General features: G+C 54.1%; 55 protein-coding genes and 2 tRNA genes (2 of these 57 cut by a window edge). 38 read left to right on the plus strand and 19 right to left on the minus strand.

All coding sequences use genetic code 11. From position 1 onward, the window contains the following. On the minus strand, positions 1-1,126 hold the 5' portion of the coding sequence (locus NXT01_RS08110; RefSeq protein ID WP_259079836.1) for an alpha/beta hydrolase family protein. 11 nt of this gene lie to the left of the window's left edge; the window shows 1,126 of its 1,137 coding nt (coding positions 1-1,126); it begins with the start codon at positions 1,124-1,126; its stop codon lies beyond the left edge, outside the window. A 162-nt stretch (positions 1,127-1,288) separates the two neighbouring features. Further along, positions 1,289-2,029: a YggS family pyridoxal phosphate-dependent enzyme gene (locus tag NXT01_RS08115; protein ID WP_259079838.1), complete on the minus strand. Its 741-nt coding sequence runs from the start codon at positions 2,027-2,029 to the stop codon at positions 1,289-1,291. 72 nt (positions 2,030-2,101) lie between these two features. Here NXT01_RS08115 and NXT01_RS08120 point away from each other — a divergent pair, with 72 nt between their 5' ends. Both NXT01_RS08120 and NXT01_RS08125 read left to right on the plus strand, forming a co-directional pair. Continuing rightward, a complete protein-coding gene (locus NXT01_RS08120; protein ID WP_259079839.1) occupies positions 2,102-3,388 on the plus strand; it encodes an alpha/beta hydrolase in 1,287 nt (428 codons plus the stop codon). 158 nt (positions 3,389-3,546) lie between these two features. Then, the gene (locus NXT01_RS08125; RefSeq protein WP_310472117.1) at positions 3,547-4,485 is read left to right on the plus strand and encodes a bile acid:sodium symporter family protein; all 939 of its coding nucleotides are present in this window, start codon (positions 3,547-3,549) and stop codon (positions 4,483-4,485) included. 51 nt (positions 4,486-4,536) lie between these two features. Here NXT01_RS08125 and NXT01_RS08130 read toward each other — a convergent pair whose 3' ends face one another. The 5 genes from NXT01_RS08130 to brnQ form a co-directional block, all read right to left on the minus strand. Further along, a complete protein-coding gene (locus NXT01_RS08130; RefSeq protein WP_259079842.1) occupies positions 4,537-5,988 on the minus strand; it encodes an ABC transporter ATP-binding protein in 1,452 nt (483 codons plus the stop codon). Continuing rightward, positions 5,988-6,815, minus strand: a complete 828-nt coding sequence (locus tag NXT01_RS08135; RefSeq protein WP_259079844.1) for an ABC transporter permease — start codon at positions 6,813-6,815, stop codon at positions 5,988-5,990. The genes NXT01_RS08130 and NXT01_RS08135 overlap by 1 nt, the downstream gene beginning before the upstream one ends. Further along, complete coding sequence (locus NXT01_RS08140; RefSeq protein WP_259079846.1) at positions 6,816-7,757, minus strand: ABC transporter permease; 942 nt, start codon at positions 7,755-7,757, stop codon at positions 6,816-6,818. Continuing rightward, the gene (locus NXT01_RS08145; protein ID WP_259079847.1) at positions 7,748-9,286 is read right to left on the minus strand and encodes an ABC transporter substrate-binding protein; all 1,539 of its coding nucleotides are present in this window, start codon (positions 9,284-9,286) and stop codon (positions 7,748-7,750) included. The genes NXT01_RS08140 and NXT01_RS08145 overlap by 10 nt, the downstream gene beginning before the upstream one ends. Before the next feature lie 354 nt (positions 9,287-9,640). Continuing rightward, positions 9,641-11,005 (minus strand): branched-chain amino acid transport system II carrier protein, encoded by a 1,365-nt coding sequence (gene brnQ / locus NXT01_RS08150; RefSeq protein ID WP_259079849.1) that lies wholly within the window; start codon positions 11,003-11,005, stop codon positions 9,641-9,643. A 364-nt stretch (positions 11,006-11,369) separates the two neighbouring features. Here brnQ and NXT01_RS08155 point away from each other — a divergent pair, with 364 nt between their 5' ends. Then, a complete protein-coding gene (locus tag NXT01_RS08155) occupies positions 11,370-11,843 on the plus strand; it encodes a hypothetical protein (RefSeq protein WP_259079851.1) in 474 nt (157 codons plus the stop codon). 26 nt (positions 11,844-11,869) lie between these two features. Continuing rightward, positions 11,870-12,409 (plus strand): isopentenyl-diphosphate Delta-isomerase, encoded by a 540-nt coding sequence (gene idi, locus NXT01_RS08160; protein ID WP_259079853.1) that lies wholly within the window; start codon positions 11,870-11,872, stop codon positions 12,407-12,409. Here idi and NXT01_RS08165 read toward each other — a convergent pair. Together NXT01_RS08165 and NXT01_RS08170 are read right to left on the minus strand one after the other, a co-directional pair. Further along, the gene (locus NXT01_RS08165; protein ID WP_259079855.1) at positions 12,406-13,203 is read right to left on the minus strand and encodes a phosphotransferase; all 798 of its coding nucleotides are present in this window, start codon (positions 13,201-13,203) and stop codon (positions 12,406-12,408) included. The two genes, idi and NXT01_RS08165, sit on opposite strands and share 4 nt — an antisense overlap. After that, positions 13,200-14,411, minus strand: coding sequence for an alpha/beta fold hydrolase (locus NXT01_RS08170; RefSeq protein ID WP_259079857.1), 1,212 nt, complete (start codon positions 14,409-14,411; stop codon positions 13,200-13,202). The genes NXT01_RS08165 and NXT01_RS08170 overlap by 4 nt, the downstream gene beginning before the upstream one ends. Positions 14,412-14,444: 33 nt before the next feature. Between NXT01_RS08170 and NXT01_RS08175 the strand changes: the two genes are divergently transcribed. The 8 genes from NXT01_RS08175 (at position 14,445) to NXT01_RS08210 (ending at position 21,655) form a co-directional block, all read left to right on the plus strand. After that, the gene (locus tag NXT01_RS08175) at positions 14,445-16,505 is read left to right on the plus strand and encodes a M3 family metallopeptidase (protein WP_259079859.1); all 2,061 of its coding nucleotides are present in this window, start codon (positions 14,445-14,447) and stop codon (positions 16,503-16,505) included. Between the two features lie 4 nt (positions 16,506-16,509). Beyond that, on the plus strand, positions 16,510-16,716 hold the full coding sequence (locus NXT01_RS08180; RefSeq protein WP_259079861.1) for a hypothetical protein: 207 nt from the start codon (positions 16,510-16,512) through the stop codon (positions 16,714-16,716). A 258-nt stretch (positions 16,717-16,974) separates the two neighbouring features. Further along, positions 16,975-17,757: a glycosyltransferase family 2 protein gene (locus NXT01_RS08185; protein WP_259079863.1), complete on the plus strand. Its 783-nt coding sequence runs from the start codon at positions 16,975-16,977 to the stop codon at positions 17,755-17,757. Next, complete coding sequence (locus NXT01_RS08190) at positions 17,757-18,656, plus strand: phytoene/squalene synthase family protein (RefSeq protein WP_259079865.1); 900 nt, start codon at positions 17,757-17,759, stop codon at positions 18,654-18,656. Before NXT01_RS08185 ends, NXT01_RS08190 begins: the two co-directional genes overlap by 1 nt. Further along, on the plus strand, positions 18,653-20,209 hold the full coding sequence (gene crtI, locus NXT01_RS08195) for a phytoene desaturase family protein (protein ID WP_259079872.1): 1,557 nt from the start codon (positions 18,653-18,655) through the stop codon (positions 20,207-20,209). The genes NXT01_RS08190 and crtI overlap by 4 nt, the downstream gene beginning before the upstream one ends. Then, positions 20,206-20,535 carry a lycopene cyclase domain-containing protein gene (locus NXT01_RS08200; protein WP_259079874.1) on the plus strand — a complete coding sequence of 110 codons (330 nt, stop codon included), beginning with the start codon at positions 20,206-20,208 and terminating at the stop codon, positions 20,533-20,535. The genes crtI and NXT01_RS08200 overlap by 4 nt, the downstream gene beginning before the upstream one ends. Continuing rightward, entirely contained in the window at positions 20,532-20,801 is a 270-nt protein-coding gene (locus NXT01_RS08205; protein ID WP_259079876.1) for a lycopene cyclase domain-containing protein, read from the plus strand. The genes NXT01_RS08200 and NXT01_RS08205 overlap by 4 nt, the downstream gene beginning before the upstream one ends. Then, entirely contained in the window at positions 20,798-21,655 is an 858-nt protein-coding gene (locus NXT01_RS08210) for a prenyltransferase (RefSeq protein ID WP_259079883.1), read from the plus strand. The genes NXT01_RS08205 and NXT01_RS08210 overlap by 4 nt, the downstream gene beginning before the upstream one ends. Here the strand turns inward: NXT01_RS08210 and NXT01_RS08215 are convergent. The 3 genes from NXT01_RS08215 to NXT01_RS08225 form a co-directional block, all read right to left on the minus strand. Next, entirely contained in the window at positions 21,652-22,401 is a 750-nt protein-coding gene (locus NXT01_RS08215; RefSeq protein WP_259079885.1) for an ABC transporter permease, read from the minus strand. The two genes, NXT01_RS08210 and NXT01_RS08215, sit on opposite strands and share 4 nt — an antisense overlap. 14 nt (positions 22,402-22,415) lie before the next feature. After that, complete coding sequence (locus NXT01_RS08220) at positions 22,416-23,297, minus strand: ABC transporter ATP-binding protein (RefSeq protein ID WP_259079886.1); 882 nt, start codon at positions 23,295-23,297, stop codon at positions 22,416-22,418. Between the two features lie 146 nt (positions 23,298-23,443). Further along, positions 23,444-25,567 (minus strand): 4-alpha-glucanotransferase, encoded by a 2,124-nt coding sequence (locus NXT01_RS08225; RefSeq protein WP_259080022.1) that lies wholly within the window; start codon positions 25,565-25,567, stop codon positions 23,444-23,446. A 170-nt stretch (positions 25,568-25,737) separates the two neighbouring features. Here NXT01_RS08225 and NXT01_RS08230 point away from each other — a divergent pair, with 170 nt between their 5' ends. From NXT01_RS08230 to NXT01_RS08310, 17 genes are all read left to right on the plus strand, one after another. After that, positions 25,738-27,576, plus strand: a complete 1,839-nt coding sequence (locus tag NXT01_RS08230; protein WP_259079888.1) for a long-chain fatty acid--CoA ligase — start codon at positions 25,738-25,740, stop codon at positions 27,574-27,576. 158 nt (positions 27,577-27,734) lie between these two features. After that, positions 27,735-28,409, plus strand: coding sequence for a hypothetical protein (locus NXT01_RS08235; protein WP_259079890.1), 675 nt, complete (start codon positions 27,735-27,737; stop codon positions 28,407-28,409). Positions 28,410-28,415: 6 nt separating this feature from the next. After that, entirely contained in the window at positions 28,416-29,540 is a 1,125-nt protein-coding gene (gene hemW / locus NXT01_RS08240; protein WP_259079901.1) for a radical SAM family heme chaperone HemW, read from the plus strand. Positions 29,541-29,544: 4 nt separating this feature from the next. Beyond that, positions 29,545-30,540 (plus strand): heat-inducible transcriptional repressor HrcA, encoded by a 996-nt coding sequence (gene hrcA / locus NXT01_RS08245; protein WP_259079902.1) that lies wholly within the window; start codon positions 29,545-29,547, stop codon positions 30,538-30,540. Between the two features lie 362 nt (positions 30,541-30,902). After that, a complete protein-coding gene (locus NXT01_RS08250; RefSeq protein ID WP_259079904.1) occupies positions 30,903-31,817 on the plus strand; it encodes a hypothetical protein in 915 nt (304 codons plus the stop codon). A 151-nt stretch (positions 31,818-31,968) separates the two neighbouring features. Further along, entirely contained in the window at positions 31,969-33,093 is a 1,125-nt protein-coding gene (gene dnaJ / locus NXT01_RS08255; protein ID WP_259079905.1) for a molecular chaperone DnaJ, read from the plus strand. Between the two features lie 2 nt (positions 33,094-33,095). Then, positions 33,096-33,842 (plus strand): 16S rRNA (uracil(1498)-N(3))-methyltransferase, encoded by a 747-nt coding sequence (locus NXT01_RS08260; protein ID WP_259079910.1) that lies wholly within the window; start codon positions 33,096-33,098, stop codon positions 33,840-33,842. A gap of 41 nt (positions 33,843-33,883) precedes the next feature. Continuing rightward, positions 33,884-34,861, plus strand: a complete 978-nt coding sequence (locus tag NXT01_RS08265; protein ID WP_259079911.1) for a PhoH family protein — start codon at positions 33,884-33,886, stop codon at positions 34,859-34,861. A 2-nt stretch (positions 34,862-34,863) separates the two neighbouring features. Next, positions 34,864-35,454 carry an rRNA maturation RNase YbeY gene (gene ybeY, locus NXT01_RS08270; RefSeq protein ID WP_259079914.1) on the plus strand — a complete coding sequence of 197 codons (591 nt, stop codon included), beginning with the start codon at positions 34,864-34,866 and terminating at the stop codon, positions 35,452-35,454. Further along, a complete protein-coding gene (locus NXT01_RS08275) occupies positions 35,451-36,758 on the plus strand; it encodes a hemolysin family protein (protein WP_259079916.1) in 1,308 nt (435 codons plus the stop codon). Before ybeY ends, NXT01_RS08275 begins: the two co-directional genes overlap by 4 nt. Positions 36,759-36,895: 137 nt before the next feature. Then, on the plus strand, positions 36,896-37,789 hold the full coding sequence (gene pdxS / locus NXT01_RS08280; RefSeq protein ID WP_259079917.1) for a pyridoxal 5'-phosphate synthase lyase subunit PdxS: 894 nt from the start codon (positions 36,896-36,898) through the stop codon (positions 37,787-37,789). Further along, on the plus strand, positions 37,790-38,368 hold the full coding sequence (pdxT, locus tag NXT01_RS08285; RefSeq protein WP_259079925.1) for a pyridoxal 5'-phosphate synthase glutaminase subunit PdxT: 579 nt from the start codon (positions 37,790-37,792) through the stop codon (positions 38,366-38,368). It begins immediately after the preceding gene. Between the two features lie 21 nt (positions 38,369-38,389). Beyond that, a complete protein-coding gene (gene pdxY, locus NXT01_RS08290; protein ID WP_259079927.1) occupies positions 38,390-39,241 on the plus strand; it encodes a pyridoxal kinase PdxY in 852 nt (283 codons plus the stop codon). Between the two features lie 36 nt (positions 39,242-39,277). Next, positions 39,278-40,195, plus strand: a complete 918-nt coding sequence (era, locus tag NXT01_RS08295; RefSeq protein WP_259079936.1) for a GTPase Era — start codon at positions 39,278-39,280, stop codon at positions 40,193-40,195. Then, positions 40,195-40,920, plus strand: coding sequence for a DNA repair protein RecO (gene recO, locus NXT01_RS08300; RefSeq protein WP_259079938.1), 726 nt, complete (start codon positions 40,195-40,197; stop codon positions 40,918-40,920). The genes era and recO overlap by 1 nt, the downstream gene beginning before the upstream one ends. A 33-nt stretch (positions 40,921-40,953) precedes the next feature. After that, positions 40,954-41,691: an isoprenyl transferase gene (locus NXT01_RS08305; protein ID WP_259079941.1), complete on the plus strand. Its 738-nt coding sequence runs from the start codon at positions 40,954-40,956 to the stop codon at positions 41,689-41,691. Then, positions 41,688-42,770: a VIT1/CCC1 family protein gene (locus NXT01_RS08310; protein ID WP_259079946.1), complete on the plus strand. Its 1,083-nt coding sequence runs from the start codon at positions 41,688-41,690 to the stop codon at positions 42,768-42,770. Before NXT01_RS08305 ends, NXT01_RS08310 begins: the two co-directional genes overlap by 4 nt. Before the next feature lie 28 nt (positions 42,771-42,798). On the opposite strand, the gene NXT01_RS08315 is transcribed toward NXT01_RS08310, so the two are convergent. Beyond that, positions 42,799-43,224, minus strand: a complete 426-nt coding sequence (locus NXT01_RS08315) for a Fur family transcriptional regulator (RefSeq protein WP_259079947.1) — start codon at positions 43,222-43,224, stop codon at positions 42,799-42,801. Positions 43,225-43,567: 343 nt separating this feature from the next. Continuing rightward, positions 43,568-43,903, minus strand: coding sequence for a metalloregulator ArsR/SmtB family transcription factor (locus tag NXT01_RS08320; protein ID WP_259079948.1), 336 nt, complete (start codon positions 43,901-43,903; stop codon positions 43,568-43,570). Between the two features lie 430 nt (positions 43,904-44,333). Here NXT01_RS08320 and NXT01_RS08325 point away from each other — a divergent pair, with 430 nt between their 5' ends. Both NXT01_RS08325 and NXT01_RS08330 read left to right on the plus strand, forming a co-directional pair. Then, positions 44,334-45,719 (plus strand): glycine--tRNA ligase, encoded by a 1,386-nt coding sequence (locus NXT01_RS08325; RefSeq protein ID WP_259079949.1) that lies wholly within the window; start codon positions 44,334-44,336, stop codon positions 45,717-45,719. A gap of 5 nt (positions 45,720-45,724) precedes the next feature. Continuing rightward, positions 45,725-46,279: a hypothetical protein gene (locus tag NXT01_RS08330; RefSeq protein ID WP_259079950.1), complete on the plus strand. Its 555-nt coding sequence runs from the start codon at positions 45,725-45,727 to the stop codon at positions 46,277-46,279. A 62-nt stretch (positions 46,280-46,341) separates the two neighbouring features. Here NXT01_RS08330 and NXT01_RS08335 read toward each other — a convergent pair whose 3' ends face one another. After that, the gene (locus NXT01_RS08335; protein ID WP_259079954.1) at positions 46,342-48,408 is read right to left on the minus strand and encodes a TPM domain-containing protein; all 2,067 of its coding nucleotides are present in this window, start codon (positions 48,406-48,408) and stop codon (positions 46,342-46,344) included. Positions 48,409-48,464: 56 nt separating this feature from the next. Here NXT01_RS08335 and NXT01_RS08340 point away from each other — a divergent pair, with 56 nt between their 5' ends. Both NXT01_RS08340 and NXT01_RS08345 read left to right on the plus strand, forming a co-directional pair. Then, positions 48,465-49,115: a YdcF family protein gene (locus NXT01_RS08340; RefSeq protein ID WP_259079958.1), complete on the plus strand. Its 651-nt coding sequence runs from the start codon at positions 48,465-48,467 to the stop codon at positions 49,113-49,115. Between the two features lie 4 nt (positions 49,116-49,119). Further along, the gene (locus NXT01_RS08345; RefSeq protein ID WP_259079962.1) at positions 49,120-50,397 is read left to right on the plus strand and encodes a deoxyguanosinetriphosphate triphosphohydrolase; all 1,278 of its coding nucleotides are present in this window, start codon (positions 49,120-49,122) and stop codon (positions 50,395-50,397) included. Here the strand turns inward: NXT01_RS08345 and NXT01_RS08350 are convergent. Next, complete coding sequence (locus tag NXT01_RS08350; protein ID WP_259079963.1) at positions 50,377-50,805, minus strand: ribonuclease domain-containing protein; 429 nt, start codon at positions 50,803-50,805, stop codon at positions 50,377-50,379. The genes NXT01_RS08345 and NXT01_RS08350 overlap by 21 nt on opposite strands. Positions 50,806-50,876: 71 nt before the next feature. On the opposite strand from NXT01_RS08350, the gene glmS reads away from it, so the two are divergent. Beyond that, a complete protein-coding gene (gene glmS, locus NXT01_RS08355; protein ID WP_259079965.1) occupies positions 50,877-52,730 on the plus strand; it encodes a glutamine--fructose-6-phosphate transaminase (isomerizing) in 1,854 nt (617 codons plus the stop codon). Between the two features lie 40 nt (positions 52,731-52,770). Further along, on the plus strand, positions 52,771-54,666 hold the full coding sequence (gene dnaG, locus NXT01_RS08360; RefSeq protein ID WP_259079966.1) for a DNA primase: 1,896 nt from the start codon (positions 52,771-52,773) through the stop codon (positions 54,664-54,666). A gap of 42 nt (positions 54,667-54,708) precedes the next feature. Here the strand turns inward: dnaG and NXT01_RS08365 are convergent, their stop codons facing one another. The 3 genes from NXT01_RS08365 to NXT01_RS08375 all read right to left on the minus strand — a co-directional run bounded on the left by NXT01_RS08365 (position 54,709) and on the right by NXT01_RS08375 (position 55,753). Beyond that, entirely contained in the window at positions 54,709-55,320 is a 612-nt protein-coding gene (locus NXT01_RS08365) for a thiamine biosynthesis protein (RefSeq protein WP_259079968.1), read from the minus strand. Further along, positions 55,320-55,565, minus strand: a complete 246-nt coding sequence (locus tag NXT01_RS08370) for a hypothetical protein (RefSeq protein WP_259079970.1) — start codon at positions 55,563-55,565, stop codon at positions 55,320-55,322. The genes NXT01_RS08365 and NXT01_RS08370 overlap by 1 nt, the downstream gene beginning before the upstream one ends. A 114-nt stretch (positions 55,566-55,679) precedes the next feature. Beyond that, a tRNA-Ile gene (locus tag NXT01_RS08375) sits at positions 55,680-55,753 on the minus strand. 171 nt (positions 55,754-55,924) lie between these two features. Here NXT01_RS08375 and NXT01_RS08380 point away from each other — a divergent pair. The 3 genes from NXT01_RS08380 to NXT01_RS08390 form a co-directional block, all read left to right on the plus strand. Continuing rightward, positions 55,925-55,997: transfer RNA gene (locus tag NXT01_RS08380), tRNA-Asn, on the plus strand. A 625-nt stretch (positions 55,998-56,622) separates the two neighbouring features. Next, a complete protein-coding gene (locus tag NXT01_RS08385) occupies positions 56,623-57,384 on the plus strand; it encodes a trimeric intracellular cation channel family protein (protein ID WP_259079971.1) in 762 nt (253 codons plus the stop codon). Between the two features lie 10 nt (positions 57,385-57,394). Further along, positions 57,395-57,671 carry the beginning of a serine hydrolase domain-containing protein gene (locus tag NXT01_RS08390; RefSeq protein ID WP_396124773.1) on the plus strand. Its footprint extends 524 nt past the window's final position, so only the first 277 of its 801 coding nucleotides appear in the window; the start codon lies at positions 57,395-57,397; its stop codon lies off the right edge, out of view.

Consider the following 57,671-nt stretch of genomic DNA (forward strand, 5'->3'; position numbering starts at 1 on the left):
CCGGCTCTTTGTCGGACACGCGGCTATAGACCGAGTTCCACCCTTTGCACAGCTGGGGGCCGTAATAAGCCCACGCGTGCACCCCGCTATGTCCAATATCAGTTTCAGGCTGTGGGAGGCCCAGTTCGCGCATGCGCTTGATAAGGATGCGGGTCGAGCGATAGGCTGCTTTTTCCAAAACCACCGCACCTGGTAGTTCATAGCGAGGATGGCCGCGGTGCAGCCTGATATCCTCATCCGTGATACGACCATTAGCGGTAAAAAGATAAACCGGAAGTGCTCCGAGCCCGTGAGGATGATCCGCAATATCTGCGGCCAAGCGTCGCTTTGTCATCCCATGACCCCAAATATTATCGGGTTCCGCCCCCACGCAGCGCACAATGGCTAGAACCATTCCACGTCCGAGAGCCCCAGACGTGGAATAGCAGCCTGAGAGACCAATAACACCGTGGAAAATATCGGGATGACGGGCCGCAATTCGTACGGCTCCAGCGGCTCCCATAGACAATCCGCCGATAATATGGTGTCCGTTAGCTTTAATACCATTGAGAGGATCTTCTATAATGGGGAGCAGTTCTTTGCTGATAAAAGACTCCCATTGGTGGCGGCCCACAACTGGATCGTCGTGCACCCAGTCCTCGTAGAGGGAACCAGGTGCCTGGGTAGGCATGACCACCGTGGCATTAGTGGTGGCGAGGAACTGCGAGAGCTGACCTTCGCGAAGCCAACCAGACTCCTTGGGGGCCGATACCCCATCAAGTAGCACGAGGGTGGGAGCGGGGCTATCGCTATCACGCGGGCGTACCACCTGAACCTCGACGACGCGCCGCATACTCGGACTGCCGATTGACCACCGTTCGACCCCCTCGTGCTGAGGATCTGGGCTGATGCCTACGAGGGTGGCTGCGGCAAAATCCTGGCGAGGTGGAGTTTCGTCGAGCATATAGGAATAAATGGCAGGAATTCTGCGCCAGATTAGGGGCGTGGATTGCACCACTGCAAGGGCCAGCGGAATCAGCGCATCAGCGATGGGGCTGTTGAAAATTCGTTGCATCCGCCGTCCGAATACGTCATCGGCTCCAGCGCTATCCGGCATCGTGACCTCATCTATCCGTAGCTTTAACATAGCTTTTGTATAAAGGGAAAGCGGCACCAGGGCTATCACTCCTAGCCCTAATGTCGCGAGTGCGCTAACAGTATAGCGCCAATAAGGGCCATGTGCGTTACCGGAAACCGGCCTGTTTCTTATGCACATGATCCCAAAGATCGTATGCCTAGGAGTACAGCTTTAGGAATAAACTGAGGTCGGCCGATGGCCAAATATGGCTGTTCCTAGCCGCACAATAGTGGATCCTTCGGCAATGGCCCAGCGAAAATCACTGCTCATCCCCATCGATAATTCCTTCAGTTCAACCCCATCGGGTATAACGCACAGGAGTCGATCACGCAGCAGCCGCAGGCGCTCGAAAGCCCCTCGGACAACCTGCTCCGACGGAGAATAAGGAGCAATTGTCATCAGTCCGCGAATATGTAGGCGTTCGAGCGGAGCAATGTCGGCCATTATCGCTTCAGCGTCGCTCGGGTGAATTCCACTTTTAGATTCCTCGCCCGAAGTATTGACCTGAATGAGTACATCGAGATGCCGATCGAAGTGCAGAAGGCGTTTATTTAAAGCCTGGGCTAAGCGCACAGAATCGAGTGAATGCAGCCTGGTGGCATACTGGGCAACCTCGCGCGCTTTATTGCGCTGGACAGGGCCGATAATATTCCACTGCAAACCCGGGAGTGCTTGGGCTTTGGATGCCATCTCTAAGGGACGATTCTCCCCAAATTCCTTGATGCCCGCTGCAACGGCGAGTTTAATTATCTCAATATCGAAGGTTTTTGAGACGGCCAAAAGTTGGATATCGGGGCCATCGCTGCGACCGTAATCAGACGCGGCGGCGCTGATCTCCTTTTTCAGAGCCATATAGCGGGTGTGAATATCGTCTGGACTCATAGGGTGCTCGGGAATTGAAATAGACATCATGAATAAAGTGTAATCGCTAGCGGGTGGTGTGCTCGCTGTACGCTGCCTAAAACCCTGCCTACAATTGACGGCATGAACGCAACAAGCACCCAACCCATGCGGTATTTTGGTCACACCATCGTTGACCACCGACTCGAGGTACCGTGGGATCCTAGCGACAAAGATTCTGATACTTTCACTCTTTTTGCTCGTGAGATCTACGCCGATGAGAATCTTCCCGCCATGGTGTATTTCCATGGTGGACCAGGTTTTCCTGCGCCGCGGCCGGTATCAGCGTCGGGTTGGCTGAGCTTTATGTTGAAACACTATCGCCTTATCCTGCTGGATCAACGCGGCACCGGGTATTCGCATCGGATCGACGCTGCTAGTGATCCCCGCGATCGAACCTTCGAGCGTCTCGTATTGTTGCGGCAAGAAAATATTATCGCTGATGCTGAGGCGCTCCGAGAATATCTTGGCATTGATCAGTGGAGTGTCATGGGGCAGAGCTACGGTGGTTTTTGTATACATAGCTATTATTCCCTGCACCCCGAGGTCATTGACAAGGCCTACCTCACTGGTGGAATTCCAGCAATCCACCACTGCGCTGATGAAGTTTATACCCATACCTACCGCAAGCTAGCGCAGCGGCATAAGGAATTCTACCGGCATATCCCTTGGGCTGAGAGCCGGATTCGAGAGATCGCTTATCACCTTGATAACTCCGAGGAGATCTTGCCCACCGGGGAACGCTTGAGTTCGCGTCGCTTTCGAACTATTGGGATAAACCTAGGCCGCGGGAGCGGTTTTATGGATCTGGCGTGGCTGCTGGAAGAACCCTTCCACATAGTTAGAGGAGAGAAGCGGCTCCGCCGCGATGTCCTCGATCGGATCTCTGCACAGGTAAGTTTCGAACAGGGTCCGCTCTATGGAGCTATTCACGAGTCCATTTATGCCGGAGTCGGCGGATTAGGAGCCACGAAATGGTCAGCGGAGCGAATGCGGAATCTTATAGACGGTTTCGCCGAGGATCTCGACCCCATTACAGCAGAGAATTACTATCTGACGGGCGAGCATATCTATCCGTGGCAATTTGATGAGGATCCAGCTTTACAGCCCTTTAAGGAGGCCGCGGAGAAACTGGCCCACCACGAATTTACGCATTCTCCCTATAACCCCGAGATCCTTGCCGGTGCATCGCGCATGGCCGCAGCTGTGTACGTGGATGACATCTTCGTCCCTTTTGAATTATCCCTAGCTACAGCACATACCTTAGGAGATATGAGGATGCATATGACGAATTATTACCAGCACGATGGTCTGCGTGAAGACGGAGCAAAAATTCTCGAAATTCTGCACCGCAAATTGCTCGATCATTAGAAATATAAGGTCTCGTTTGAAAAGAAGTCCAATTTCTCATATTATCGACCTCACCGCGCCCATCCGCGCCGCGGTGAGCATTATATATTGAGCGCTGCAGCCCACCCATAGCCAAAAAGTGCCGATTCCCATCAGTTAATTAGAGAAGGATTATGGTTTTGGCTGCACCCGAAGCCCGCCGCGCACAGGCGATTGTTCTGATATTTCCGGCATTTATTGTTCTCGGCTCCATTGTGGCTCTCATTTTTCCAGCCCCTTTCGTCCCGATTACCGGATATATAAGCTATTTTCTCATGGTGATTATGTTCGCCATGGGTCTCACCCTGAGCATTCCTGATTTCAAACAGGTCATGCTCAGACCACTACCGATTATCATCGGGGTTATCGCGCAATTTGTCATAATGCCTCTTTTGGCTTTAGCGGTTGGACGCGCCCTTAACCTTGACCCCGCCCTGGCCGTCGGGCTGCTCATGCTTGGATCCGTACCTGGCGGAACCTCTTCCAATGTCATTGCCTTCCTTGCTCGCGGCGATGTCGCGCTATCAGTGGCAATGACCTCGGTGTCCACTCTTATTTCGCCGATCATGACCCCGCTGATTATGCTCTTGCTTGCCAATGCTCATACTGGGGTCAATGCCACCGGGATGGCGTGGGCCTTGGTGCAAACGGTGCTTATTCCAGTGGTATTGGGTTTGGTTATTAATCGAATTGCTCCCCATTTAGTGGCGCGTATCGTGGGATTTTTACCGTGGATCTCTATCTTCCTCATCGGGACGGTGGTCTTCGGGGTGGTGGGAAAAAACGCTGATAATTTAGCTACGGTTGGTTTGATTGTTTTCCTCAGCGTTCTCATTCATAACGCTTTGGGTTATCTACTGGGATACCTCACCGGCCGAATCACGGGACTATCGAGAGCACAGCGCCGCACTGTCGCTACCGAGGTTGCCACCCAATCTGCCGGTCTCAGCTCTGGTATGTCCGCGCAATTCTTCAGCCCCGAAGCTGCCCTACCCGGCGCGGTGGCGGCAGTATGGCACAATATTTCCGGCGCCTTCTTTGTGGCATTATGCCGCCGTCGAGATATAACCCACCTATAAAATGAAAGCATAAGATAAAGGCCACGATGGAAAATCGTGGCCTTTAGTGATTTAAGCGTGGCGGATGAGGTCGGGGACCGCGTCAATGAGCGCCTGCGTATAGGCGCTCTGGGGAGTACTCAGTACGTCTGACACGGGACCCGACTCCACAATATGGCCTTTATTCATCACCAGGACATCGGTGCACACGCTTCGCACCACGTGGATATCATGGGATACAAAAATCAGGGTGAGTCCTAATTGATCAACCAAAGAATCGAGCAGCTCGAGGACTTTCTTGCGAACGCTAACATCGAGCGCGGAGACGGGTTCGTCGGCAAGCAGGATATCAGGACGAGGAGCCAGGGCGCGGGCTAATGACAAACGTTGCCGCTGGCCGCCCGAGAATTCGTGCGGATAGCGATCCATCATCTCGGGATCAAGACCCACCTCGTGAAGAACTTCTCGTATTCGGGCATCATCTCGACGAGGAAGAGTCTCGGAAATGATATCGCGTATCTTCATTCGCGGATTAAGGGAGCCCATGGGATCCTGAAAGACCATCTGTATGCAACCCGTGGTGGACAGAGCCCCGGACGTTGGCTTTTCTAATCCAGCCAACAGTTTGAGTGTGGTTGTCTTCCCAGAACCAGAACCACCAACAATACCTAAACGCTGCCCACGGTAAACCGTGAAATCAATATCGTCGACCGCAAGGCTATGGCGTCCAAAGCGCTTTGACACACCGCGCATATCAGCCACGATCTCATCGGATACTTGAGGTTTGCGAGCCTGCGGGAGGATAGACGCTGAGACCAGCATCTGAGTATAGGGATGCTGTGGCTGGCGTAGCACCTGATCGGTGGTGCCTGTCTCCACAATTGTCCCCTTGTGCATGACGAGGATGCGCTCGCAGGTCGAGGCCACCAACCCGAGGTCGTGGGTGATAAAGAGCAGTGAGGTGCCACGTTCACGCACCAGCTTCATAATGAGCTCAATAATCGCCCGCTGGCTGGTGACGTCCAATGCTGTGGTCGGCTCATCGCAGATCAGTAGCTCTGGATCGTGCGCAAGCGCCATGGCAATAAGAACACGCTGACGCTGACCGCCGGAGAGCTCGTGCGGATAACGTCCTAGTAATTCACTATCTAGTTCTACTTTGGCTAAGAGCGCCGCTGCCTTGCGGTCGGCGTTGGTGCGCGAAACCTTTTTGTGGATCCGCACCGCTTCGGAGACTTGCGCCCGAATAGTCATCAGAGGATTAAGCGCCGTCATGGGTTCCTGGAAAATCATGGCGACTTTCTTCCCCCGTAACCCGCACAAAGCCTGCTCCGAGAGCTGATCGAGCCGGGTTCCATCCAGGCTGATGGCGCCAGTTGAATCGATCAGACGCATAATGCTTAAAGCAGTGAGTGTTTTACCGGAGCCTGATTCACCGATCAAACCAACGCGTTCGCCCCTGCCAATTTCGAAGCTGATGGCGTCGATGACGCCATGGGTTCTCAATTCTTCGACTTTCAGCATTACAGAGCCGCCTTTCTATTAAAACGGGGATCTATAACATCGCGGAGGCCGTCGCCTAAGAGGTTGAACCCGAGCACCGTCAACGCGATGGATAGCCCCGGCCACAGGGCAAGACTAGGAGCGGTTGCCAGCGAGGACTGTGCAGTCTGCAACATTCTTCCCCAACTAGGATCAGGGGGAGGAGTGCCTAAACCGAGGAAGCTCAGTCCTGCCTCCGCCAAGATGGCTAGCGCAAAGGAGACGGAGGCTTGAACGATAATCACACCCAAGATATTGGGCAGCACATGGCGGTAGGCAATATATATGTTGGACTTCTGTGCAGTTCGCGCTGCTGCCACATATTCGCGCCCCATTACCGATAGCGCCGCCGCCCGGGATACGCGAGCGAAGGCAGGGATTGAGGCGATACCAATGGCGACCATAGCAGTGATTGTGGTGGCGCCAAAGATTGCGGTGGCAATGATTGTGAGCAGCAGGCCGGGGAAGGCCAGTAGGAGATCTGAGGCGCGCATGATGATGGTTTCCGCCAGGCCTCGGCGCATCGCAGCCCAGATCCCCAAGGGCACACCACATAATAAGGCCACTGCTACCGCAACGACACCCACCAGCAAAGTGATACGTGCGCCTACCATGATCTGGGAAAAGACATCCCGCCCGAAGCGATCGGTGCCCATGATGTGGGCAAAAGAGCTTGATTGTAGCCGTGCATTGGGATGAGCTTGTAAGGGATCGTAGGGAGTCCACACCAGTGAGATGAGAGCAAGAATGACCACGCAACCGATAATGGCTCCACCGATCATGGCGGTGGGGGGAAGTTTCCGCAACATTTAGACACTCCTTCGGGTGCGGGGGTCAACCAGGGCATAGGTGACATCAACAAGGGCATTAACCACAACCGCGAAGATCACCAAGATCATCACAATTGTTTGAACCGTAGGAAGATCGCGGTTAGTCACAGCGGTGAGGAGTAAGGAACCCAAACCTGGGATCACGAAAACCTTCTCGATGACCACCGCGCCGATAAGAAGCGAGGTAAGTTGCAAACCCAAGACCGTTATCACGGGCAAGGCTGCATTGCGTAGGCCGTGAGCTCGCAATGCCTGCGCGGGGCTTAAGCCCTTAGCTCTCGCGGTGCGCATGAAATTCTCGTTCATAACCTCCAAAATGGCGCCTCGAATATAGCGGGTCATAATGGCGCCTTGAACAAGGCCCAGGGAAATAACGGGAAGGATGAGATGCGAAAGGAATCCCCCAAAATCCTGATTAGGCACCTCCCAGCCATTGGCTGGGACCCAATCAAGCCGGATGGCGAAGGTGGCCACTAAGAGGATCGCAGCGAGAAAAGAGGGGACCGCAATACCCACTTGGCTTAGAGCGGTAATGATCACTCCGTCGAGATTGTGGGCGCGGTAGCTAGCCCACATACCTAGTGGGATCGCGATACACAGGGACACAACCATCGCGCAGATAACTAAGATCATGCTGACCTGAAGGCGATCAAATATCTGGGTAGAAATATCGGTGCCCGAGGTGAGCGAGATCCCCAGATCTCCTCGTAAAAGCCCCCCAATCCATTGGGCATATTGGATCCACATGGGTTGATCAATACCCATCTTCGCCTCTAGATCAGCTACCGATTCCGCCGTGGCGGTGACACCCAGGGCGATCTCAGCCGGATTACCAGGGATAATACGCAAGGCGATGAAGATAACCACACTGGCGATAAATAGTGTGAGCGCATAGCGGATCAGAGCGTTAACTATTCGCATGCTTGGTCTCCTTGGGTGGAAATATCGGCAAGCAGGAGTCCATCTGCCACCGAATTAATTGGGATACCGCACACTCCTTGGCGAGTCACCACCACGAGCGGCAAATTATAAAGAGTATCTGCTGGGGCCTGCGCCATGATTTCGGCGACGACGTCTTTCATCATCGATGGGTACTCAGTCGCGGGCGCTTGGTCTGCGGCCTCGAGGAGATTTTGAACCTTCTTGTCGTTATAGCCTAAGTAATAGTCGGGATTGCCGAAGATATTGGGGATATCGCGCGGTTCAACATGCGCAATGAGCGACATATCATAATCTTTAGCCTTATAAACTTTCGCTAACCACACCGCTGGAAACTCGGTGGATTCGATGGTGACCTTAAAGCCAATATCGGTCAGTTGAGAGTAGAGTAATTCGCTCGCAGCTTGGGCGTAGGGCAAAGAGGGGACCGAGATCGTAATCGGAGTGCCTTGAGCGTTGGCCTCTTTCATGAGCGCCTGGGCTTTTTCCAGGTCATAGTGATAGCTGGAGGTGCCGGTGTACCACGGATCGGTGGGAGCGACAGGAGTGCCACCAGTATCGGTGCCATAGCCCTCCCAGGTGGTATCGATAACGGCTTGGCGGTCGATCCCATACATCACCGCTTGGCGTACCCGGATATCGTTAAAAGGTGCCCGGGCATTATTCATGCTGAGTAGAGCTTCGCCGTTGGTGGTACCAACCTCAACGGATAGATTCTTATCAGCCCTTAAACTATCGAGCAGCTCTGGGGATTGGATGCCGATGGCGGCATCGATATTATTACTGCGCACCGCGTTGGTAAGAGCGATTGCATCGGTGAAATAGCGAAAGACCGCTCGGGAATTCTTTGGGGGATCCCCCCAATAATCTTCACGCGCATCCAAGCTCAAGGACGTTCCCACGGACCACCGGTCGAGGGTGTAGGGGCCGGTACCGACGGGTTCTTCCGCGAGGTTGCCTACCCCATTCGGGCTCATCATAGCGCCGACGAGGGTACCCATGGCCCATAGCCAGGTATTCGAGGGACGTTTGAGAGTGACTCTGAGCGTGAGGGGGTCGATGACCTCTACTGAGTCCACGACATCCATTTGCTTTTTCAATCCATTCGACCAAGCATCACCAAGGACCCGTTCGATTGAAAAGCGGGCGGTTTCGGCATTAAAGCTATCACCATTAGAGAAGGTGACACCCTCGCGGAGATAAAAGATATATTCGGTACCATCGGGGGACTTATCCCAGGATTGGGCTAAGAGGGGCTCAATGTCCCCCTCCTGATTAATGCGAACGAGACCTTCGTAGATATTGCCCATGAGGGCTTGAGGAATCGCCGCGCCGCCGGTGGTCGTGAAGTCAAGACTCGCAGGGGCGGCGGAGACTCCAACGGTTACGGCGTTGGAGTCTGAGAGCTGTTCGTGCACGCTTTGGCTGGCGGTACTGCCCGCAGAGCAACCAGATAGAAAAATTCCGGCTCCCGCGATGCTAGCAAGCGCGATGCGAGTGTTATTGGACATGGTTCAAGAGTAGTGGTTTGCGCGTGTAAAAAAAATTTTCACACACACTTAAATCCCCCCGTATGGACACTAAAGTCAAGATTAAAGAGACGGTATTTGAGGGAGGGGATTCACATCAAGAATCGACCCTCCTCGCCGGGGGTGTGACGCCCCCAATGACAGGCGTGGTTTCAGCCTCGGAACTGGCAGTTCTGCGCCGTAATTGAGATGATTGCCATAGGGGTAGACAGCAAGAAACCGGACTGGCCTACGCGGTAGAGGTCATGTCCGGTTCTTATTTAGTTTTCACAATTCTTTTTCGAAAATTGTGAGCACTCATACTTTCGCTGAATAAGTATTAGTGATTATTTAATATTACTGGGTTTGGATATTCTCGTATGCCTTCTTAATGGCGGCACGAGATCGCTCAGGATTGAAAAGATCTAGAAATAATCCAATGGTTAGAGCCACCAGAGCGGGAATCAACCACCCAAAATTGGCTTCCTGAAGTGGAGCGGAGCTTAATAAATCAGGCATGACGGTTGTGGTAAAACTCCATGCCGCCACCGTCCACACGGCAAAGCGGAAACTATAAAAGAGCGGTAAAGGTAGGAAATGACCGAAGAAGGTCAGGGCCACCACCGTAATAGCAATGGGGTACAGGAAAATGATAATCGGGACAGCAAGAGCTAATACCGTTTCCAATCCTGTGGTGGCAATCACGCAGGAAATAACGGCAAATCCCGTCAACCAGTAGTGATAACGCACCGCTGGAACCAGAGACTGAAAGAATTCACTGGTTGCAGCCAACAACCCAGTAGCAGTGGTCATACACGCCAAAACCACAATGCCTCCGAAAACAACCTGGCCTTGGAAGTTAAGGACTCGCAGCGCGGCAGCAGATAATAGGGCAGCACCTTCGGGATAGCTTTGGCTGTCTTCTAAGTGGAGGCCGATATAGGCCAGTCCGAAATAAATAATTGCCAAGAGCAGCCCCGCAACTAAGGCGGCTACCGTGGTGGATTTATGAACGGGAATTGAGGTGCCCGCCGTCGAGCGCTTGACAGCGGAAATAACCAAGATGCCGAATGCGAGGGCGGCCACGGAATCCATAGTCATATAGCCAGCAAATAAACCGGTAGCCAGCGGGGAGGTTTCGTAATCCGGCAGTGGGCTAGGGGAGGGGTTCTTGAGTTTAAAAAAGCTCATCACAATTAACACGGTGAGGAGGAGCAAGAGAGCGGGAGTCAAAATGGCACCCAAGCGATTCACCAAATTGCCAGGCCTAAAGGCTAATGCATAACAAATAACAAAGAAGAGCACGCTAAAAAACAAGGAAGCACTCGTTGAAGTCCATCCCGTGATGGGGCTAATAGCCACGGAATAAGCCACGGCAGCGGTACGCGGAATACCGAATAAAGCGCCAATTGCTAAGTACACGGCAACAGAGAAGGTAACGGCGAAGATCTTGCCGGCACGCGCTGGCAACGAGCGAATATCATGCCCCGATAACCCCATGGTGATGACGGTAATAATGGGCAAGGCCACAGAACCGAGAAGAAAACCAATAATCGCGGGTGTGAAATTAGCGCCTGCGCCAGCCCCCAGAACGGGCGGGAAAATGAGGTTTCCAGCGCCGAAGAACATCGAAAAGAGCATAAGCGCGATGGGGGCTAAGATCCGTGGGCTCAGTATCGAGGCACTGCCGGATTTCTTAATCACGGTGGGTTGAGAAGACATAGGTAGCGGGAGCTTTCCTTAAATTAATCGTTAAAGACTGTGATCGAGTAAAGCAGCGGTGATAGATGCTCAACTCATCGCTTATTTCTTGGTATCGCACAGAGCGGCCTCGTAGCCGCTCATCAAGACCGTGCCCCTACCAAAACTGGATACTTAAGGTAGCTGGTTCATCCTGCGGTGATGGTGGCTGCAGACAACCAATAAAGGGTGTAGAACAAGTTGTACAAACTATACAGCAACGCGGGCACTTTTCTCATCTGAGATCGAGCCGTGACTAATCGGCTCATTTATTGCTACTATTTTCCTGAATATAGTTCACCAACAATATGGGTCGAGGACGATGAAGATACTAAAGTCTGCGAATATGCTTATCGCTGCGGCACTGGCATTAAGCCTTGGTGCCTGCGCGGCGTCGGAACAGCAAGAGCCCATTAAGACGCAGGTGGCCCAAGCCCAGGAAACGTCAGCCGCACCCCAATTTAGTGCCGTCGATATTCCCGAGAAGATTGTCACAGACTTAACAAAACCCGCCGAGGACCCAGGGCTTAATATCAAGGTGGAACTGCAAGCAACTGGATATAACCAGCAAGCAACAGGTTCAGTTATTTACCTGCTTGTCACCAATACTGGCGATATAGCGCTTCCTCCTCAAGAACTACAGGTGAGCTTAGATGGTGCTGAACTCGTTCCTGAAGGCACCATCGACCTAGACCTTCCTTTAGGTGCTGGGGCTTCGACGAATCTGCAGTATGCCTTTGCCATCGATTATTATCAGCTCTCCCAAGCGCGGTTGAAAGTAGGTAACCTCGTCTTTGAGGGCAACCTCAATAGCGTATAAGTACCCAACCAAGAAGAGGCAGTGATATGACAGATACCGTTGTGCTTGTCGACGATGAGGGAACCCCATATTCCACTGCCCCTAAAGCAACCGTGCATAGCAGCACCACACCATTGCACTTGGCTTTTTCCTGCTATGTTTTCAATCCCCACGGCCAATTTCTCATGACCAGGCGAGCCCTCTCAAAGGCCACGTGGCCTGGAGTGTGGACCAATTCCGCGTGCGGGCATTTAGGCCCACACGAAACCGCCCTCGACGCCGTGCACCGCTGGGTTCCCCACGAGCTGGGAATAGAGAGCCTCGATAAGGTTGAGGTTGTGCTGCCGGATTTCCGCTATCGTGCCGTTGATTCCAGCGGGATCGTGGAATACGAAATCTGCCCCGTTTTTATCGCCCGCATTAGTGCCGACATAGCTCCCGATCCAACCGAGGTGGATTCCTACCGGTGGGTGAATGCCACCGATCTCATCCGTGCCGTTGACTCAACCCCTTTTGCTTTTAGTCCGTGGATGGTTGAGCAACTCGGTCACCAGCAGTTGCGCGAGCGACTCCTCGCCGGCTTTTAGGAAAGTAGCGTCCGCGCCGCATTTAGGGGAATCTGCACCCAATCGGGACGGTGATGTGCTTCGTAGTCGATCTCGTAGAGCACCTTATCCACCATATAGGCCTCAAGAAGCTGTGCGTCATAGTCACCGTAGCCAGTGAGGAAATCCTCCCCGTAATCGAGACCAGCATAATCGAAGCTCCGGATCATGCCCGCGAGATCTCGCATAGGAGAATCCGGGAGTCGGCGCTGGGATAGCGGAACAGTAGGCTCACCTTCGAAATCTATGAGGTAAAACGCCCCGTGTGATCGAAGAATTTGGCCAAGGTGAAGATCCCCATGAATGCGTTGCACAGGGATAGGGCGATCAAAGATCGAGTATGTCCGCTCCGCCGCGGGGAGAAATTCCGCAATAATCTTGGTACGCGAGGCAAAAAGGTGTAGGCGTTCAAGAAATGTCTCCCGCAGATCTCGCCGCTGGCCCGTAGGAAAGGCATGGGCTAGATCTTCGTGCACTTCTTTAAGGATCGCGCCCATTGCAGAGGCATTATGAGGATCTAGTTGCTCTCGTGCCGCCCAGCAATCTTGGGCATCGGGCAGGACAGAGGTGATGATGACCGCGGTGGCATCACCGTCGCGAATCTCACCAATAAATTCTGCAACGTGTCGGTGAAGCGCAGCTGTGATTTCAACATCAGGATGAATTCCAGGTTCCGGATGCGCCAGCACCTTCCACACCTGATCGCCGAGAATATAACTGGCATTGGTTTGGGTACCGCTGAGGCGTTGAAATGCCGGCCCCGCAATACTAATCATAGGCCGAGAGTCACCCGCAACTGCCCATACGGGTCACTCTCGGGATAGGGCTCGCGTCCGATCGGTGCAATAAGAACCTGTCTATTGGCGGAATAATCAGGCCAGGAGGGAAGCACACCGCGAAGGTAGTCCTTGACAATATTAAAGATCGGGGGATTGGGGGCGCTTCCGAATACCCAGCGTAGATCCGCCCCATGAATGATCGGAGGGTCTCCCTGGTAATCAATAAGCCACGTATCTTTTGGTCTCACCTGACCGATACCGAGGGCCCATTGCCGGATCATAGTATCTCCGACAAGTGAACCGAGCAGGGGACCATCAGGCTCATAGCTTTGTGGCATCCCGAAAATCCTACGCAGGATAAAACCCGGAATAAAGGGCTTCTCTTTGAGGTCAAACATCTCACCATCGGTGCAGCTAATAATAATGGGCAGATCCGCCATCTCCGCAGGCTCGAAAGGATAAGGGCCGAAAGCGAGATCGCTTGCTACCAGTCCACTAAATCGCTGCGCGCCCTTGTCCAGCCGGCTAGGTCCAAGACGCCTCAGGTCGTCCTGAGTCAACGGTACGCGCAAACATGCCCGCAAGAGATTTTTTCTGAAAGGACGGCGCGGAAAAGCGGGACTAACAGCCAGGATGCGTCGAAAAGTGCCGTCGTAATGATCCTTGCGCCCCAACCAGAGAGCTATGCCTGCCCCCGCAGAATGCCCCACCACCGTTATATTGGTGGGATCACCGCCGAAGCGCTCAATATTATCAGCCACCCACCCAATTGCTTCACGGCAATCTTCGATTCCGCGATAATCCTTCTCCCCTGAAAAGCGAACGAAGCCTTCGATAGCCAAACGGTATTCCACGCTCACTACAATAAAGCCTTGCTCAGCCAAGGCCGCAGCCTCAAATACTGGTTCGCGGAAATGCCCCGACTCATAACTACCACCGTGAATAAAAACCATCACCGGGCAATCGTGCAGTGGCTCAGCCGACTGTGGTGCCGTGATGAGAAGGGGGAGTAAAGATATCTGATCGGCACCGCGATGCGGCTGCGCTAGGGTGAGGGTGCTCAGGGCCTCGCCGGCAAAGGCGGTGCGATAGGAGGGCTCAAAGGGGCGGTAGCTGGCATAACTGGCCAGGAAATACCGCACCGCAGTAGACGGTGCCAAGGGATTGTCGATCGCTTCGACCGTCGGTTGCACATCTGGTTGCATAGCCTTAGATTTTAGCAGCTAGCATAGGTAGCCATGAGCGAATATAACCCCCTTTTAGTCCCCTCCACGTTGCCCTACCAACTTCCGCCCTTCGCGGACATCAAAACTGAGCATTTCCAGCCAGCATTCGCAGCGGCCATAGCCGAGCACGACGCTGAGATCACCGCGATTGCCACCAACGAAGATCCAGCAACATGGGACAATACTGTAGAAGCTTGGGAAAAATCCGGTCGCAATCTCGAGCGCGTAGCCGCGGTCTTCTTCAATCTTCTTGGCACCGATTCGACTACCGAGTTAGAAGATATTGCGGCCACCGTCGCCCCGCAGTTAGCAGCCCATACTGATGCTATTTTCCTCAATGCTCAGCTCTATCAGCGGCTTAAGGATGTGCAAGTTCCCGTTGCCCCTGAATCTCAAAGACTTTTTGACCACCTGATGCGGCAATTTACAAGGAGGGGGATCAATCTCAGCGCGGATAAGCAGCAGCGGTTAAAGGAGATCAACGCGCAGCTCTCTTCGCTATCCGAGCGCTTTAATTCCGAGCTTCGGAAATCCACTACTCAGGATGCGCCTACTTTTGACCGGGAAGACCTCCGTGGGCTCGATGAGGCTACTATTCAGTCAGCCCGCCATTATGCTCAGGATCTAGGGCGCGAAGGCTATGTCTTGCCACTCGAGCTTCCAACCGCACAATCGGCTTTAAGTCATCTAGAAAGCCCCACGGTTCGGGCCACTCTCTATGAAGCATCCAAGAACCGGGGTGCGAGCAATGCTGAGACCGTTATCAAAACGGTGCAGCTGCGCGCTGAGAGAGCTGCTTTATTGGGCTATGACAATCACGCCGAGTACGTGATCGCAGAGGAAACCGCCCCTGATAGTCATGCAGCCTCGCAACTGCTATCAGATTTGGCACCCGCTGCCGCCACAAATGCTCGCAATGAATTCAAATTACTCCATGAGGCCGCTGATCTGGACAGCGAATCAGACCACGGTGCGACTATCGGGGCAGCAGACTGGCCTTACTGGGAAACTTATATACGCCACCGCGACTATCACCTCGATGAAACCGAACTGAAGAAATACTTCCCGCTCAGTCGGGTTGTTAACGATGGCCTCTTCTATGCAGCTTCTAGGCTCTATGGCATCACTGTACAGCCACGCCCCGATTTGGTGGCCTACCACCCGGATGTGAAGATTTATGAGATCCTGGAAGAAAATGGGGAAGGGATCGGGCTAGTGCTCACGGACTATTTCGCCCGCCCATCCAAGCGTGGAGGAGCCTGGATGAGCTCATTTGTGGATCAGTCCGAGCTACTGGGGGATAAACCGGTCGTGGTCAACGTGCTCAATATTAATAAGCCCGTCGATGGCTCCGATCCGCTGCTGAGTCTCGATGAAGTCACCACACTCTTCCACGAATTCGGCCACGGTCTGCATGGACTGTTTTCCCAGGTGAAATATCCCACCTTTTCGGGTACCCGGGTGCCTCGAGATTATGTGGAATTCCCCTCCCAGATCAACGAGAATTGGGCCTTTGATGACGCTATCCTCTCCCACTACGCCTTCCATATTGACACAGGAGAGCCACTTCCCACCCAGATGCGAGAGGCCATGACAAAGGCCCAGCAATTCGGTCAAGGTTGTGCAACCTCTGAGTACCTCGCCTCCGCAATCATCGACCTCGCATGGCACAGCCTCTCTCCGGACGAAGCACACAAACTGCGCCCTGAAGATATAGCCGAGTTCGAGCGCCAAGCTCTTGCGAAGGCGGGGCTTGAGGTGGCCCATCTAGCCCCGCGCTATGGGAGTCTTTATTTTGCGCATATTTTTGCTGGCGGTTACTCAGCGGGCTACTACTCGTATTTATGGGCAGAGGTTCTCGACGCCGATGGATTTGATTGGTTTACCGAATGTCACGCTGCGGGAGCACACGCTGGCGATGCAGCGGCTCGGCAGGCAGGTCAAAAATTCCGTGACCTCGTTCTCTCCCGGGGTGGAGCCGATGATTACCACGAAGCTTTTATCAAGCTGCGCGGCCGAGAAAAAGATATCACTCCGTTGCTGCGCCGTCGTGGACTAGCGGGTAGCTTATAAAATTATGGATGCCTTCACCCAATTCCTCACCACCACCAATTTCTGGTTGCAGGTTGTTGTGGTGTTTGTTGTGGTGGTCCCCCTCGGCGCTATGATCGCTGTGGTGTGGCTGCGGGTGGTGGATATTTCAGGGTCACTGTGGCTGCGCATAGTGGCGTGGGTGAAGAATGCCCGTGTGAAAACCGTGAATACTGGGGATGAAAGGAACTAATGGCTAACCCCGAAGAACTCCGGAAAAAAGATCAAAACCTCCCTAAACGGAGGCGTAGCTATCCACGTTCGCGAGTCACCCAGGCACTGTATCTGTTGCTAGCGGTCGTTGTTATCGCGTGGATAATAAGCCAATATTCTTAAAAAGGAAGCCCCCGCAGCTGAGGGGTGTCGATTAAGATAGAAGGACGCAGCCACCACCGTCGCCATGCCACTCGAGCCCGAGTCAAGCAGAGGCAGTCTGGAGAAACCCCACTTGATGCATTCTCGACGCATATCCATGATCATCCCCTGCCTCAATGATGCCCCCCTGTTAGCGCGGCTGCTGGAAAGCCTGAGCGACCAGACTATTCCTGCAGATGAAGTCATTGTGATTGATAATGGGTCGGAAGATCATTCCGCCGAGGTGGCAGAAAAATTTGGGGCGCGAGTAGTCAGCGAACCACACCGCGGAATAACTCGAGCGGTGTGGGCCGGTTTCGAGGCGAGCACGGGCGATATTATGGTGCGCACAGACGCCGATGCAGTTCTGCCCCGTGACTATATTGCAAAGCTGCACACCACCTTTGATCGCGCCGATAAAAATCCTGGTCTGCGCGTGGTAGGGATCACAGGCAATGCACGATTCCAATTACCATCCCCCTGGTCTCGTATCGCAAGCAAGCTCTATGTGGGTAGTTATCTCTCCACCACAGCTTCCGCATTAGGGCACTACCCGTTCTACGGAACCAATTTTGCCATTCGGCGCAGCTGGTGGGAAGAGGTGCGGGATCAGGTCGATTTCACTGATACTTTCGTCCACGAAGATTTGAATCTCTCCTTCGCGGTGCGCCCCCATGAGACCGTCTGGTACCAGGATGATCTCCTCGTTGAGATGGATCCCAGAGCGCTTTTCGGAGCGCGGCAGCTCTTTATTCGCTTCACACGAGGTTTCTACACCATGTTTAAGAATTTCCGTACCCAACCTCCACCACTGCGTTTGAGCCACCGCGGTGTGCTGGGTTCCACCATGCAAAAACTAGTCAGTGGGAGGGAAAAATAATGCGACTTCGCCCAAGCCTTAGCTACTTAGAGCGCTACGATAACGCCTCCTCTGCCGCTAGTCGGGAGATTATCAGTTCGTATTCCACCAGTTTTTCTTTGGCAACGAAACTTCTGGCACCCCGCGTACGACGCGATATCGCCCACCTTTATGCCATGGTGCGCATTGCCGACGAAATCGTCGATGGGACCGCCGGCGAGGCTCAGCTCAGCACAGCCGACGTAAGTGCGGAATTAGACGCCTATGAACAGCGGGTTTTACTAGCTCCCAGGCAGCGTTTCCATACTGATCCGGTGCTGCATGCCTACGGTCAAAGCGCTAGACGCTGCGGCTTTAAGGAAGAATATATCCGGGCCTTTTTCGCCTCGATGCGCCGCGATTTACATCAAACAACATACGATGCTTTAGATTTCGCCGCTTATGTCTACGGCTCAGCTGAAGTCATCGGACTATTATGTTTGCAAGCCTTTATCGTCGATATCCCTATCACAACCCAAGAAAGAGAGCTCATGGAGGAGGGGGCAAGAGCCTTGGGAGCAGCATTCCAAAAGATCAACTTCCTCCGCGATCTATCGGAAGACTCCCACGCTCTCGGTCGCCGATACTTCCCCCAGCTTGCAGAACGCGAACTGAACGATGCAACTAAAAAAGAGCTCATCGACGATATCCGCCATGACCTCCGTCTCGCCCGAACTGTTATTCCCCATTTGCCCTATTCCTCTCGCATGGGGGTGATCGCAGCTACTGATTTCTTTGCGGAGTTAACCAGGTTGCTCGATCAGACACCAACCTCGGATATCTATTCCCGGCGAGTCAGTGTGAGCTCGATCACGAAAACTAAAATCTTTGTGCGCGCAATCCAGCGCGCATTTACCACTACATCAAAGGATAGGATATGAAAGTTCTCATCATCGGCTCCGGTTTTGCGGGCCTCGCCACCGCCGCACTACTGGCCAAAGCGGGTATGCAGGTGGAAGTGATAGAAAAAAACAGCGGCATCGGAGGTCGCTCCGGTGAAATCACCGACCAGGGGTTCCGGTGGGATACTGGCCCGTCCTGGTATCTCATGCCCGATGCCTTTGATCATTTCTTCGAGCTCATGGGTACCAGCACCGGGCAGGAACTCGATCTTGTGGATCTCGAGCCCGGCTACCGCCTGTTCCCAGAAGGGCGCCCGCCCCTTGATATTCCCTCCAACCGCGCCGCCGCCATCGAATTATTTGAGAGTATCGAAGAAGGGGCCGGTGAAGCCCTCGAACTCTACCTTGATAGCGCCAAAGATGCCTACGATCTATCCATCGAGCGCTTCTTATATACAACATTTTCCTCCATCAACCCCTTTATCCACCACACGGTTCGCCAACGCCTCGGGCGCCTGGCGACATTGCTGTATAAGTCATTAGCGGATTTCGTCGATGAACGCTTCAGCGATACGAGGCTGCGCCAGGTCCTTAAATACCCAGCAGTCTTTTTATCCGCCCGCCCAGAGACGACACCCGCGCTCTATCACCTCATGAGCTATACCGATCTGGACTTGGGAGTAAAATACCCGCAAGGTGGCTTCATGGCAGTGGCGAAAGCCATCCACCGCCTCGCCGAGCACCACGGTGCAATATTCCGCTTTAATACCTCCGTCGTTGCTATTACCACCGAGAATAAAAAAGCCACCGGCTTGCGGGTTCGCAACGAAGACGGTGACCTCGAAGAACTCCCCGCCGATATCGTGGTGTCTTCCGCCGATTTACACCACACCGAAACCCGGCTACTTCCCACCGAGCTGCGCACCTATAGCGATGCCTACTTTGGTAAGAAAAATCCAGGCATTGGCACCGTGTTGCTCCTTCTTGGCGTGCGCGGCCGGCTGCCCGAATTAGATCACCATAATCTGCTGTTCAGCAGGGACTGGTCCCACGATTTCGATGCTGTTTTCTCTGGCCCCAGTGATCAGCGTCCCCTCGAAGCATCCCGCTCGATCTATATATCTATGCCGTCGAAGACAGACCCTGAGGTCGCCCCCGAGGACCACGAAAACCTCTTCGTTCTCATCCCGGCCCCGGCGCGCACCACCTTCGGCTATGGGGATGCTTACCGCGAGCAGGCAGACCCCGCGATTAGTGCAATTGCCGACGCCGCCATCGAGCAAATCGCTGCATGGACCAAGGTCCCAGATCTCGCCGAGCGCATTGTGGTGCGCAAGAGCCTAGGACCGAGCGATTTTGCCGAGCACTTCCATGCCTGGCGGGGCGGATCGATCGGTCCGGCGCATACTTTGAGCCAGTCCGCTTTCTTTAGGGGCAAAAATAAGTCCTCGAAAGTCGCAGACCTCTACTATGCTGGTGCTACCACGCTGCCAGGTGTTGGGGTTCCCATGTGCCTAATCTCTGCAGAGAACGTACTTAAGCGCATCAACGGCGACACTTCTCCTGGTCCTTTAGATACGGTGGGTTCATGACGGGTCTGGTCTATCTGCTGATCCTGCTCGGTTCACTAAGCGCTATGGTGGCCTGCGACTACCGCTATCGATTAGCATTCTTTCTCAACGCCCGTCACGCCGGGATCATCATTGCCCTGCTCGTGCTGATCTTTTTAATCTGGGACGGGCTAGGAATTATTACTGGAACATTCTTTCGCGGGGGATCGCCGTATATGACGGGGATTCTTCTCGCTCCTGAACTTCCTCTCGAGGAGCCAATCTTTCTGATATTTCTGTCCTATCTGACCATCAACCTCACCACAGCTGTGAGGCGATTGAGCCGCGCACAGGAGGTTCGGCAGTGATCTATACCCTGATTAGTGTGCCCTTTGTGCTCGGGGCTGGGGTAATGTGGTGGCGATCTGAGCACCGCAATATTAAAGAACTGGGCATCGTGACTGCGTTGTTGCTCATTCTCACCGCTATTTTTGACAACCTTATGATTTGGGCGAAGCTCGTCGCTTACGGCCAGGATCAGCGCCTTGGACTACACCTCGGACTTGTTCCCGTTGAAGATTTCTTCTATCCCATCGTAGCCGCCCTCTTTATTGCCGCCTGGTGGAAGCCATGACTACTTGTGTAAATATCCTTAAAGCCTCTCGGCCTATTAGCTGGGTTAATACGGCCTTTCCTTTCGGATTAGCCTATCTCTTAGCTGGCGGTCAGGTTGACCTGCTCTTTTTCGGTGGGGTTTTCTTTTTCCTCATTCCCTACAATATTGCGATGTACGGCATCAATGATGTCTTTGATTACGAATCCGATATACGCAACCCACGCAAGGGTGGGGTAGAGGGCGCCATCTTGGCGCGGTCTATGCACAAGCCACTGCTTATCGCCTCCGTGGTGAGTACGGTACCCTTCCTCATCTGGTTCTTCCTTGTGGGTACATTCACCAGTGGAGCGTGGTTGGCTCTCTCTGTGGGTGCCGTGGTGGCATATTCTGCACCTCCGATGCGCTTCAAAGAGCGTCCGGTGCTAGATTCGATTACGTCCTCGGCGCACTTTACTACTCCCGCACTGGTGGGGTTGACCATTGAGCACCCGGATTTTCCGCCCACGTATTGGCTACCTATCCTCTCCTTCTTCTTCTGGGGGATGGCTAGCCATGCTTTAGGGGCAGTCCAAGATGTGAAGGCGGATCGAGAGGGGAATCTGCACTCGATCGCAACCGCACTAGGGCCTAGATTGACCACAAGATTAGCGGGTCTATTCTACCTCGTGGCTGCAGTGATGCTCTTCGCCCTGCCCTTCCCGGGTTGGCTCATTGGGGTGTGCGGTCTGGGATATGTGGCCAATACGGCACGGTTTTTCTTTATCACCGACGAGACCTGTGAGGAGGTCAATAAGGCGTGGCGGGTATTTCTCGTGATGAATTATTTCACCGGGATGATCGTTACCTTCGCCGTGATTTCGCTCTATTACTAAGCCCGGTTTTTATCCCGCGTTGCTGCGTAAATACAACCAGTGACTAAGATCGTGGTCCAGATCCCGAAATTGGCGAAGGCAAGGGCCAAAGAGGTGGTCATCAGCCCAGCATCTTGGGTGAATTGAGAGCCTTCTGCCACGAAATACCGGGCTAATACCCCGCTGCCAAACATCGGGGTCCACTCCCCCCACCGCACGATTGCCTCCGGCATGGGCATAAAGAGATTGCCTAGAAAAGCCAGCAGCACGATCGAGGTTGTGGCGATAGTAATCGAGGTGGAGGAGGGGAGGAAGCTGGCCCATAAGAGCCCATAAAAGCCGAAGGGGACAGCGACCGCGACGGTGACGAAAAAAGTGAGTATCCACTCATCCATTCGTGCGCCCAGCATATAGCCAGTCGCAAGAACGGCCGCCACGGGTAGCATCGTAAAAGCGAAAATCGTACAGATTTGGGCAGCGATATAATGCCGTAACCGCAAGGGCGTGGTAGCCATCATGCGACCCCACCCACTGTTTTGGTCAACCACCGCGCTGCCAGCGGTATTGACTGCCGCCACTACCCCTCCATAAAGGGCGAGACCGATGAGAATATAGGCTTCTACATTCCCACCTTTAAGCGTTACCCCCTGATAGTCCTGGGCGGCACCGAAAATAATATACAAGGCCACGGGCAGACCCGAGGTGAGGATGACATTAGTGGTGTCTTTAAAAGGACGCTTAATGGATAACAGATAATAATCGAGCACAGGCGGCCTTCTTTCTAGTTCTTCTCTAAGGCAAAGAGCTCGTCCAAGCTCATGGCACTAATGCGAAGATTCTGAGCACCGTCCAATAACAACAGCGCCTTGGCGAGATAATCAGAATCGCGTGTTAAGAAGTGGTGGGTGTGCCCATGACGACTGTACCCAGAGCTGAGATCAATAATATGCGGGGGAATATCACCCGGGTAGTCCACATCGATACTGATTTCACCTTGGGCTTGGAGAATCTCCTGTGGAGTCCCAGAGGCGATAACGCGGCCTCGTTTAAGGATAATAAGCCGGTGGGCGAAGTCTTCGGCTTCCTTTAAATAGTGAGTGGAAAAGAGTACCGTTTTGCCGCGCGCGGCGAAGCGTTCGAGAGCATCCCATAATTTTTGTCGGGCACTCGGGTCCATCGCCGTGGTGGGTTCGTCCAGGAGCAGGAGGTGTGGATCGCCGAGGAGAGCAATGGCGAGTTTGACACGCTGCTGCTCTCCGCCAGAGCAGGCGGCAACCTTGCGTGATGCCAGCTCGTTGAGTTCGCAGATCTCGAGAATTTCCTCTAAGGGGAGATGCTGGCTATAGGTTGCCTGCACCATTCTTAAAGTTTCACTAACGGTGAGGATAGGCAATAGACTGCCGTTTTGGAGCATGGCGCCTACCAGTCCGCGAGCAATAGCCTGGCGGGGTTTGAGTCCATAGACTTCTATGCTGCCCGCGGTAGGGGAGGTCAATCCTACGATGAGATCGATCAGGGTTGTTTTGCCGGCTCCGTTATGGCCGAGGAGGCCAACGACCTCGCCTTCTTGGACATCAAAGGAAATACCGCGCACGGCATGAATAGAGCCCCTGCGGAAGCTTTTTGCTAGACCGCGGGCGCTCAGGGCTGGAGCTGGAGTCATGGAAATCTGTGCCTTCTTGTTCACTACTTGAAGAGACATACATTTCTGCGATGACACTTCGTACTCCATTTATTCTACGCAGATGAGGCCGCATACGTCAGCGAGAATTAAAAAATGCAGGCCCGAAAGCCTGCATCAGAAGCGCATTAGGGTCGCGCGGAGGCGGCCGCAATATGCTGGAAACTCGAGCTCGAATACAGATCCTCGATCAGCACTGCCTTGCCCTCATGATCGGTAAGTGGCACACACCAGTTCGGGTAAAGATCCTTCGTGGTACCTGGCTGATTCTGCACGCGCCGATCGCCAACCATATCTACCAAAGCTGTGCAGGTCAGCGCGGATGGGGTGTGGGCGATAAAGCGGTGTAGAGCTGCGACGAGAGTTTCGGTATCGCCGCGCTCATCGCGGGCTACGCCGTGGAAGTTTTCCACTGAGTTATCCTCGCCCTCGAAACCGCCCTGCTCCTTGACCCGGTTGAGTACTTCAGCCTGCCAATTCAGATCTTCGGCAATTTCCTGGTCTGCATCAGTAATCAGCAAGCCGAGCTGCTCGCGCAAAGTGATATGGCGACCTTCCAAATACCCGCAGGTAGGAGGAAGATCATGGGTAGTCACCGAGCTTAGTGCAGCCTGACGGTACTCGCCTTGATAGCGTGGCCCTCCCTGAGATGGCGAGGATTCAAACCACAAGACGGAGGTGCCCATAATGCCGTAGTCGGCGAGAGCCTGTTGTACCCATGGTTCGAAAGTGCCGAGATCTTCGCCAATGACTACAGCTCCTGCGCGCTCAGCCTCGAGAGCCAGAATGCCGACGAGAGCGCGGTAATCATAGTTCACATAGGTGCCAGTGGATGGGTCTTGTAAGCGCGGAATCCAGAAGAGCCTAAATAAGCCCAGCACGTGGTCAACGCGAATGCCGCCAGAATTGCGCAATACTGTGCGCAGCATATCGCGCCATGGCTTGTATCCAGCAGCAGCGAGTTTCTCCGGATGCCACGGAGGCTGCGACCAGTCCTGGCCTTGCTGGTTATACGCATCCGGTGGGGCGCCGACGCTGGCGTCGGGGGCCAAATATTCGGCGAGGTTTTCTGCATCGGATCCACCTGGGTGTACGCCCACCGCAAGATCGGCCATGATGCCAATCTTCATACCGGCATCGCGCAATGCCTGCTGGGCGGCAGCGAGTTGGCTATCGCAGATCCATTGCAGCCACATATAAAATTCCACAGCATTTGCGTTATCCATGGCGTGGCCGCCGGCGAGTTTAGCTTCCTGTTTGGCACACCACGATGCAAAGCGTGCGAGACCTTCGCCTTCGCGGGCAATATATGCCTGGAATTCAGCTTCCCGTTTCTTATTTCGCCCGGCATTGAAGACCTCATGAAGTACCTGTAACTTCGCCGCATAAATGGGGTTGCGGTCAATGATGGAGGCATCACGATTCTGGGATTGGAATTCCTCAGCAATATCAGCAATATCTTCCAAAATATCGCTATCAAGGAGATCAATCTCGGGGATATCTTCGATGCGTATATAAATCGGATTGGTAAAACGACGTGAGGTAGGCAGGTAGGGGGAATCCTCCACTGGGGGTAGCGGCTCCCCAGCGTGCATCGGATTGACCAGGAGGAAGTCGCCTGCCTTCTGCTCGGCGATAAAAGCACCTAAGGTGGCAAGATCGTGAAAATCGCCGATGCCCCAGCTGTCTTCGCTGCGCACCGAGTACATTTGTGCCATCACTCCATGCACCGGCCGGTCGATATACGTAGCGGTGGTAGACAGTCGCGCAGGGGTCACTATCAAAGGACAGGTCTCACGTATCCCTGTAGAGGTCAGCGTAATGGTGTGCCAGCCTTGCGGGAGTCCGGCTGGGATCTCGAAAGTTGCCTCCCCCCATGTAACACCGGCAATCGTGCGAGCTGGAGTCCAGTTCTCTACCTGATCGGCCTTAGCTAAGCTACCATCTTCGAGCGTGATGGAAATATCTGCGGGCGCACCATCATGGACGTGCACATGCAGGTAATAGTTGGCTTCATCGATCATGACCACACTGCGCGGCAGCGGTCTTGAGAATTCGCCGTCGTGTCGCTCTTGGAGCTTGCGGTGAATCTCCTCCTCGGAAGGGTGATCGCTGATATCAACCTCTAAGGCTTTCAGCGTCTTGATTAAGGTGTCGTCAGACACTTCGATGGGCTGTCCACCGAATCCGGTGTAGCCCGTTGATATTGCGTATGCAGCGGCTAATTCGCGCAAAGATTCTTGATAACCCACAGTTGCCCATTGTGCCACCACCGTGAGTGAAGGTGGGAATTTTTCAGCCTAAATGTGATGAATATGATGATCTCTTAAGTTACGCGTGGCACGGGCTTCCTGGGCAGGCGGGGGTATAGTGCTAGGTCGAAGATGCACCTCGGAGAGAAGATGGAGATGAAAGACACGTTATGCAGTTAGTGACTACCGAAGCTGAGTACACGATAGGCAAGCACGATACATGTCTGACTGCCCTGATGGCTACCGCTAAAGCCCGCCCGTATGGGGTGATGTTTACCAGGCCTAAGAATTTCGAGTGGGTCAATGTCTCCGCTAAGGAATTCATCGACGAGGTTTTCGAAGTAGCCAAAGGCTTTGTAGCCAACGGGGTGCAGCAGGGCGATCGCATTGCATTGCTCTCTGAGACTCGCTACGAGTGGTCGCTCCTCGATTTTGCCATCTGGGCGGCGGGAGCGGTGAGTGTGCCCATTTATGGTTCCTCCTCGATCAGTCAAGTGCAGTGGATTATTGAAGATTCGGGTGCGGTTTTCGCCGTGACCGAGACACGTGAGCATACCGAGCTCATGAAGAACCTCGTCCTCGACGAGTCGGGCACACCGCCACTTCTTCGGTCCACCTCGCAATTGCGCCGGGTACTCGAGATTAATGCCTCCGCTATTTCAACGTTAAAATTTGAGGGCCGCGATATACCCGATGAGGATATTTCCTCCCGCATCGCTGCAACTAAGAGCTCCGATCTCGCGTCGCTGGTCTACACGTCCGGTACGACAGGGCGGCCGAAGGGATGCCGGTTAACACATAAAAACTGGCTTGCCGAAGCGTGGGGATTATTAACCAACAAAATTGGCAGCATTGCTGCTCCGGGAACTCAGGTGCTTACCTTCCTCCCGCTCGCGCACGTTTTCAGCCGATCTGTATCACTTGCGGTGGCAATCAGTGGCGCCACGCAATCGCACTGGTCAGATTTCTCCACTCTCGGCGTGCAATTCCAACGCTCTCGCCCCAATCTTATCTTGGGGGTCCCTCGAGTTTTTGAAAAGGTGCGCAACTCCGCAGCGGCTAATGCCGCGGAGGGGGGACCGGTGAAGGCGGCGCTATTTGCGCGTGCAGAAAGAGTTGCGATCGAATATTCCAAAGCACTCGACGATCCTGAGGGGCCATCTCGGGTATTAAAGATTAAACATGCAGGCTTTGATAAATTGATCTATGCGAAGATTCGCCAAGCCATGGGTGATTCAGTGAAATATGCCATCTCCGGCGGCAGTGCGATGGATCCAGAATTGATGCACTTCTTCCGCGGGATAGGAGCCCGCATCTACGAGGGTTATGGCCTCACTGAAACGGCCGCTGCCGTAACAGTGGACTTCGAGAATCAAAGGATTGGTACCGTTGGCCCACCCATCGGCGGAATGAGTGTCCGCATCGCCGAAGACTCTGAGATTCTCATCCAAGGTCCCACTGTGTTTGATGGTTACTGGAATAACCCCGAAGCCACCGACAAAGTCTTTGACGAAGAGGGATGGTTCCACACAGAAGACCTTGGCGAGTTGAGCCCCGAAGGTCACCTCATTATTACTGGGCGGCAAAAGGATCTCATTGTCACTGCCGGCGGCAAGAATGTTTATCCCGGCCCCATGGAAGACTCGCTACGATCTCATCCGTTGATCTCTCAAGCCATGGTGGTTGGTGACGGCAAACCCTTCGTGGGCCTATTGGTCACACTCGATGAAGAGGCCATGAAACGGTGGAAATTGAATATGAATATTCCGGAATCGCGCAGTATCGCCGATCTCGCTACCAACCCTATGCTGCGGGCTGAAATACAGGATGCCGTCAATCAGGCCAATGCGAGTGTTTCGCATGCGGAAGCGATCAAAAAATTCTATATTTTAGATCGCGATCTCACCGAGGGTGATGATGAACTCACCCCCACCATGAAGGTAAAGCGCGCCGTGGTACAGCGCCGCTACGCAGCCGAGATTGAGCACCTCTACCAGCGCAATCAGTAATCTTCCAGGGTGCGCTTGAGTAGCGAAGAAGAAATTATAAAGGGGGCACGGCGAGCCGTGCCCCCTTTGCTTGTCAGATGTTTTAGAGTGATCGAAGCGAGGGCGACAACCTAGGAGTGCCGCCTACAGGTCTCGACAAAAAAAGGGGGTGTAAACGGGTGCTACATGTTTTCGATGCAACCGTTCGACACCTGCAACTAACTCAGGAAATCTTTAATATCGGCGATGAAGTTGCCACCTATATCGAAAACTTGGCCGAAGCCATCGCCGATTGGGATGCCGAATTGGTTGAGGATTGCCTCGAAGAATTTTCCCTGATTGTCGAAGACGCTCGCGATGATTCTCGGCGCGTGATGGCCGAGCTGATCGGCTTGCGTCAGGCCCTAACCTCTGGTCTTGCCTCTGGAACAGTATCTATGGCTGCGCCGCGATTAAAAGAGACGGATCGGCCCGTGATCGTCAATAGCGCTAGTCTCAGAGAACGTTTTCCGCTCCGGCAATCGCCGGTGAGTGTTCAAGAACTGAGCATAGCCTTGCGGGCTCGCACTGAATTCATAGGCGAATATTTAGACCATATTGTGCAGTGGGAACTCAAAGAAACGGAACGCGCGGCTCGCGACGTTGACAGCCTTAGTCTGCCGCTGCTGTATGCCCGCACCTTTGAAGCAGTCACAGCGGCCAGCGATGCCTGGTTGCAGACGGTAGCAACCGAACACCCACGTTTTACCGCTGGGCTGCGCGGATCTCACCCACCGGCTTTCTTGAGTGAGCGGGCGCGTATCGATGCTGTGGTGGCTCGGGTCAAAGCCAAAAAACACAACAAAGTATCCTAGGTTCAGATGTTCGGCGTATATATCCACGTCCCCTTTTGTCAATCCCGGTGTGGTTACTGCGATTTCAACACCTACGTCCCAGGCGAATTAGGTGCGTTTTCACCCGCTACATACCTTGACGCCCTGGAGCGCGAGCTTCAGCTCATGGTTCAAAGCTACGATATAGGTCCAGCACATACCGTTTTTATTGGTGGGGGAACCCCATCAGTTCTCGGGGCTAAGGGGCTGAGCCGAATCCTCGATGCGATTAGATCTACGTGCGGAATCGCCCGTGGTGCGGAAATAACTACGGAATCCAATCCCGAGTCAACCTCACCCGAGTTCTTTGACTCTCTGCTGAAGGCGGGGTTCACCCGACTCAGTCTCGGCATGCAATCTGCGAGCCCTAGGGTTCTTAAAGTTCTTGAGCGCCAACACACCCCCGGGCGCGCCTTCGAGGCGGTGCGGGAGGCTCAGCGGGCGGGCATTAACCATATCAATCTGGACATGATCTATGGCACCCCCACTGAACGCGACTCAGATATACGCGCCACCCTCGAGCAGATCCTTGCTTTAGATATCGACCATATCTCGGCCTATTCCCTAATTGTCGAGGACGGCACGAGGATGGCCCGGAAAATTAGAAACGGCCATATTCCCGCACCAGATGAAGATATTTACGCTGACCGCTTTGAGATGATCGATCGTGCCTTACAGGCCGCAGGCTTTGATTGGTACGAGGTCTCTAACTGGGCAAAAAAGGGCGGGCAGTGCCACCATAATCTAGGTTATTGGCGCAATCACGACTGGTGGGGAGCAGGGCCAGGGGCTCACTCGCATCTAGACGGCACACGCTTTTATAACGTTAAACACCCCGCGCGGTATGCGCAGATGATCAATGCAGGTCAGTTGCCTATCGCAGAACGCGAGGTGCTGAGCACTCAAGAGCGCCACGAAGAGCAAGTCATGTTGGGGCTTCGGCTTAAGGAAGGTTTGGGAAAAGAGCATTTCAACGAGCTGGAGGTGCAGGTGATTCAGCGGTTCGCCGAACGCGGCCTCCTGACGGTGGGGCAGCGCGTCGCGGTCAGTGATAGGGGGCGACTACTTGCCGACGGAATGATTGCAGATATCCTAGTAGCAGGAGAAAGGTAGGGATATGAGCACACTGAAGCGTCGGCAAGAAGTGTTGCGTGCAATCGTCGCCGATTATATTCGCTCCCAAGAACCTGTTGGGTCGCAAGCCTTACTCGATCGCCATCAACTCAACGTGTCCTCCGCGACCATCCGCAATGATATGGCCGCACTAGAGGCAGAAGGCTATATCGCGCAGCAACATAAGAGTTCAGGCAGAATTCCGACGCATAAAGGCTACCGGCTTTTTGTCGACTCACTGCACGAGGTAAAACCCCTGAATCCCGCGGAGCGTCGGGCAATCTCGAGCTTCCTCGAAGGGGCCATCGACCTTGAAGAGGTGCTCAAGCGCTCGGTCCACCTGCTCGCGCAGCTCACGCATCAGGTGGCAGTGGTGCAAATGCCGACTTTAAAAGCGGCGCGCGTTAAGCACCTCGAATTGGTGACTCTCAATCCCACCAGGCTGCTCTTAGTGCTGATCACCGATACCGGTCGCGTAGAGCAGCGCATTGTCGACCTCGACGCCGCTATCGACGAGGATCAAGTAGCGCGCCTGAAATATCTGATTAATAGTGCCTTGGACGGTGTCTTCTTATCCGAGGCCGCCCTAGCGCTCAGCGGGCTGATGGCCCGTGCTGAAGCAGATTTAAGCCCGCACCTCATCAGCTGTGTGAGTGCGTTGGTCGATACTTTTATCGAGCACCCTAGTGATCGCCTCATCTTGGCTGGAACCCCGCACCTGCAGCGTTTCTCCGCTGATTTCCCCCGTGTTCTGGAGGCACTCGAGGAGCAAGTCGTGGTGCTGGAACTTTTAGCGAATGTGCAAGATCTCGGGACAACGAGCGTGATGATTGGCGAGGAAACCCGTGACGATAAGATGCGCGAAGCATCTGTGGTGGCCACCAGCTATGGGGTGGGCGGTCTGGGGGTTGTAGGGCCCACCCACATGGACTACCCAGCAACAATGGCCAAGGTGCAGGCGGTAGCGCACTATGTCTCTAAAGCTGTGATCAATTACTAGAAGAAGAAAAATCTAAGGGACCTAGAGCGAGAGGATCGATTACGCTTGAGCTTGCTAGCTTAAGCGCTATCGATATGAGAGCGGCCCTGCGTCGGAAAACTTATTGTTAGAGACCTGAGAATTTTCGCCCATACTCGACGCGGCGCAGTCCAAAGCCTTAAGAATCATCAGCCAACGATGGTTAATACCTATAAGGGATGATGACAGCGGGCAGTAGATTCGATTTTTATCTCCAGTATGGCCAAAAATGCTCCGAAAATAAGGGTTGAGCTTTCGTTTTGCAAGGGAAAATGGTGGGAGCTATATTTTTCTGGACATATTTACCAATCTCTAGTGCCCACGACAGGAAAGGTCATCTCATCATGAAGCCTCGTATCTTCGCTGGTTCGCGATCCATCACCCGGTTTGGAGCTGCCGGCCTCCTCGCGGTTCTTACCGCTGGCCTCATCGCCCCTGTGTCCCAAGCCCAAACCCAGCCTCCACAGGGAGTTGAATTTCCGTGGCGCACAGTCGCTTGCGATCATGTCTCCACCCATCCTGAGGTCACCGTGTCATGGCAGGATCGCGATGCGCGCGCTGGCGATACAATTTCCTACGAACTGGGAATCCGTAATAATGGCTTCTCTCGTGGGCCGTTCTATGTCGGTGTCACAGCTGATCCCTTCCTCAATTTCCACACCAACAGTGATAACCTCTTCCTGTTGTACCTACCTTGGCACGTCAAGGATGGACGGCGAGATCCGGTAGTCGAGAACGGATCATCGATCTATCTCACTTATACTCGCACGCTGACTCACGAAGATATCGCCGCTGGCACCGCACACCTAGAAGTGTCTGCACCGATTAGCGAGGGCCCCTCGGCTGAACCCATCTGCTCGGCGATCTTCACTCTCGACACTCCATTGATATCGAAGCGCCATGCACCCAGCTCCACACCGCGTCCTCATGCACCCAGCTCCACACCGCGTCCTCATGCACCCAGCTCCACACCGCGTCCTCATGCACCCAGCTCGACGCCACGTCCTCATTCTCCCAGTAGCACCCAAGAGAAGCCCGCTGTAGAAAAGCCACGGCCTATCCCTACCGCTACCAAAAACCAGCCTCAACCTTCTCAGCCTTCGCAACCTGCTCAGCCACTTCCTCCGGCAGACCAAGACTCCCCTCAGCAGTCCACCGGAAGTAGCCGCGGCGCCATCATTGGCTCAGTGATCGCAGCACTCATTTCGATTGTGGGAATCTTTGGTGGGCTATTCAATCACTTCCTCCTCGGCCGGTAGTATGAGTTTCTTTCTCCCGCCCCTCGGTCAAGTTAGCCGAGGGGCGGTTTATCCATTGAGGGCGATTAGGGCCTAGTTATGGGAACGTGACTAGAATGTGCTTTTTAGACACGATCACCGTTTCGAACTAGTAGATAATAAAGGACTTTTTGTGGCTCGCGATTACTACGGCATTCTCAATATCTCCAAGGATGCATCTGATAACGAAATCAAGAAGGCCTACCGTAAGTTGGCTCGTAAATACCACCCGGATGTCAATGACACCCCAGAGGCGGCAGAGAAATTCAGTGATATCTCCCTCGCCCAGGAGGTTCTCCTCGACCCGGAAAAACGTCGCATTGTCGATATGGGCGGTGACCCCATGCAGCAGGGCGGCGGGGGACAGCATCCGGGCTTCGGCGGCGGTTTCGGAGATATTTTCGACGCCTTCTTCGGTGGCGGTGGTGGCGGACGGGGCCCAATAAGCCGGGTACGCCCAGGCGATGACGCCCTGGTGCGGTTGTCGATCACTCTCGAAGACGCTTTCCAAGGTGTCGATGAGGAGATCACCATCGACACCGCCGTGGTCTGCGATATCTGCCACGGTTCGGGATCGAAAACCAAGGCTCAGCCCGTCAGGTGTTCTCGATGCCAAGGCTCGGGTCATATCGAGCAGATGCAGCGCTCCTTCCTCGGCAATATGCTCACCACCGTCGCATGCCCAGTCTGCGAGGGCTTCGGCGATATCATCGAAGACCCGTGTGATAAGTGTGCCGGCCACGGCCGGGTGCGCACCCGACGCAATAAGTCGGTTCGTATCCCAGCGGGCATTGCCAGTGGTATGCAACTGCGTTTAAGTGGCGAGGGTGAGGTGGGCTTGGGCGGTGGCCCTGCCGGTGATCTGTATATCGAGATCACCGTTGCACCGCATCCTATCTTCGAGCGAGAAGGCGATCACCTCCATTTCCGGGCCAATATCCCGATGGTTGATGCGGCCTTAGGCACCGACTTATCAGTAACAGGTCTGGACGGGGCCGAGATCACTTTCGAGATCCCAGCCGGTACCCAGCCCGGTGAAGTTGTCACTATCGAGGAAAAGGGCATGAAGCAGCTGCGCGCGGACAGCTTCGGCAATATGATTGCCCATATCAATGTCATGGTTCCGCGAGAATTGGATGAACAATCGCGCAAGATTCTGCAGTCTCTGCGAGATCACCGCCAAGATTTAGCACAAGTCCATGAATCCGCGGATGATAATTCATTCTTCTCGCGGATCCGTAATAAATTCCGGAAGTAGTCATGTCACTACCAGTATTCCTCCATTCCGCCCCGCTGCCCCAAACAGGCGCCGTTGAACTAACAGGGTCGGAAGGGCGGCATGCGGTGAGCGCTAAAAGGATTGGAATCGGGGAACATATTGAGCTTGTCGACGGCCACGGTTCCCGGGCGTTGATCGAGGTTCAGGAGATTTCGGGCAAAGATACTCTGCGCGGAATGATCCTCCAGTGCGATAAAGAAATTCCTCAGTGCCCACATATTACGGTGATTCAGGCGCTGCCGAAGTCTGAACGCAGTGAGCTCACCGTCGACCTGCTCACCCAAGCTGGTGCGGATGCCATCGTGCCATGGCAGGCGAGTCGGTGCATCGCTCAATGGTCGGGGCCTAAAGCGGACAAGGGAATAAAGAAGTGGCAATCCGCAGTCCTAGCCGCCGCAAAACAATCCCGGCGAAGCTATCTCCCCGAGATCTATCCCCTGAGTTCGACACCTCAATTAAGGGAGATTTGCACCGAAATGGACCTGGTCCTCGTACTGGCGGAGGATTCTGCGCAACCTATTGCTCAGGCTCTGCGTGATTATCCCCACGTCCAGCGCTTAGCACTCATTGTTGGCCCGGAGGGGGGAATCAGCCCAGAGGAATACCAGGTTTTCATCGACCTCGGAGCGCATTTGGTCAAATTGGGCCCCGAGGTACTGCGCACTGCTGCAGCTGGAATGGCGGCCTTAGCGGCTCTGGGCGTACTCACCCCACGGTGGTCGCTCTGATACTGTGAGGTGGACACTATACTTGTGGAAGGTAAATTTTTTTGAGTCAGATAGTACGCACGGTCGAAGTAGATAGTAATCATGCGCCGGTAATTTTCGGCATTAATGATCGCCATATCAAGGTCTTAGAAGACCACCTCGATTGCAGCATTCATATACGCGGAACTGTTGTCACTCTCAATGGGGTGGACCATGAGGTCTCCAGGGCGATCAAAGTGCTCAAGGAATTGCAGTCTATGGCGCGCCGCGGAGTGGAGATCACACCAGATGCTGTGAAACATACGCTGTCGATGATTACCATTGAGTCCCCCCAGTCAGTAGCCCGGGCGCTCGCTAGCGATATTGTGGTGCGCCGCGGAAAGTCAGTGCGCCCCAAAACTTATGGCCAAAAGGAGTATGTGGACGCGATCGACGATAATACGATCGTTTTCGGGCTGGGTCCTGCGGGCTCGGGTAAAACTTATCTCGCCATGGCTAAGGCTGTCCAAGCTCTCCAAGCTAAGCACGTGAGCCGCATCATTTTGACTCGCCCTGCTGTTGAAGCAGGGGAGAAGCTGGGCTTTTTACCCGGCACTCTCAACGACAAGATTGATCCCTACTTGAGGCCTTTGCACGATGCGCTGCGCGATATGGTGGAGCCGGAAGTTATTCCTAAGCTCATGGAAGCAGGTATTGTCGAAGTGGCCCCGCTTGCATATATGCGCGGCCGCACCCTCAACGATGCCTTCGTTATCTTGGATGAAGCTCAAAATACGACTGCGGCTCAAATGAAAATGTTCCTGACCAGGCTTGGATTCGGTTCCAAGATGGTTGTTACAGGCGATATCACCCAGGTGGATCTTCCTGGTGGCCAAAAGTCTGGACTGCGCCTCGTGCGCTCCATTCTGCGTGGGGTGGAAGGTGTCCACTTTGCTGAACTCGGTGCTGAGGATGTGGTGCGTCACCAGCTCGTCGGTCGCATCGTTTCTGCTTATGATTCCTATGAGGCCGCGGAAGAAAAGCGTCGACAAGAAAGATAACAATGAGCATCGAAATTCTCAACGAATCTGGGTATACGCTCATCAATGAGGTAGCACTCGTCGATTGCGCTCGTTTTGTGTTGCGGGAGATGGATATTCACCCGGAGGCGCTCTTGACTATTTCGTTGGTGGGTACCGCCACGATGAGTGATTTGCATATGCAATGGATGGACCTGCCGGGACCGACGGATGTTTTGAGTTTCCCCATGGATGAACTCACTCCGCATTCGCAGCGCCCAGATGCTGTGGACCTAGGGCCAGCAATGCTCGGCGACATTATTTTGTGCCCCGAATTTGCCGCTCAACAGGCTGATAAAGCCGGCCACGATCTCGCCCATGAATTGGCGTTATTAACCGTGCACGGCTGTTTGCATCTCTTAGGCTATGACCATATTGAGCCGCGCGAAGAGCAATATATGTTTGCCCTCCAGAATGATTTATTGCGGGATTGGTACGACGATTGCGCCGCGCGCGGTCTGGACTTCCAGCCTCGCCCTGAAAATGAGGGGGCTTTTCCCACCGCGGCCCAGCGGTTGGCCCTCGATCAACAGATGGACTCTGAGCAGTCAATCCCTGCTATTGGAGAACAGTGAACTCGCTTAGCCTCATCGTCATTATTGTCTTAAGCCTCCTGATCGCCACAACTCTAGGCGTCATCGAGGCCGCTATCGCGCATGTCTCCCGAGCGCGAGCGATCAAAGATGTCAAAGATGCCCCCACCCAGACCCATAAGAGCCTGGTTAAGGTTCTAGAGCGCCGCGAAGAACACAGTAATATACTTGGTCTCGCTCGTACCCTCTTCGGTGCTATCGCAGCCGTGAGTGCGGGCTTCCTCGCTGACTCCACGTGGCACCATTGGGGAATCTCAGTGGGCCTGGTTTTTGCCACTCTTATCGCCTATATGCTGCTGGCCGTTATTTCTAATTCCATTGGCCGGGCCGCCCCTTATGCGATTAGCGTGAATGCGGCAATCTTTCTGAATACGCTGGCCGTCATCCTAGGCCCGCTAACTCGGGTTTTAGTCTATGTGGGAAATCGCATAGCGCCCGGCGCTGGCTATGGAGATGGTCCGTATTCGACGGAGATCGAGCTGCGTGAGATGGTCGATATCGCCTCGCAGCAGGGCGTCATGGAAAACGAAGAACGGCGGATGATCCAAAATGTCTTCGATCTAGCTGATACCACGGCCCGCGAAGTGATGGTGCCGCGCCCTGAAATGGTGTGGTTGAACTCCGGCATTACTACCCGCCAGGCCACGGGAGTCTTTGTGCGCTCGGGTCTGTCTAGGCTTCCTGTAATCGGGGAGAATGTGGACGATATCGTCGGTATTGTCTACCTCAAGGATGTGATGAAAAATACCTTTCTCAACGATGATGCCGGCACTACACCTATCGACGATATCCTCAGGCCAGCAAAATTCATTCCAGATTCAAAAAAACTCGATATTTTACTGCAGGAGATGCAAACCGAGCGTTTCCACCTGGCCATCCTCATCGACGAATTTGGAGGAGTTGCTGGCCTGTTGTCGATCGAGGATATCTTGGAGGAAATCGTTGGCGAGATCGCTGATGAATACGATCAGGAAGAACTGGCTCCAATCGAGGATCTCGCCGATGATTCTTATAGCTACCGCGTGGTGGCACGCCTGAATCTCGAGGAACTAGTGGAGCATATCCGAGAAAAGCACGGCATTGACTTCGAATTCTCAGATGAAATTGAAGACCAGGTGGAAACCGTGGCGGGGCTCATCTCCTTCGAGGAAGGCCGCGTGCCCTTGCCTGGCACGGTCGTTGAAACTAACGGTCTGCGTTTACAGGCCGAAGGGGGACGGGACACGCGTGGGCGGGTACGTGTGCGCTCTGTTCTGGTCACCCTTTTGGACACGCATCAAGAATGAGGGATTTTTGAATAAAAGTCCACTGATGTGGACGTTTTCGATGAAATCCATTATTAATAACACCTGGGTGAGGGCGTGAAGCCGGCTCACCCCTTATGATAAAGCAGTACCTTTGTACCTCACTTCAAGGAGATTTGATGAGCAGCGAAAAGTTTACTGGTACCGCGCGTGTTAAACGTGGCCTAGCGGAGATGCTCAAAGGAGGCGTGATCATGGATGTGGTCACCCCGGAGCAGGCCAAGATCGCCGAGGACGCGGGAGCCACCGCTGTGATGGCACTCGAGCGTGTGCCAGCCGATATTCGTGCCCAAGGTGGGGTATCGCGCATGTCAGATCCCGATATGATCGACGGCATCATCAACGCCGTCACCATCCCCGTGATGGCCAAAGCGAGGATCGGACACTTCGTGGAAGCTCAAGTACTGCAATCTCTAGGGGTAGACTTCATCGATGAGTCGGAGGTGCTCAGCCCTGCCGATTACACCAACCACATCGATAAATTCGCCTTCGACATCCCATTCGTCTGCGGGGCAACCAATCTCGGAGAGGCATTGCGCCGCATCAACGAAGGTGCAGCTATGATTCGCTCCAAGGGTGAGGCAGGCACCGGTGATGTATCCAATGCAGTCACTCATATGCGTACCATTCGTGCTGAGATCAATCGCCTCAGCTCCATGTCTCGTGATGAACTCTACGTGGCGGCCAAGGAGCTCCAAGCCCCTTATGAATTAGTCGTGGAGGTAGCCAGCACTGGGAAACTCCCAGTTGTGCTCTTTACTGCTGGAGGCATTGCCACCCCAGCTGACGCCGCCATGATGATGCAGATGGGGGCGGAGGGAGTCTTTGTCGGCTCTGGCATCTTCAAGTCCGGTAATCCAGAACAACGGGCCCGCGCAATTGTTCAGGCAACCCAAAATTATGACGACCCCGATACGATCGCTCGCGTTTCCCGCGGTCTGGGCGAAGCCATGGTGGGCATTAATGTCGATGAGATCCCCGTATCGCATCGCTTGGCCGAGCGCGGTTGGTAGATGATCGGCATCTTGGCGCTCCAAGGGGGCGTCAGCGAACATGCTCGCATGCTCGAAATTTTGGGTCGGGAGTACCGGTTGGTTCGCCGGGTCGAGCACCTTGAGGGGCTTACCGGGATTATCTTGCCAGGCGGCGAATCCACTACGATATCGACCTTGCTCGAATTAGGGGGCCTATTAGAACCGCTGCGCCACCTGGTGCAGCAGGGCTTGCCCGCCTATGGCACATGCGCTGGCATGATCCTCCTTAGTTCACGTGTGCTTGATACCAGAGCAGATGCGCACTGCCTAGGGGCACTAGATATAACGGTGCGTCGCAATGCATTTGGGCGTCAAGTCGATTCATTCGAGGAAACTCTCGATATAGCTGGTAAGAAGGTCAATGCAACCTTTATCCGGGCTCCCTGGGTGGAGGAGATTGGCCCCGGCGTCGAAGTTCTCGCTCGTACCGCGAACGGGGCGATTGTGGCGGTAAAGCGCAATCATGTGCTTGCTACTAGTTTTCATCCCGAGCTGGGACAAGATACCACGGTCCACGAGCTCTTTATCGACATGGTGGATAATTCCACTTCCGCCTAGGAGCGTGGAAGAATACTCGATATGAGCATTCTTTCGATTCAATCCCACGTTTCCTATGGGCACGTGGGTAATTCTGCGGCAGTTTTCCCCCTCCAGCGTATCGGCCACGAGGTGTGGCCCGTGCATACCGTTAATTTTTCTAACCATACCGGTTACGGAGATTGGGGTGGTCAGCTCATTCCGGCTGACCACGTTCGCGATGTCATAGCCGGAATTTCCGCCCGCGGTGCTTTCGCCAATATCGAGGCCATTATCTCGGGCTATCAGGGTGGATCCGATATCGCTGAGGTTATCACCGAGACGGTTGCTGCGATAAAGAGAAAGAATCCTTCAGCTCAGTATGCCTGCGATCCCGTTATGGGTAATGCGAAGTCGGGGTGCTTTGTGTCGGAATTAATCCCGCCCTTGCTCCGCGACGTCGTCGTGCCTGTGGCAGATATCATCACCCCCAATCAGTTTGAACTGGGCTATCTCACGGGGATGGAGGCGAGCGATCTTGAGTCCACTATCGCTGCAGCTGATAAGGCGCGCGCCCTCGGTCCGCATACGGTTCTAGTGACCTCTGTGATGCGTCCGGGCCGGCCAGAGCACACCGTGGAAATGGTGGTTGTTAATGATGAGGGTGCGTGGATCATCCAAACCCCTTATCTCGACGTTAAGCGTAATGGCTCCGGGGATGTCACCGCAGCTTTATTTACCGGCCACTATATTCGCGATTTCGATGCCAAAAAGGCATTAGAAAAAACAGCGGCCGCCATCTTTGATCTTATTTCGATGACGTACGAAGAAAACTCTCGGGAATTGCTGTTGATTAAGGCCCAAGATTCCTTTGTGAATCCACACCATCATTTTGTGGCGTCGAAAATCCGCTAAGCTAAAGAAATCCCAACACTCAATCTAAGGAGAAGGGTGAATTTTACCGATACCCCCGAGGGATTCCGCTCCGGTTTCATCTCATTTGTAGGACGACCCAATTCGGGAAAGTCCACGCTCACCAACGCACTGGTGGGAGAAAAGATTGCGATTACCGCCAATCAGCCCGAGACAACCCGCCACCCCATTAGAGGCCTGGTGCACCGCGACAACGCCCAAATCATCGTCGTGGATACCCCGGGTCTACACCGCCCGCGCACGCTTTTGGGTGAGCGCCTCAATGAGGTGGTCAAAGATACCTATGCGGATATGGATCTGATTGCGGTCACGATCCCAGCCGATGAAAAGATTGGGCCGGGTGATCGCTGGATTGTGGACAATATTCGCAGCGTCGCCCCGAGAACGCCTCTGATGGGCATTGTGACCAAGGTGGATAAGGTCAGCCGCGATCAAGTGGCCGTGCAGCTGATGGCTTTGCATGAACTTCTCGGTAGTGAGTGCGAGGTGGTACCAGTCTCGGCGATCACGGGTGAACAGCGTGAGGTACTGATCGATGTGATTATCAATCAGCTTCCCGAGGGCCCGAAATTTTACCCCGATGATCACATCACCGACGACGATACCCCCACTCGGATTGCGGAGATCGTGCGCGAGGCCGCACTTGCTGGCCTCAAGGAAGAATTGCCTCACTCGGTGGCCGTGGAGGTTGACGAGATCATCCCGAGCACCGAACGTGAGGGAGTTCTCGATGTTCATGTCGTGATTTATGTGGAACGCCCGGGGCAGAAGAGCATTATTATCGGTCGCGGCGGACGCGGTCTGGGCCGGATCATTTTTAAAGCTCGACCCAGAATTATCGAGCTACTTGGCAGCAATGTTTTCCTTGACCTGCGGGTGAAGGTGTTGAAGAACTGGCAGTCTGATCCAAAGCAGCTCGGTCGCCTTGGATTCTAGTGGCTAGACAATCATATAAGGTGCGCGCGGTTGTCGTGCGCACTTATGATTTTGGAGAAGCCGATCGTATTGTTGTTCTCTTAAGTAAAGAGCATGGCATTATCCGTGCAGTAGCTAAGGGAGTCAGGCGCGCAAAAAGCCGCTTCGGATCGAGGCTGCAGCCCTTTGTGGAGATAGATGTACAGCTTTATCCGGGTCGTAATCTGGAGACTCTTACCCAAGCAGATACGGTGCGTTTTTTTGCCACCGGAATTGTGGAGGATTCGCAGCGTTTTATTGCCGCCACAGCAATTCTTGAAGTGGCGGAGCGCCTGGCTGAAGATGATCTTTATGATCTCGTTCTCGACCATATCGAACTGATGCGGCAGACGGCTTATCCCACGGTCGTCCTGGATGCATTCTTATTGCAAGCCATGCATATCGCGGGTTGGGCGCCCAGCCTCTTCCTGTGTGCGCAATGCCAGAAACCGGGGCCCCATCATGCTTTTCACCCGGCACCTGGGGGTGCGGTATGTGTGAATTGTCGGCCCCCCGGTTCCAAGGAATTAGATCCCGAAGCCTTGCATATAGCGTGGCTTCTCGAGCATCAATTCCTTGACAACGCGATCGAGATCATTGCGCAATCTTCGCATTTTCAGGCCGAAGTTCATCAGTTCGTGCGCCTCCATTTTCAGTGGTATGCCGAACGCAAAATTGCCGCCTTAGAAGTTCTCGATCAGGTTTAGGACTCGGCTGTCGCTAATGGCAAGATAGGAGAGGTGAGCGATAATCTACAGGCACCTCAAATAGATCCGCAGTTTATCCCCAATCATATCGCCCTCGTTATGGATGGCAATGGGCGGTGGGCTACGCAGCGCGGCTTAAAGCGTACCGAAGGGCACCAGCGCGGCGAAGCCGTACTGTTGGATATGGTCTCTGCTTGTTTAGCGCTAGGGGTAAAAAATCTCTCCGCCTATGCTTTTAGCACCGAGAACTGGCGGCGCAGCGTAGAAGAAGTGCGCTTTCTCATGGGCTTTAACCGTGATGTATTATCGCGCCAAAAAATGTGGCTTCATGAGCGTGGGGTGCGAGTTCGCTGGGTTGGCCGGCGCCCACGGCTATGGCGCAGTGTCATTAACGAACTTGAAGCGGCGGAAGAGCTCACCAAGAATAATGAGGCGATGACGCTGTATATGTGTGTTAATTACGGTGGTCGCGCGGAGATCGTGGACGGGGTTCGCGATATTGCCCGGAAGGTTCAGCAAGGCCTTTTAGATCCAGAAGACATAACGGAGAAGAATTTTCACATCTTTCTCGACGAGCCCGATATGCCCGACGTGGACTTATTCCTGCGACCGTCGGGGGAAAAGCGAACCTCAAATTTTTTGTTATGGCAATCTGCCTACGCGGAAATGGTTTATCAGAATAAGCTCTTCCCCGATTACACACCTGCTGATCTCTTTGACGCAGTTATTGAATATGCTCATCGTGACCGTCGTTTCGGAGGAGTGAAGTGACCCCTACCCCGGATGCCAAAACAATCCGCAAATGGCAGCAGTATCTGGCCAATGAGCGCGCCGAGGCCGCGGTTTATCGGCAGTTAGCTCATAAGAGAAGCGGTGAGGAGAAAGAGATCCTCTTAAGTTTGGCGCGTGCCGAAGAACGCCACGAGAAATACTGGCGCGAAAAGTTGGGTGATGATGTCGGGCTCCCGCGCCGCCCAGATTTTAGCACCTTAGTGCTGGCGTTTATGACCAAGCACTTCGGTTCTCTTTTTGCTCTTGCATTAATGCAGAACGCGGAAATGCGCAGTCCCTATGAGAAGGATGCGGATGCCACGGCGCAAATGCACGCTGATGAGATGATGCATGGCGAGGTCATTCGTGGTTTAGCTGCGGATGCCAGGGAGAAAATGAGTGGCTCCTTCCGTGCTGCTATTTTCGGTGCAAATGACGGCCTCGTCTCCAATTTGGCGCTCGTCTTGGGAGTGATGGGATCGGGCGTCGATTCTCGCTTCGTCCTTCTTGCGGGTATCTCTGGTTTGCTCTCAGGGGCTCTGTCTATGGCGGCCGGAGAATATATTTCGGTGAAGAGTTCTCAGGAGCTGCGCGAGGCGTCCGCCCCGGATCAGAAGGCGCAGCGCAGTGTGGCGGCACTCGATGTGGATGCCAATGAGCTCGCGCTGGTGTACCGAGCACGTGGATTAGGTGATCACGAGGCTCAACTCAAGGCAGAGCAGGTCTTAAATTCCTTAGCGGATTCCCATGATCAGGCGTTGATAGAAGAGTTTGGGGTGAACAGCGACATCGACTCCAAGGAAGCTATTCATGCGGCCATCTACAGCTTCTGTTGCTTTGCTGGGGGAGCATTTATCCCGCTTATCCCGTTTATCCTGGCTTTTCAATTTAGTGGCCTCGTCTTGGGTCTAGCAGGCATTATATTAGTTGGCATCGCCCTGATTGCTACGGGTAGTCTCACCGGTGTACTCTCCGGGAAACCTCCTGTGTACCGGGCGATCCGTCAACTGCTAATAGGACTCGGTGCTGCAGGTATCACCTATGTATTGGGTATGGCCTTTGGCACGATTATCGGCTGAACCCAGGGTTAGTGCCCTGGGTTAGGGGCTAGATAGTTGCGGCGCACTGTGAGCACGTGCCGTATATTTCGGCGTCATGTCCTGTAAGGGTGAAGCTATGGGCGCGGGAGACGTCCTTCGCCCACTCTTCGACCGGGCCACCTTCGACCTCAACTGTGTGTCCACATTGGGTGCACACGAGGTGGTGATGGTGAGCGTTATTGAGGCATTGCCGATAAAGGGTTTCGCCGTTGGACATGTGCAAAGCGTCGACTGCTTTGATCTCAGTCAGCGACTGCAGGGTGCGATAAACGGTTGTCAACCCTACCTTGAGATTTCTCTTGGTGAGTTCCTCGTGGATCGTTTTTGCGGAGGCGAAATTATCAAAGTCGCGAAGAACAGTGACGACAGCGGCGCGTTGGCGGGTGCTGCGGACACCGAGCTTCGGAACCCTCGGTTCTAAAGTGCGGTTCATGATTCCATTCCCTTTTATGATTTTTTAGCTTCATACGCGCCTGTCAGAGCGCTATTGGCACCAGGTAGGGTGTCAGACCTAGGAGGTGGTAGATGAAGCAAAACATTGCTATAGCTAGAAGTAAACAGGCCACGTGATGGAAAATTTCAAGAGCCTGAGCTGACTAGCTTCCATAGGGTGCTCACTGGTCGCGGGGACCGGTCAGCTGGAACAAACAGCACTTTACAGTCTAGCTATGACTCAAATCATACTAGATTTCGCTTTCATTAGCCGCAAAATGCCATCATGGGTTACGGTTTGATCCCGGATTTTCCGAGGGGTTGTTTTTTGTTTTAAAAGATATTTATCTCGATGATTCCGCTTGCATGGTGACCCGTTGAACAATGTCGAGCGCGAGGGGATTGCTAATGTGGTAAACGATTTTTCGGCCTTTTCGGGTACTACCCACGATGCCAGCTGTACGAAGTATCTTCAAGTGCTGGCTAATGAGCGGTTGGCTGCAGTCTAAGTGTTCGGCAATTTCGTTAACAAATAGGGGGCCGCCGCTTAAAAGCTGGATGATGCTTAAACGAGTGCTGCAGCTAAGGGAGGTAAAAAACCCCGCAGCCATTGTGAAATCGTGGCCCCAATTCATCGAGGTATTGCGGTTTTCTTGGGTGCCGGTTAATGATCCCATCATCTCTCCATCAGTCGTTGCGTTTGGCTAACTAAACACTGTTCAATCGATATATCCCCTTCGGTGTTAATGGAGGTGGAAAAATCGATAGGTCGACAGTGGTTACGTGTATATACCTAAACTGTAGCGTTCCTGATACTTAAATATAGCGGAGATTCTACCTCGTACCACTTCCTCGCTCAGAACTTTAAGAACTGCTCCCGAACAAAAGCCCATATATAAGGTATTTGGCCTGTTTGTTTACTTAGGTAAGCCTTATACTTCTCAAAAGTGCTTGCCGTAGGGCACCAATTCTCTTAGGGAACTCGTGGAGGAGATTCTCTTCGGCAATCGGCTTAGGCTTCTCAGTCAAGAACTAGTAAAGTTGGAGGAACTCCCCGCGATTAACTGGGGGAAGGCTAATTACTAAGAAACCTCAAGGAGACCTTTTTCCATGGCTCAAAGCTCAGTCATTGATACCGTAGTAAACCTCTGCAAACGCCGCGGCCTCGTATACCCGTGTGGCGAAATCTACGGTGGCACCCGCTCCGCGTGGGACTACGGCCCCTTGGGTGTCGAGCTCAAAGAAAATATTAAGAAACAGTGGTGGCGCACCTTCGTTCAAGGTCGCGCCGATATGGTTGGGCTCGATTCTTCTATTATCCTGCCGCGCCAAGTCTGGGAGGCCTCCGGCCACGTAGCCACATTCACCGACCCCCTCGTGGAGTCGTTGCACACCCACAAGCGCTACCGCGCCGATCACCTAATCGAAGCTTACGAGGCTAAGCACGGCCACAAGCCCGAAAATGGCCTCGCTGATATTCCCGACCCAGAAACCGGACAACCGGGTGCGTGGACCGAACCCCAGATGTTCTCCGGACTGATGAAAACCTTCCTCGGCCCAGTCGATAATGAGCAGGGGCTACACTATATGCGCCCTGAAACTGCTCAAGGTATCTTCGTCAACTTCAAAAACGTCATGACCACCGCCCGCATGAAACCACCCTTTGGAATCGGCCAGGTTGGTAAAGCCTTCCGCAACGAAATCACTCCGGGCAACTTCATCTTCCGAACCCGTGAATTCGAGCAAATGGAGATCGAGTATTTCGTACCTGAAAATCAGGCTCAAGAAAAATTCGACCAGTGGGTTAATGACTGTTGGAACTGGTTCATCGACCTCGGTATTAACCCCGACAATATGCGTCAGTTTGATGTCCCAGAGGAGGAGCGCGCTCACTATTCCGCCGGCACCATCGACTTCGAATACCGCTTCGGCTTCAAAGGTAGCGAGTGGGGCGAATTAATGGGCGTGGCTAACCGTACCGACTATGACCTCGGCTGCCATATTGAGCATTCCGGTGAGGACCTCTCCTACCACGACCAGGTCAACGGCGAGCGTTATGTCCCACATGTCATCGAGCCCTCCTTCGGCCTCACCCGCGCCATGATGGCGTTCCTATGCGATGCCTACTACGAGGATGAAGCCCCGAATGCCAAGGGCGGGGTGGACAAGCGCGTAGTTTTACGCCTCGATCGCCGTTTGGCTCCCGTCAAGGTCGCGGTATTGCCACTATCGAAAAAAGACACCTTAACCCCAACAGCAGAGCGCATTGCGCAATCGCTGCGGAAATTCTGGAATGTCGATTATGATGTCGCGGGTGCTATTGGACGCCGCTATCGTCGACAAGACGAGATCGGCACCCCCTTCTGCGTTACGGTCGATTTTGATTCACTCGACGATGACTCCGTAACCGTGCGCGAACGCGATACCATGGAGCAAGAACGCGTCAAGATCTCCGAACTGGAGTCCTATCTAGCCGCCCGATTGGTAGGTTGTTAACAGATATGTCCGATCCCATATACACCCAGTGGGCCAAGCGCACGGGCGAGTTTGCACGCCTGCTCGACCCAGTGGAAGATGAAATCGCGGTATTCCCACTCAAGGTCGGCTCCGAGCCCGATACTGCCATGGTGGGAACTAGTCCGTGGAAGGTACGCGCCGATAAGAACGAGCTCGAGGCCACGCTGCCAACCGCGCAGGTGTATCGCGCAACCACTGGCGATAAGCCCTTTGGTCGATCGCATGAGATCACCATCGATCTTGCCGGAACTAAAATCCGAGCCGTCAATGAAGGTGGTCAAGATTGGGTATACCTCGACGCCACCAATCGCAAAGTCGGGCAGTTTTCTGGCGGCAATAACGGGGTTCGGAAAGCCATTACGGAATTCGCCGACGAGACCGGGCGCAGTACCGACGATATTCTAAGCCCTGAGCAGCGCGTATTCCTCTCGTGGGTGACTCGCACGCAATTAGAGTCGAAGATGATGTCAATGACTCTGGCGCTCATCCTCACCTCCCTCATGGCCATTGCGATTACAATATTCACCCTGCTAACCTAATCGCACTGACCCAGTAAAAAAAGATCCGGTTCACATAGCCTGTGAACCGGATCTTTTTGGGACTAGAAGCTGCCTCCGCGGGAGCCGCCACCGCCGAAACCGCCGCCGCGGGAGCCGCCCCCAAAACCGCCTCCCCCGAAGCCTCCGCCGCCGAAACCGCCACCAAAACCTCCGCCGAAGCCCCCGCCGCGGCGGCCACCGCTCAGAAGTTCATTAATGACCATTCCGGCGACAAATGAACCTGTTCCACCCCCGGAACGCGGAGTGGAGTGACGCATCCGGTAATCGTCATCATCGCGTTGCGCTAAGGTGAGCGCGGACTGGGCTAATTGAGCCGCCTGCCTTGCGTAATTAATCGCCTGACGGGTATGACGGTTACGTTCATTTTCAGCCTGTGCATAGGACCGCTCAGCCTCCGCCAACTTGGTGCGCGCCCCCGCCCGGACGATGCGCCCTCGCGTAGAAATCAGATCCCGCGCGGCCCGAATATGAGCAGCAGCGACATCAGCTTGTTGCGTATATACCTGCAGAAGGCGAGCATGACTTGTGGTACCCTCCTGGATTTGCTCGAGCATCTCATCAAGACGCGCATCGCAATCACTCAATAGAGTCCAGGTACCCAGGGGATCAGTCTGGGCATTCGTCCGAGCTTGCTCAACCACGTGGCGCGCCTGCTCAATAGTCTCTTCCACAGCCTGCCAATTCATCGGAGTCCCCTGAGATTCGCCCTGCGCGCGAATATCTATGGCTTGCTGGATCTCCTCCTCAATTTCGGTAATGAGACCTCCGATGCCTGCACGCGCGCGATTAATATCACTGTGCGCATGTTCGATAGCTTTAAGCATCCGATCAGTTTGCGCACTCGCGGCTTCGGCCAGGCGAATGGCATCGACGAGCCCACCTTGTTCACCTGCGGGGCGATTAAGGAGACTGCGCCCGATATCAAGCTGCTGGTCAGCTTCTTTGAGGGCGGCTTGGGCGATCTCAATATTATGAGCGATCGGGCTTAAGATTGGCTCCTCAAATTCTTCCTTGAGGGCGTCGAGCTGCGCCTCAGCCTCAGGGAGACGTGCATATAATTCCACTGTCTCTCGCGTAATTCGGTCTAAATTATCCTGGGCGTGGACAAGTAGGTTGCGCAACTGGGCAAAATTATTTGCCTGTGCCTCGAGTGCATCATCGGCTTGGCCACACGAGGAAATAATATCGACGAGCAATCCGCGTTTTTCGACCTCGCCCGCATAGAGGCCGCCGTCGAGTTGGCGCTTTAATTCAAAGGCCTTCTGCAAGGTATGTGTGGAATGATTCATTGCGCTGGTGAAGGCCCGAGTGCGTTCGGCCCCAAATTCTGCCATAGCGATATCGAGCTCGGTGCGCGCCCGCTGAATCGATTCATCGGTACTCACCAACTCCTCAGCAGCAAGCTGCTCTAAAGTATCCAGCGGTAGTTGCTGCAACGCAGAGGGCTGGGCGGGATCAAGAGCGCGCGCCTTCTCTAAAATCTCCTGAGTAGATTTCTTCGACTTCCGACGAGTTGCGGCATATATCCCCCCTCCCGCCAGGGCAGTGGCGCCGAGACCTCCGACAACCCATCCCCACGAACCGTCTGAGTCCGAGGCAGGATCTACGGCAATCATGGTGCCGGCAGGATGTGCGGCATCCATCAACGCCACGGCAGATCCCGCAAAATCTCTCGCACTCAACGCCTGCGAGGAGGCATTCCACATGGCATCGAGCTCAGCGGAACTAAAGCCAGAGCCACCGGTAAAACCATAACTATTTGCCCCAATCACCATAACGATATCCCGGGGGTGCGCCGCACCCTCATTGAGGACCTGCTCACTCCAAGCCTCGGGGGTCAAGCCATCAAAATCATTGACCATTACCAAGGTAAACGTGCCATCCTCACCGGCAGCATAATCAGCAGCACGCTCATTAATCCACTCGATATCATTGGCGCTTAAGCGATCGGTGAAATCAGTCACGACTTGGGGATAGCTCACCGCGGGTTCCGCGATAACGTTCAGGGTGCTGGCATAGGCCAGGGGAGCAGCTGCTAAGAATCCGCAGACGCTGAATCCCAAGATCCCCACGGCAGTAGTAAAGGTGCGTGATAGCGATGATGTCATACCCTCTACAATAGCTAATCACAGCCATATCTCTAGGGGCGATTACACTGGCACCCATGTTTCGTCTCGTCCTCCTCCCGCCCTTTTTTCTAGGCCTCACGATCTGGAGCTACGGGGTGCTGCGCACAGGCAGCGTGCCCCATACGCACGCCCCGTTTCTCGTACTAGGTGCAGCCCAAAAAGAGGGCCGGCCATCGCCCATATTCGCCCAGCGCCTTAAGTGGGCTGCAGAGCTTCACCAGCGTGATCGCAATCAAGAAATCATGACGGTGGGCGGAAAGATGCCGGGAGAATCCCACTCTGAGGCCGACGTGGGCCGCCAGACTCTTGAAGAGATGGGGGTAGCAGCGGACAAGATCCGGGTGATCGCCTCAGGTCATGACACCCGCGGCTCCCTTATCGATGTCGCAGCTATGTGCCCACCACCGTGGATCGTGGTTACTCACCCCTCCCATGCCTTGCGGGTGCATCTTTTGGGGGAACTGGAAGGCTTTGATTTTCAGCTGTCACCTACGCCTTATCATTCAGGTGTAGTAAAAGTGGGTCCGCTCATTCACGAAATGGGAGGAGTGACAGTATTAGCAGTTGAGCGATTTATCTCGCCCAGGCTGGCCAAAGTCGTCCAGCGCTGGCTTCGCCGCCTCCAGGCATACTTCACACCACACCGCCTTGCTCGGGCAAAGCTATTGGAAAAAGCCTTAGAATAGGTGCATGATTTCCGCATACGGCTACTCCGACCATGACCGTCAGCGGCTTTATGAGGAGCCTGCTAAGCACCACGGTTTGGCTTCCACCCCTGAGGAACGCGGACCGTTCGCCCGTGATCGCGCACGGGTCCTGCACTCAGCAGCCCTGCGGCGCCTTGCTGACAAAACCCAAGTCGTAGGTCCCCGCGACGGAGACACCCCCCGCACTCGGCTCACCCATTCGCTCGAGGTAGCTCAGATTGCCCGCGGTATCGGGTCGTCCCTGGGGCTGAATGCCGATCTCTGCGAGATGGCCGGACTCACCCACGATATTGGGCATCCGCCTTACGGCCACAACGGGGAACAAGCCCTCAATATGCTCGCCACCGAGTGCGGAGGCTTCGAAGGTAATGCTCAGACCCTGCGCATCCTAAGCCGCTTAGAACCAAAAGTGCTTCTTGATTCAGGGGAGAGTGTAGGACTCAACCTCACGCGCGCCAGTTTGGATGCGGCATGTAAATATCCACGCACACGCACCAACCCTGACGGCAGCACCAACCGTAAATACGGCTGCTATGACGAGGACGCGGAGCTTCTTGAGTGGGTGCGCGCCGGACATGAGGATCAACAAAGCTCCATGGAAGCCCAAACTATGGATTTTTCGGACGATATCGCCTACAGCGTTCACGATGTCGAGGACGGGATCGTGTCCGGCCGCATTGATCTAGCAGTGCTCTGGGATTTCGTCGAGCTGGCTGCGCTTGCGGATAAAGGTGCGGAGGCTTTCGGAGGTAGTATCGACGGCCTCATCGATGCAGCCGGCGCACTGCGGGAATTACCGGTGGTCAAACGCGCCGCAGACTTCTCGGGGACTTTTCAAGGCTATTGTGATCTCAAGGCTTTGACCTCGCAGCTCGTTGGTCGGTATATCTCGGCGGTAGTCGCCGCAACCCGGTTAGCCAACGATATGCCCGTCGGACGCTGCTTAGGCACACTCGTGGTACCTGAGACCGTTGTGAACGAGGTCACCTTACTCAAAACCATTGCGGTGCTGTATGTTATGGAAGACGAGCACCACCAGCAGCGTCAAGATCGACAACGCGATCGACTCTTCCGAGTCTATGATTATCTTGAGGCCTCGGGTCCAGGTGCCCTTGATCCGCTCTACGAATATTTTTTCGAGCGGGCCCAAACCTCAGCCCAGCGTCAGCGGGTAATAATCGATGCCATTGCCTCCATGACAGAGTCGCGCCTCGAGCGAGTGGCGCACCGTAGCGCTGAGCTACGGTCCTACTTCAGTTAGGCGATTACTCTCCGCATCAGGGATCAGGCAGAAAGACTGATAATGATCGGGGGAGAAGTACCACCTATCCGGGTCTGTGTCACTTCCACCACCTGTGACGATGCGCAGGGGGCCGCGGTGGTTGAGGCCTGGAGTTTTAACTGTGTACTCGCGGTACTGCGAGTCTAAAGGAAGCAATCCCTCGTAATTGCCAAAGTGCCGATTATCATCGGCCGGAAAATCATACGGCCCACCACTGCGGATATCGCGGATAGTCTCCCACGCTTGGTCGGGGAGATCTTTAACATAACACTCGGAAAAAGCATTACCTGGAAAATCTGGGTAGCTCATATCGGTGTTAAACTCTTCGCCGAAGAAAAACATGGCTATTATCATCACACCACCGAGGGCTACGAGGAGTCGACGCATAGTTATATATTCTCGCAGATTTTTAAAAAAAAATTAGTGCAAGAAAGCAGAGCTGCAGTACATTTGGGGCTATGTGCGGAATTGTAGGATATATTGGCCAAGATCAACCCCAAGCTCTCGACGTGGTCCTTCAGGGACTCAAGCGCCTCGAATACCGAGGTTACGATTCTGCTGGTGTGGCGCTCATAGCTAACGAGCAGCTGTATATGCGCAAAAAAGCCGGGAAGGTCAAAGACCTCGAAGCAGAGATCGCGGCTCATCCTGTGCAGCCTTCTCGGATCGGGATCGGACACACCAGGTGGGCAACCCACGGTGGTCCCACCGATGCCAATGCGCACCCGCACCTAGCCGATCATGGGGCGCTTGCACTCGTTCACAACGGCATCATTGAGAATTTTGCTGAATTAAAAGCCGAGCTAATAAGCACTGGCATCGAAATTATTTCTGATACCGATACCGAGATTGTCGCTCACCTTATTGCCTATGAGCTACACCAGTTGGGTGATCTTGAATCCGCAATGCGGGCTGTCTGCCAGCGGCTGGAAGGAGCGTTTACACTCCTGGCCATACACCAGAATGCCCCCGACCGAATCGTGGCCGCTCGCCGCAATTCTCCTCTAGTACTCGGTGTGGGCCATAACGAGATCTTCCTCAGCTCCGATGTCTCCGGCTTTATCGACTACACCAGGGATGCCGTTGAGATAGCAAATGACAGCATCGTGACGGCTACCGCCACCGGATACGAGATCACCGACTTCGACGGAGCCCCCATCACAGGAAGCGCATTCAGGGTGGAGTGGGATGCCAAAGCCGCCGAAAAAGAGGGCTTCGACTCCTTTATGGAAAAGGAAATCCACGACCAGCCCGCCGCCGTTCGCGATACTCTTCTCGGGAGGGTCGATGCCACCGGCCATATTGTTCTAGACGAACTCCATATCGACGAGAGCATTCTGCGGTCGGTGGATAAGATCATTGTCATCGCCTGTGGTACCGCCGCCTATTCTGGCCTGGTGGCGCGCTATGCCATCGAACACTGGTGCCGGATCCCTACGGAAGTGGAACTCGCCCATGAATTCCGTTATCGCGATCCCATCGTGAACGAAAAGACCCTCGTTGTGGCGGTCTCCCAGTCTGGGGAGACTATGGATACCCTCATGGCGGTTCGCCATGCCCGTGAACAAGGAGCCAAAGTGGTGGCCATCTGCAATACCCACGGATCCACAATCCCGCGAGAATCCGATGCAGTAATTTATACGCACGCCGGACCCGAAATCGCTGTGGCCTCCACGAAAGCATTCCTAGCCCAGATCACCGCTTCCTATATCCTTGGACTCTACCTTGCGCAATTGCGCGGAAATATGTTCAGCGACGAAGTAGCAGCCATTTACGGGGAACTGCGCCGCATCCCAGAGAAGATCGCACGAGTTTTAGAATCCGAGCCTGATATTCAACACCTAGGGCGCAGGCTCTCTACGGCACAATCTGTCCTCTTCCTTGGTCGCCATGTTGGCTTCCCCGTCGCCCTCGAAGGGGCTTTAAAGCTCAAGGAAATCGCCTATATTCATGCGGAAGGGTTCGCCGCGGGCGAACTCAAGCACGGCCCCATCGCCCTCGTTGAAAAAGGGCAGCCTATCTTCATGGTGGTTCCTAGCCCGAGAGGACGAGGATTACTACACGCCAAAGTGCTCTCGAGCATTCAAGAAGTTAATGCCCGCGGCGCCTATACCATCGTGATCGCCGAGGAAGGGGATGAGAAGGTGACAGAATGCGCGCACCATATTATCCGCGTTCCCACCACCCCCAGCCTCATGCAGCCATTGGTTGCAACCGTGCCCTTGCAGATCTTTGCAGCAGCCGTCGCTAAAGCCAAGGGCTATGACGTGGACCAGCCGCGCAATCTCGCAAAAAGTGTGACGGTGGAATAGGGAGCGGAAAAATTATCGGCTCTTGTTACACTCATACACTATGGGCAAAGGACGAATTCCGGAATCTGATATTCAGGCCATACGCGAACAGGCAGCGATCGAGGAGATCGTCGGCGAGTACGTCCAGCTCAAACCCGCCGGAGCCGATAGCCTCAAGGGCTTAAGCCCCTTTAAGGATGAAAAGACTCCGTCTTTTCATGTGCGCCCGCAACACGGCTATTTCCACTGCTTTTCCACAGGAAAAGGCGGAGATGTTTTTACCTTCCTCATGGAAATGGAACATATGTCCTTTCCTGAGGCAGTGGAAGCAGTGGCCGAGCACATCCATTACCGCATCAATTACCAAGGCGGAACCACAGGTGCGCCGGCCGTTGAGCCCGGCACCCGCAAACGTCTGATTGAAGCCAATCGGGCCGCTCACCGCTTCTACCGGGAACAACTTGAAACTCCCGAGGCAGAGACGGCGCGCCGTTTCCTGCTTGACCGAGGCTTTAGCAAGGATCTTATCTATACCTTCGAATGCGGCTACGCACCTGAAGGGTGGGATACCACGACCAAGCACCTGCTGAAATCCTTTAGTTTCAAAGAGTTGGAGGCGGCCGGAATTTCTACCATGGGCAAACGCGGCCCCGTGGATCGTTTCAGGCGGCGGCTAATATGGCCCATTAAATCCACCTCCAGTGATGTTATCGGCTTCGGCGCCCGCAAGCTGTTCGATGACGACACTTTGGGAAAATATATGAATACCCCTGAGACCATCTTGTATAAGAAGTCCAAGGTGCTCTTTGGTTTAGATAAAGCCAAAAAAAGTATCGCCCACAAGCATCAGTGCGTGGTCGTCGAAGGCTATACCGATGTCATGGCTATGCACGCGGCCGGCGTCGACACGGCTGTAGCGTCCTGCGGTACCGCTTTCGGCCCGGATCACCTCCAGATGATTCGGCGGCTCATGCTTGACGATAGCTATTTCCGCGGTGAATTAATCTATACCTTCGACGGCGATGAAGCCGGGAAAAAAGCCGCGGTGCGTGCCTTCGATGGGGATCAAAAATTCACCGGACAGTCCTATGTCTCCGTCGCTCCCGACGGGATGGACCCGTGCGATTTGCGGCTGGAAAAAGGCGATGCAGCTCTGCGGGATCTGGTGGCGCAGCGCCAACCAATGTTTGAATTTATCATTCGCAACCTCATCAGTGACTACCCCCTTGATTCCGCCGAAGGGCGCCTCCAAGCCCTGCGGCGCACCGTCCCTATCGTCGCTGGTATACATGACCGGGCGCTGCGAGACGAGTACGCACGGCAACTCGCCGGATGGGTGGGCTGGCCCAACGAAAGAGAGGTTCTCAACCAGGTACGAGCGGCAGCGAAATCCCCTCAACAATCCCAACCGCCTAGGCGTGCCCAACGCTTTTCTCCCAACACCGACCAGGCTCCTGCCACCCAGATGCTCAGCCACCCCGATCCTAAAGATAGTCAGCTATGGCCGGAGCGGGAAGTGTTGAAACTGGCGCTGCAATTTCCTCAGACCGCGGGGAGCTTTTTCGACGGATTGAGTGAGGAGAGCTTTGGGCACGAGACCTATAAGGTGATCGCCCGGGCCATTGCTAAGGTCGGGGGTTGTGAGCACGCTGCTGAAGATTTCATCGCCCAGGTGGCAGAAAAAATTCCTGACCTTATTGGACGCTCCGTGCTTTCGGAACTCGTAGTGGAAGAATTCCACACTGATTTTGATGATCCATCAGATCTTGATGCCTATGCTACGAAGGCCCTCTCACGCCTGCAGGAGAAGCGAGTAGGTAATCAGATTGCCATTTTGAAAAGCCAGCTGCAAAGAATGCGCCCCGACGAGGACGGTGATTCCTACCGTGATCTCTTCGCCGATTTGGTGGCCCTTGAGCAGGCCCGTCGAGAACTCATCGAGCGGATATTCTCCTAAAGAAAAAGCCCACCGAAGTGGGCTTTTTTATTTTTGAGATTCCTAGGCCTTAAACGCAACAGGGATGGCAGCAACAGGGCGGAAGCCCTCAGTGTGATCACCGAAAACCTGCAATAAGCAAGCATCAGTGGAACAATCGACACCCTCACCAACAGCGGTAGCAGTCAAGGTAAAAGTAGCGGTGCCGTCGTCGGAGATCTTCACGGTGCCGCTATCGTCGCCTTTCAGCCACGCAGCGGTATTGGGGTCAGTCAAGGTGCCTGTACATAGTGGTGCAGCACCATCGGGGGTGGGAGTCTTGCAAATAGCCGTATAATAACCAGCTTCCGCGGCCAGCCCAGTGATCTCTACATCGACGAGCTCTCCCTCAGTGAGTTCGGTTGCGGAGAGAGCTACCGTGACGTTTTCTTCCCTGGGTGCGGCTTTTTCCACACTCGTGGTCATCTCGGCGGCTTCCATATCCTCCATACCCTCGGTGCTCTTAACGGCCACCTGACCGTCTACCGCGGTATCGACTTTCTTGTCGGAATCAATATGAGAAGGAGGGGTACATGCCGCAAGGCCGAGTCCTGCAATGGTGAGGGATGAGAGGGCGACTGCGGAAAAGCGCAGGGAACGTGCCATAATCGTGTCCTTAAATGTCTTTCTAGTCATTAATCGTGGTCTACTTCAAAGATTTCGGGGTCGTTCTTACTCTTCTTCACGCCTTTGACTTCGCGCAAACGAGGCTGAGGGTCAAGCTTATTGGCAAGAGCGGAACGAGTTTTTCCGAGCGCGTATTTGGTGACGGGGGAGTTCATCGTCGCCCGGTAACCCCGCTTCATTTGTTCGTACCGGCGTCTACCGGCCTTGGTGCCAAAAATATAGCCAGCAGCGGCCCCGACGACGAATTGAAACATCTGGATAAAACTCCCTTTGCTCGGTTGAAATCTGACTTCCAACTCTACCGAAAATACCCTTGATGTGCAGCTAAGAAAAAGATCCCTGCACCATACAGGTGCAGGGATCTTTTGTGGGGCCACCGGGGCTCGAACCCGGGACCAACGGATTATGAGTCCGCGGCTCTAACCGACTGAGCTATAGCCCCAAAAAATAAAATACCAGCTAAGTACTCAGAAGAATAATTGGCAAAACTCATCTCAGATCGCGAGTAAAATTATTGGCGATGAGCTGCTAATTTGTGCCACTTTGCGGTCCTGTGTATAGTTTCAATCGTTGCCACGGAGGCGCTTTAAGTACAAAGCTTCTCAAAGCATATTCCCCCATAGCTCAATTGGCAGAGCATTCGACTGTTAATCGAAGGGTTACTGGTTCGAGTCCAGTTGGGGGAGCATAACAACCCAGGCTGATAATCAACAGTCTGGGTTTTTTCGTATGCGTTTTGCCTTGCTTCGCACATGCTCCCTTCTGGACCTTAGCTGGTGCGAATTTATTTGGTGAGCCGCGCCCAGATGCATGCAGTCCACAAGCCTGCCTGCAGGGGAGTGCTATCTCCCTACGATCTACACGCGAGGAGCGAGCACTAGTGGAGGCCCTAGCAGCAGCCAGTGCAGGATCTCTGTGCTGTAGTGTGCTCAGACCGTAACGAGCTCACATTCACGCTGCTCAGGGCTATATCCGGCGCGACCTCCTCGAGTAGATCGCGGGGTTCATGTCCACAAGGTAAAAACCTGGGAGGTGTGCCTCATCTAACAACCGAGAAAATTAAAGCGGAGAATTGCACCCTACCCTTAGATCGCACGCCTCACATGCTAAAGCATGATCAGGTGAGAAAAATATAAATTCAGCTCCTGACTGCTGGCTCGCATTTATGTCAGTAGACCCCAACGAATGGACTGCTAGATTTTCCCACGGTGGAGGATGAACCACTCTTAGGATATCGCCAAAAATTTTTGTACAGTTAGTGATTGCTGTGCCATTAGATCGTCGTTGTACAAAAAGAAAGCTCGGTGCGAAGTGGCTGACGTCGACCCCTTGATTTGGAATCTCTACCAAATTTTTGACCTCATAGGGGTTGTCCTCAATGGAATCATTGGGGGCACGATTGCGCGGCAGCGGAATTTTGACTTCGTAGGTTTTGTCTTCCTAGCCCTATTTTCGGCACTCGGTGGTGGTATGATCCGTGATGTGCTCATGCAGCGCGGTACCGCTGCGGCCATCGCTGATCCCACCTACCTCCTCCTTGCCCTACTCGGCGCGGTGATTGCCCTCGTCACCGCACTCAAAGGTCGTGCGTGGGAGCTCTTCAAGGTACATGCCGATGCCATTATCCTAGGTGTCTGGGCTGTCACCGGGTGCGTGAAGGCAGTGACCTTCGATATGCCGCTTGTTTCTGCGGTATTCATGGGCGTCATAACCGCCGTGGGCGGCGGAATGATCCGAGATGTTGTCACCGGGCAAGTGCCCACAATTTTCGGCGGAGGCACACTCTATGCAGTACCTGCTTCTGCGAGTGCCGCAGCCATGGCCTTTAGTCATGCTGCAGGCCATGACGTTATCGGGATGATTATTGCGCCACTAATTGGGGCGGGTCTTGCGATTATTGCCTACTGGCGCGGATGGGTCCTCTTTAGAAGCTCCGAGTGGGCACCTGTGAATATGACGGCAGCCCAGCTGAGAGCTCTTATCAAGCGCGCGGAGCGCAAGGGGTGGAATAAAGGGCGCGGTTCTAATCCCACCTTCGAGGGGGAGTTTAAAAACACCAAGCAAGCGCGCTAAGTTAAGAATTATGTCTTCCGATTTCAGCCAGTGGCCTGTCGATACCGTGTCCGCAGCAATCATGAGCGATCCTGCGCAGCCACCTCAGCTATACGGCGATCCGCAGCATATTTTTGAGCTCGCAAGTGTGACGAAACTTCTTGCAGCCTACGGCTTCCTCATCGCCTATGAAGAAGGCATTTTCGAGCTGGACGAGGAGATCTTCCCCAACAACATCACCGCGAGACACCTGCTCAGCCACGCCTCGGGAGTCGGTTTTAGCGCCTCTGACAGCGCAAAGCCACCAC

Origin of the sequence: Corynebacterium sp. ES2775-CONJ (assembly GCF_024814515.1) — a bacterium.
GTDB lineage: Bacteria > Actinomycetota > Actinomycetes > Mycobacteriales > Mycobacteriaceae > Corynebacterium.

Bases quoted from the DNA above. Each gene is read 5' to 3' on its own strand.
- NXT01_RS08370 (WP_259079970.1), bottom strand. From the start codon at position 55,565: ATGTTTCAATTCGTCGTCGGGGCCGCTGCTGGCTATATTTTTGGCACC.
- NXT01_RS08230 (WP_259079888.1), top strand. From the start codon at position 25,738: ATGCAGTTAGTGACTACCGAAGCTGAGTACACGATAGGCAAGCACGAT.
- NXT01_RS08185 (WP_259079863.1), top strand. From the start codon at position 16,975: ATGCATTCTCGACGCATATCCATGATCATCCCCTGCCTCAATGATGCC.
- NXT01_RS08165 (WP_259079855.1), bottom strand. From the start codon at position 13,203: ATGATTAGTATTGCGGGGCCGGCATTTCAACGCCTCAGCGGTACCCAA.
- NXT01_RS08135 (WP_259079844.1), bottom strand. From the start codon at position 6,815: ATGTTGCGGAAACTTCCCCCCACCGCCATGATCGGTGGAGCCATTATC.
- NXT01_RS08340 (WP_259079958.1), top strand. From the start codon at position 48,465: ATGTTTCGTCTCGTCCTCCTCCCGCCCTTTTTTCTAGGCCTCACGATC.
- crtI (WP_259079872.1), top strand. From the start codon at position 18,653: ATGAAAGTTCTCATCATCGGCTCCGGTTTTGCGGGCCTCGCCACCGCC.
- NXT01_RS08345 (WP_259079962.1), top strand. From the start codon at position 49,120: ATGATTTCCGCATACGGCTACTCCGACCATGACCGTCAGCGGCTTTAT.
- NXT01_RS08220 (WP_259079886.1), bottom strand. From the start codon at position 23,297: ATGACTCCAGCTCCAGCCCTGAGCGCCCGCGGTCTAGCAAAAAGCTTC.
- NXT01_RS08155 (WP_259079851.1), top strand. From the start codon at position 11,370: ATGCTTATCGCTGCGGCACTGGCATTAAGCCTTGGTGCCTGCGCGGCG.
- NXT01_RS08260 (WP_259079910.1), top strand. From the start codon at position 33,096: ATGTCACTACCAGTATTCCTCCATTCCGCCCCGCTGCCCCAAACAGGC.
- NXT01_RS08320 (WP_259079948.1), bottom strand. From the start codon at position 43,903: ATGATGGGATCATTAACCGGCACCCAAGAAAACCGCAATACCTCGATG.
- NXT01_RS08145 (WP_259079847.1), bottom strand. From the start codon at position 9,286: ATGTCCAATAACACTCGCATCGCGCTTGCTAGCATCGCGGGAGCCGGA.
- dnaG (WP_259079966.1), top strand. From the start codon at position 52,771: ATGGGCAAAGGACGAATTCCGGAATCTGATATTCAGGCCATACGCGAA.
- ybeY (WP_259079914.1), top strand. From the start codon at position 34,864: ATGAGCATCGAAATTCTCAACGAATCTGGGTATACGCTCATCAATGAG.
- pdxY (WP_259079927.1), top strand. From the start codon at position 38,390: ATGAGCATTCTTTCGATTCAATCCCACGTTTCCTATGGGCACGTGGGT.
- NXT01_RS08120 (WP_259079839.1), top strand. From the start codon at position 2,102: ATGAACGCAACAAGCACCCAACCCATGCGGTATTTTGGTCACACCATC.
- NXT01_RS08140 (WP_259079846.1), bottom strand. From the start codon at position 7,757: ATGCGAATAGTTAACGCTCTGATCCGCTATGCGCTCACACTATTTATC.
- pdxS (WP_259079917.1), top strand. From the start codon at position 36,896: ATGAGCAGCGAAAAGTTTACTGGTACCGCGCGTGTTAAACGTGGCCTA.
- NXT01_RS08330 (WP_259079950.1), top strand. From the start codon at position 45,725: ATGTCCGATCCCATATACACCCAGTGGGCCAAGCGCACGGGCGAGTTT.
- NXT01_RS08175 (WP_259079859.1), top strand. From the start codon at position 14,445: ATGAGCGAATATAACCCCCTTTTAGTCCCCTCCACGTTGCCCTACCAA.
- glmS (WP_259079965.1), top strand. From the start codon at position 50,877: ATGTGCGGAATTGTAGGATATATTGGCCAAGATCAACCCCAAGCTCTC.
- NXT01_RS08335 (WP_259079954.1), bottom strand. From the start codon at position 48,408: ATGACATCATCGCTATCACGCACCTTTACTACTGCCGTGGGGATCTTG.
- NXT01_RS08315 (WP_259079947.1), bottom strand. From the start codon at position 43,224: ATGAACCGCACTTTAGAACCGAGGGTTCCGAAGCTCGGTGTCCGCAGC.
- NXT01_RS08250 (WP_259079904.1), top strand. From the start codon at position 30,903: ATGAAGCCTCGTATCTTCGCTGGTTCGCGATCCATCACCCGGTTTGGA.
- brnQ (WP_259079849.1), bottom strand. From the start codon at position 11,005: ATGTCTTCTCAACCCACCGTGATTAAGAAATCCGGCAGTGCCTCGATA.
- NXT01_RS08325 (WP_259079949.1), top strand. From the start codon at position 44,334: ATGGCTCAAAGCTCAGTCATTGATACCGTAGTAAACCTCTGCAAACGC.
- hemW (WP_259079901.1), top strand. From the start codon at position 28,416: ATGTTCGGCGTATATATCCACGTCCCCTTTTGTCAATCCCGGTGTGGT.
- NXT01_RS08200 (WP_259079874.1), top strand. From the start codon at position 20,206: ATGACGGGTCTGGTCTATCTGCTGATCCTGCTCGGTTCACTAAGCGCT.
- pdxT (WP_259079925.1), top strand. From the start codon at position 37,790: ATGATCGGCATCTTGGCGCTCCAAGGGGGCGTCAGCGAACATGCTCGC.
- hrcA (WP_259079902.1), top strand. From the start codon at position 29,545: ATGAGCACACTGAAGCGTCGGCAAGAAGTGTTGCGTGCAATCGTCGCC.
- NXT01_RS08180 (WP_259079861.1), top strand. From the start codon at position 16,510: ATGGATGCCTTCACCCAATTCCTCACCACCACCAATTTCTGGTTGCAG.
- NXT01_RS08350 (WP_259079963.1), bottom strand. From the start codon at position 50,805: ATGCGTCGACTCCTCGTAGCCCTCGGTGGTGTGATGATAATAGCCATG.
- NXT01_RS08115 (WP_259079838.1), bottom strand. From the start codon at position 2,029: ATGATGTCTATTTCAATTCCCGAGCACCCTATGAGTCCAGACGATATT.
- NXT01_RS08210 (WP_259079883.1), top strand. From the start codon at position 20,798: ATGACTACTTGTGTAAATATCCTTAAAGCCTCTCGGCCTATTAGCTGG.
- NXT01_RS08170 (WP_259079857.1), bottom strand. From the start codon at position 14,411: ATGCAACCAGATGTGCAACCGACGGTCGAAGCGATCGACAATCCCTTG.
- NXT01_RS08365 (WP_259079968.1), bottom strand. From the start codon at position 55,320: ATGACTAGAAAGACATTTAAGGACACGATTATGGCACGTTCCCTGCGC.
- idi (WP_259079853.1), top strand. From the start codon at position 11,870: ATGACAGATACCGTTGTGCTTGTCGACGATGAGGGAACCCCATATTCC.
- NXT01_RS08130 (WP_259079842.1), bottom strand. From the start codon at position 5,988: ATGCTGAAAGTCGAAGAATTGAGAACCCATGGCGTCATCGACGCCATC.
- NXT01_RS08190 (WP_259079865.1), top strand. From the start codon at position 17,757: ATGCGACTTCGCCCAAGCCTTAGCTACTTAGAGCGCTACGATAACGCC.